This is a genomic window from Vibrio sp. (assembly GCF_984391705.1).
The window spans coordinates 1-56,650 of the sequence record NZ_CFHWOM010000004.1; the positions used below are offsets into that span (position 1 = coordinate 1).

Annotated in this window: 60 protein-coding genes (1 of these 60 cut by a window edge); 28 read left to right on the plus strand and 32 right to left on the minus strand. The window is 41.9% G+C overall.

The genetic code is table 11. The annotated features are described in order from the left end of the window. The coding region (locus AC4MRV_RS04545) for a PTS sugar transporter subunit IIA (protein WP_491186239.1) at positions 1-281 on the minus strand (281 nt) is incomplete at its 3' end. A 391-nt stretch (positions 282-672) separates the two neighbouring features. Here AC4MRV_RS04545 and cra point away from each other — a divergent pair. Further along, on the plus strand, positions 673-1,656 hold the full coding sequence (cra, locus tag AC4MRV_RS04550) for a catabolite repressor/activator (protein ID WP_491186240.1): 984 nt from the start codon (positions 673-675) through the stop codon (positions 1,654-1,656). Positions 1,657-1,705: 49 nt separating this feature from the next. Here the strand turns inward: cra and AC4MRV_RS04555 are convergent, their stop codons facing one another. Then, on the minus strand, positions 1,706-2,224 hold the full coding sequence (locus tag AC4MRV_RS04555) for a hypothetical protein (RefSeq protein WP_491186241.1): 519 nt from the start codon (positions 2,222-2,224) through the stop codon (positions 1,706-1,708). 94 nt (positions 2,225-2,318) lie between these two features. Beyond that, positions 2,319-2,693 (minus strand): YgiW/YdeI family stress tolerance OB fold protein, encoded by a 375-nt coding sequence (locus AC4MRV_RS04560; protein ID WP_491186242.1) that lies wholly within the window; start codon positions 2,691-2,693, stop codon positions 2,319-2,321. A gap of 158 nt (positions 2,694-2,851) precedes the next feature. On the opposite strand from AC4MRV_RS04560, the gene AC4MRV_RS04565 reads away from it, so the two are divergent. From AC4MRV_RS04565 to modC, 4 genes are read left to right on the plus strand one after another with little or no spacing between them, the layout of a single operon-like run. After that, complete coding sequence (locus AC4MRV_RS04565) at positions 2,852-4,315, plus strand: cobyric acid synthase (protein ID WP_491186243.1); 1,464 nt, start codon at positions 2,852-2,854, stop codon at positions 4,313-4,315. Positions 4,316-4,320: 5 nt separating this feature from the next. Then, positions 4,321-5,067 carry a molybdate ABC transporter substrate-binding protein gene (modA, locus tag AC4MRV_RS04570; RefSeq protein ID WP_491186244.1) on the plus strand — a complete coding sequence of 249 codons (747 nt, stop codon included), beginning with the start codon at positions 4,321-4,323 and terminating at the stop codon, positions 5,065-5,067. 12 nt (positions 5,068-5,079) lie between these two features. Beyond that, a complete protein-coding gene (gene modB / locus AC4MRV_RS04575) occupies positions 5,080-5,772 on the plus strand; it encodes a molybdate ABC transporter permease subunit (RefSeq protein ID WP_491186426.1) in 693 nt (230 codons plus the stop codon). Further along, complete coding sequence (gene modC, locus AC4MRV_RS04580; protein WP_491186245.1) at positions 5,769-6,866, plus strand: molybdenum ABC transporter ATP-binding protein ModC; 1,098 nt, start codon at positions 5,769-5,771, stop codon at positions 6,864-6,866. The genes modB and modC overlap by 4 nt, the downstream gene beginning before the upstream one ends. 38 nt (positions 6,867-6,904) lie before the next feature. Here the strand turns inward: modC and AC4MRV_RS04585 are convergent, their stop codons facing one another. Further along, on the minus strand, positions 6,905-7,342 hold the full coding sequence (locus AC4MRV_RS04585; protein ID WP_491186246.1) for a DUF3069 domain-containing protein: 438 nt from the start codon (positions 7,340-7,342) through the stop codon (positions 6,905-6,907). A gap of 165 nt (positions 7,343-7,507) precedes the next feature. On the opposite strand from AC4MRV_RS04585, the gene AC4MRV_RS04590 reads away from it, so the two are divergent. Together AC4MRV_RS04590 and AC4MRV_RS04595 are read left to right on the plus strand one after the other, a co-directional pair. Further along, on the plus strand, positions 7,508-8,440 hold the full coding sequence (locus tag AC4MRV_RS04590; protein ID WP_491186247.1) for a GGDEF domain-containing response regulator: 933 nt from the start codon (positions 7,508-7,510) through the stop codon (positions 8,438-8,440). Between the two features lie 76 nt (positions 8,441-8,516). Then, positions 8,517-9,503 carry a Solitary outer membrane autotransporter beta-barrel domain gene (locus AC4MRV_RS04595; RefSeq protein WP_491186248.1) on the plus strand — a complete coding sequence of 329 codons (987 nt, stop codon included), beginning with the start codon at positions 8,517-8,519 and terminating at the stop codon, positions 9,501-9,503. Between the two features lie 10 nt (positions 9,504-9,513). On the opposite strand, the gene AC4MRV_RS04600 is transcribed toward AC4MRV_RS04595, so the two are convergent. Beyond that, positions 9,514-10,749, minus strand: a complete 1,236-nt coding sequence (locus AC4MRV_RS04600; RefSeq protein ID WP_491186249.1) for a GGDEF domain-containing protein — start codon at positions 10,747-10,749, stop codon at positions 9,514-9,516. 212 nt (positions 10,750-10,961) lie between these two features. Between AC4MRV_RS04600 and AC4MRV_RS04605 the strand changes: the two genes are divergently transcribed. The 11 genes from AC4MRV_RS04605 to AC4MRV_RS04655 all read left to right on the plus strand — a co-directional run bounded on the left by AC4MRV_RS04605 (position 10,962) and on the right by AC4MRV_RS04655 (position 20,802). Further along, entirely contained in the window at positions 10,962-11,330 is a 369-nt protein-coding gene (locus AC4MRV_RS04605) for a late competence development ComFB family protein (RefSeq protein WP_491186250.1), read from the plus strand. A 12-nt stretch (positions 11,331-11,342) separates the two neighbouring features. After that, the gene (locus AC4MRV_RS04610) at positions 11,343-11,621 is read left to right on the plus strand and encodes an HlyU family transcriptional regulator (RefSeq protein ID WP_491186251.1); all 279 of its coding nucleotides are present in this window, start codon (positions 11,343-11,345) and stop codon (positions 11,619-11,621) included. A gap of 299 nt (positions 11,622-11,920) precedes the next feature. Next, the gene (pntA, locus tag AC4MRV_RS04615) at positions 11,921-13,471 is read left to right on the plus strand and encodes a Re/Si-specific NAD(P)(+) transhydrogenase subunit alpha (RefSeq protein WP_491186252.1); all 1,551 of its coding nucleotides are present in this window, start codon (positions 11,921-11,923) and stop codon (positions 13,469-13,471) included. Between the two features lie 12 nt (positions 13,472-13,483). Further along, complete coding sequence (gene pntB, locus AC4MRV_RS04620) at positions 13,484-14,878, plus strand: Re/Si-specific NAD(P)(+) transhydrogenase subunit beta (protein ID WP_491186253.1); 1,395 nt, start codon at positions 13,484-13,486, stop codon at positions 14,876-14,878. Between the two features lie 140 nt (positions 14,879-15,018). After that, a complete protein-coding gene (vxrA, locus tag AC4MRV_RS04625; RefSeq protein WP_491186427.1) occupies positions 15,019-16,482 on the plus strand; it encodes a sensor histidine kinase VxrA in 1,464 nt (487 codons plus the stop codon). Then, entirely contained in the window at positions 16,457-17,116 is a 660-nt protein-coding gene (vxrB, locus tag AC4MRV_RS04630) for a response regulator transcription factor VxrB (protein ID WP_491186254.1), read from the plus strand. The genes vxrA and vxrB overlap by 26 nt, the downstream gene beginning before the upstream one ends. After that, positions 17,116-17,988, plus strand: coding sequence for a DUF2861 family protein (locus AC4MRV_RS04635; RefSeq protein WP_491186428.1), 873 nt, complete (start codon positions 17,116-17,118; stop codon positions 17,986-17,988). The genes vxrB and AC4MRV_RS04635 overlap by 1 nt, the downstream gene beginning before the upstream one ends. A gap of 60 nt (positions 17,989-18,048) precedes the next feature. Next, positions 18,049-19,215 (plus strand): conjugal transfer protein TraF, encoded by a 1,167-nt coding sequence (locus tag AC4MRV_RS04640; protein ID WP_491186255.1) that lies wholly within the window; start codon positions 18,049-18,051, stop codon positions 19,213-19,215. A 69-nt stretch (positions 19,216-19,284) separates the two neighbouring features. After that, positions 19,285-19,437 (plus strand): YoaH family protein, encoded by a 153-nt coding sequence (locus tag AC4MRV_RS04645; protein ID WP_491186256.1) that lies wholly within the window; start codon positions 19,285-19,287, stop codon positions 19,435-19,437. A 560-nt stretch (positions 19,438-19,997) separates the two neighbouring features. Further along, positions 19,998-20,402 carry a hypothetical protein gene (locus tag AC4MRV_RS04650; protein ID WP_491186257.1) on the plus strand — a complete coding sequence of 135 codons (405 nt, stop codon included), beginning with the start codon at positions 19,998-20,000 and terminating at the stop codon, positions 20,400-20,402. Between the two features lie 340 nt (positions 20,403-20,742). Continuing rightward, positions 20,743-20,802, plus strand: a complete 60-nt coding sequence (locus tag AC4MRV_RS04655) for a hypothetical protein (RefSeq protein WP_491186429.1) — start codon at positions 20,743-20,745, stop codon at positions 20,800-20,802. A 135-nt stretch (positions 20,803-20,937) separates the two neighbouring features. Here AC4MRV_RS04655 and yciH read toward each other — a convergent pair whose 3' ends face one another. Continuing rightward, positions 20,938-21,249: a stress response translation initiation inhibitor YciH gene (gene yciH, locus AC4MRV_RS04660; protein ID WP_491186258.1), complete on the minus strand. Its 312-nt coding sequence runs from the start codon at positions 21,247-21,249 to the stop codon at positions 20,938-20,940. A 6-nt stretch (positions 21,250-21,255) separates the two neighbouring features. Next, positions 21,256-21,636 (minus strand): DUF3319 domain-containing protein, encoded by a 381-nt coding sequence (locus AC4MRV_RS04665; protein WP_491186259.1) that lies wholly within the window; start codon positions 21,634-21,636, stop codon positions 21,256-21,258. A gap of 98 nt (positions 21,637-21,734) precedes the next feature. Here AC4MRV_RS04665 and AC4MRV_RS04670 point away from each other — a divergent pair, with 98 nt between their 5' ends. After that, the gene (locus tag AC4MRV_RS04670) at positions 21,735-22,694 is read left to right on the plus strand and encodes a tyrosine-type recombinase/integrase (protein ID WP_491186260.1); all 960 of its coding nucleotides are present in this window, start codon (positions 21,735-21,737) and stop codon (positions 22,692-22,694) included. On the opposite strand, the gene AC4MRV_RS04675 is transcribed toward AC4MRV_RS04670, so the two are convergent. After that, complete coding sequence (locus tag AC4MRV_RS04675) at positions 22,691-23,683, minus strand: D-alanine--D-alanine ligase (RefSeq protein WP_491186261.1); 993 nt, start codon at positions 23,681-23,683, stop codon at positions 22,691-22,693. The genes AC4MRV_RS04670 and AC4MRV_RS04675 overlap by 4 nt on opposite strands. Positions 23,684-23,840: 157 nt before the next feature. Further along, positions 23,841-24,398 (minus strand): SPOR domain-containing protein, encoded by a 558-nt coding sequence (locus AC4MRV_RS04680; RefSeq protein WP_491186262.1) that lies wholly within the window; start codon positions 24,396-24,398, stop codon positions 23,841-23,843. Between the two features lie 217 nt (positions 24,399-24,615). Between AC4MRV_RS04680 and AC4MRV_RS04685 the strand changes: the two genes are divergently transcribed. After that, positions 24,616-27,300 carry a bifunctional acetate--CoA ligase family protein/GNAT family N-acetyltransferase gene (locus AC4MRV_RS04685; RefSeq protein WP_491186263.1) on the plus strand — a complete coding sequence of 895 codons (2,685 nt, stop codon included), beginning with the start codon at positions 24,616-24,618 and terminating at the stop codon, positions 27,298-27,300. Positions 27,301-27,331: 31 nt separating this feature from the next. Here AC4MRV_RS04685 and AC4MRV_RS04690 read toward each other — a convergent pair whose 3' ends face one another. Then, on the minus strand, positions 27,332-28,228 hold the full coding sequence (locus AC4MRV_RS04690; RefSeq protein WP_491186264.1) for a LysR family transcriptional regulator: 897 nt from the start codon (positions 28,226-28,228) through the stop codon (positions 27,332-27,334). A gap of 261 nt (positions 28,229-28,489) precedes the next feature. Here AC4MRV_RS04690 and AC4MRV_RS04695 point away from each other — a divergent pair, with 261 nt between their 5' ends. After that, complete coding sequence (locus tag AC4MRV_RS04695; RefSeq protein WP_491186265.1) at positions 28,490-30,673, plus strand: TonB-dependent hemoglobin/transferrin/lactoferrin family receptor; 2,184 nt, start codon at positions 28,490-28,492, stop codon at positions 30,671-30,673. A 421-nt stretch (positions 30,674-31,094) separates the two neighbouring features. Here the strand turns inward: AC4MRV_RS04695 and AC4MRV_RS04700 are convergent, their stop codons facing one another. From AC4MRV_RS04700 to AC4MRV_RS04715, 4 genes are all read right to left on the minus strand, one after another. Then, the gene (locus tag AC4MRV_RS04700; RefSeq protein ID WP_491186266.1) at positions 31,095-31,346 is read right to left on the minus strand and encodes a hypothetical protein; all 252 of its coding nucleotides are present in this window, start codon (positions 31,344-31,346) and stop codon (positions 31,095-31,097) included. Then, the gene (locus AC4MRV_RS04705; protein WP_491186267.1) at positions 31,330-33,054 is read right to left on the minus strand and encodes an SgrR family transcriptional regulator; all 1,725 of its coding nucleotides are present in this window, start codon (positions 33,052-33,054) and stop codon (positions 31,330-31,332) included. Before AC4MRV_RS04705 ends, AC4MRV_RS04700 begins: the two co-directional genes overlap by 17 nt. 76 nt (positions 33,055-33,130) lie before the next feature. Then, on the minus strand, positions 33,131-33,364 hold the full coding sequence (locus AC4MRV_RS04710; RefSeq protein WP_491186268.1) for a DUF3389 domain-containing protein: 234 nt from the start codon (positions 33,362-33,364) through the stop codon (positions 33,131-33,133). Continuing rightward, positions 33,354-33,815 carry a hotdog fold thioesterase gene (locus tag AC4MRV_RS04715; RefSeq protein WP_491186269.1) on the minus strand — a complete coding sequence of 154 codons (462 nt, stop codon included), beginning with the start codon at positions 33,813-33,815 and terminating at the stop codon, positions 33,354-33,356. The genes AC4MRV_RS04710 and AC4MRV_RS04715 overlap by 11 nt, the downstream gene beginning before the upstream one ends. Positions 33,816-33,898: 83 nt before the next feature. Between AC4MRV_RS04715 and AC4MRV_RS04720 the strand changes: the two genes are divergently transcribed. After that, on the plus strand, positions 33,899-34,687 hold the full coding sequence (locus AC4MRV_RS04720) for a M48 family metallopeptidase (RefSeq protein ID WP_491186270.1): 789 nt from the start codon (positions 33,899-33,901) through the stop codon (positions 34,685-34,687). Positions 34,688-34,718: 31 nt separating this feature from the next. On the opposite strand, the gene AC4MRV_RS04725 is transcribed toward AC4MRV_RS04720, so the two are convergent. After that, positions 34,719-35,798: a site-2 protease family protein gene (locus AC4MRV_RS04725; RefSeq protein ID WP_491186271.1), complete on the minus strand. Its 1,080-nt coding sequence runs from the start codon at positions 35,796-35,798 to the stop codon at positions 34,719-34,721. Between the two features lie 262 nt (positions 35,799-36,060). Between AC4MRV_RS04725 and AC4MRV_RS04730 the strand changes: the two genes are divergently transcribed. Then, complete coding sequence (locus AC4MRV_RS04730; protein WP_491186272.1) at positions 36,061-36,618, plus strand: PhnA domain-containing protein; 558 nt, start codon at positions 36,061-36,063, stop codon at positions 36,616-36,618. A gap of 62 nt (positions 36,619-36,680) precedes the next feature. On the opposite strand, the gene AC4MRV_RS04735 is transcribed toward AC4MRV_RS04730, so the two are convergent. Both AC4MRV_RS04735 and AC4MRV_RS04740 read right to left on the minus strand, forming a co-directional pair. Further along, positions 36,681-36,995, minus strand: a complete 315-nt coding sequence (locus AC4MRV_RS04735; protein WP_491186273.1) for a hypothetical protein — start codon at positions 36,993-36,995, stop codon at positions 36,681-36,683. 3 nt (positions 36,996-36,998) lie between these two features. Then, entirely contained in the window at positions 36,999-37,961 is a 963-nt protein-coding gene (locus AC4MRV_RS04740; RefSeq protein ID WP_491186274.1) for a questin oxidase family protein, read from the minus strand. A gap of 310 nt (positions 37,962-38,271) precedes the next feature. On the opposite strand from AC4MRV_RS04740, the gene AC4MRV_RS04745 reads away from it, so the two are divergent. Further along, the gene (locus tag AC4MRV_RS04745; protein WP_491186275.1) at positions 38,272-40,356 is read left to right on the plus strand and encodes a hypothetical protein; all 2,085 of its coding nucleotides are present in this window, start codon (positions 38,272-38,274) and stop codon (positions 40,354-40,356) included. Positions 40,357-40,394: 38 nt separating this feature from the next. Here AC4MRV_RS04745 and AC4MRV_RS04750 read toward each other — a convergent pair whose 3' ends face one another. Then, positions 40,395-41,159 carry a class II glutamine amidotransferase gene (locus AC4MRV_RS04750; RefSeq protein ID WP_491186276.1) on the minus strand — a complete coding sequence of 255 codons (765 nt, stop codon included), beginning with the start codon at positions 41,157-41,159 and terminating at the stop codon, positions 40,395-40,397. 153 nt (positions 41,160-41,312) lie between these two features. On the opposite strand from AC4MRV_RS04750, the gene AC4MRV_RS04755 reads away from it, so the two are divergent. Continuing rightward, the gene (locus AC4MRV_RS04755) at positions 41,313-41,738 is read left to right on the plus strand and encodes a DUF3010 family protein (RefSeq protein ID WP_491186277.1); all 426 of its coding nucleotides are present in this window, start codon (positions 41,313-41,315) and stop codon (positions 41,736-41,738) included. A gap of 38 nt (positions 41,739-41,776) precedes the next feature. Here the strand turns inward: AC4MRV_RS04755 and AC4MRV_RS04760 are convergent, their stop codons facing one another. The 4 genes from AC4MRV_RS04760 to AC4MRV_RS04775 form a co-directional block, all read right to left on the minus strand. Beyond that, complete coding sequence (locus AC4MRV_RS04760) at positions 41,777-42,475, minus strand: DUF1223 domain-containing protein (protein ID WP_491186278.1); 699 nt, start codon at positions 42,473-42,475, stop codon at positions 41,777-41,779. A 119-nt stretch (positions 42,476-42,594) separates the two neighbouring features. Then, positions 42,595-42,786, minus strand: coding sequence for a hypothetical protein (locus tag AC4MRV_RS04765; RefSeq protein ID WP_491186279.1), 192 nt, complete (start codon positions 42,784-42,786; stop codon positions 42,595-42,597). Between the two features lie 286 nt (positions 42,787-43,072). After that, positions 43,073-44,032: a TerC/Alx family metal homeostasis membrane protein gene (locus tag AC4MRV_RS04770; protein WP_491186280.1), complete on the minus strand. Its 960-nt coding sequence runs from the start codon at positions 44,030-44,032 to the stop codon at positions 43,073-43,075. A gap of 451 nt (positions 44,033-44,483) precedes the next feature. Beyond that, on the minus strand, positions 44,484-46,235 hold the full coding sequence (locus AC4MRV_RS04775) for a bifunctional metallophosphatase/5'-nucleotidase (RefSeq protein ID WP_491186281.1): 1,752 nt from the start codon (positions 46,233-46,235) through the stop codon (positions 44,484-44,486). A 230-nt stretch (positions 46,236-46,465) separates the two neighbouring features. Here AC4MRV_RS04775 and AC4MRV_RS04780 point away from each other — a divergent pair, with 230 nt between their 5' ends. Next, positions 46,466-48,094 (plus strand): ATP-dependent endonuclease, encoded by a 1,629-nt coding sequence (locus AC4MRV_RS04780; protein ID WP_491186282.1) that lies wholly within the window; start codon positions 46,466-46,468, stop codon positions 48,092-48,094. 119 nt (positions 48,095-48,213) lie between these two features. Here the strand turns inward: AC4MRV_RS04780 and AC4MRV_RS04785 are convergent, their stop codons facing one another. Both AC4MRV_RS04785 and AC4MRV_RS04790 read right to left on the minus strand, forming a co-directional pair. Then, positions 48,214-48,699: a DUF1097 domain-containing protein gene (locus AC4MRV_RS04785; RefSeq protein WP_491186283.1), complete on the minus strand. Its 486-nt coding sequence runs from the start codon at positions 48,697-48,699 to the stop codon at positions 48,214-48,216. 172 nt (positions 48,700-48,871) lie between these two features. After that, positions 48,872-49,777, minus strand: coding sequence for a LysR substrate-binding domain-containing protein (locus AC4MRV_RS04790; protein WP_491186284.1), 906 nt, complete (start codon positions 49,775-49,777; stop codon positions 48,872-48,874). A 239-nt stretch (positions 49,778-50,016) separates the two neighbouring features. Between AC4MRV_RS04790 and focA the strand changes: the two genes are divergently transcribed. Further along, on the plus strand, positions 50,017-51,462 hold the full coding sequence (gene focA, locus AC4MRV_RS04795) for a formate transporter FocA (protein ID WP_491186285.1): 1,446 nt from the start codon (positions 50,017-50,019) through the stop codon (positions 51,460-51,462). 119 nt (positions 51,463-51,581) lie between these two features. Here the strand turns inward: focA and AC4MRV_RS04800 are convergent, their stop codons facing one another. Beyond that, the gene (locus AC4MRV_RS04800) at positions 51,582-52,151 is read right to left on the minus strand and encodes a YceI family protein (protein WP_491186286.1); all 570 of its coding nucleotides are present in this window, start codon (positions 52,149-52,151) and stop codon (positions 51,582-51,584) included. A gap of 218 nt (positions 52,152-52,369) precedes the next feature. On the opposite strand from AC4MRV_RS04800, the gene AC4MRV_RS04805 reads away from it, so the two are divergent. Further along, positions 52,370-52,576, plus strand: a complete 207-nt coding sequence (locus tag AC4MRV_RS04805; protein WP_491186287.1) for a Rha family transcriptional regulator — start codon at positions 52,370-52,372, stop codon at positions 52,574-52,576. A gap of 1,228 nt (positions 52,577-53,804) precedes the next feature. Here AC4MRV_RS04805 and AC4MRV_RS04810 read toward each other — a convergent pair. The 7 genes from AC4MRV_RS04810 to AC4MRV_RS04840 all read right to left on the minus strand — a co-directional run. Beyond that, positions 53,805-54,278 (minus strand): helix-turn-helix domain-containing protein, encoded by a 474-nt coding sequence (locus tag AC4MRV_RS04810; RefSeq protein ID WP_491186288.1) that lies wholly within the window; start codon positions 54,276-54,278, stop codon positions 53,805-53,807. Between the two features lie 9 nt (positions 54,279-54,287). Beyond that, positions 54,288-54,566 (minus strand): hypothetical protein, encoded by a 279-nt coding sequence (locus AC4MRV_RS04815; protein WP_491186289.1) that lies wholly within the window; start codon positions 54,564-54,566, stop codon positions 54,288-54,290. A 23-nt stretch (positions 54,567-54,589) separates the two neighbouring features. Further along, complete coding sequence (locus tag AC4MRV_RS04820) at positions 54,590-54,913, minus strand: hypothetical protein (protein WP_491186290.1); 324 nt, start codon at positions 54,911-54,913, stop codon at positions 54,590-54,592. A gap of 306 nt (positions 54,914-55,219) precedes the next feature. Continuing rightward, entirely contained in the window at positions 55,220-55,477 is a 258-nt protein-coding gene (locus AC4MRV_RS04825; RefSeq protein WP_491186291.1) for a hypothetical protein, read from the minus strand. Positions 55,478-55,489: 12 nt separating this feature from the next. Beyond that, complete coding sequence (locus AC4MRV_RS04830; RefSeq protein WP_491186292.1) at positions 55,490-55,819, minus strand: hypothetical protein; 330 nt, start codon at positions 55,817-55,819, stop codon at positions 55,490-55,492. Positions 55,820-55,891: 72 nt separating this feature from the next. After that, positions 55,892-56,440, minus strand: a complete 549-nt coding sequence (locus AC4MRV_RS04835; RefSeq protein ID WP_491186293.1) for an HK97 family phage prohead protease — start codon at positions 56,438-56,440, stop codon at positions 55,892-55,894. A gap of 14 nt (positions 56,441-56,454) precedes the next feature. Further along, positions 56,455-56,650: the final stretch of a hypothetical protein gene (locus AC4MRV_RS04840; RefSeq protein ID WP_491186294.1), read on the minus strand. 788 nt of this gene lie beyond the right edge of the window; only the last 196 of its 984 coding nucleotides appear in the window; the start codon falls outside the window, past its right edge — the gene reads right to left on this strand; it ends in the stop codon at positions 56,455-56,457.

Below are 56,650 nucleotides of genomic sequence, written 5' to 3' on the forward strand. Positions count from 1 at the left end.
AATACTTTGTTGCCGTCGCCCCATTCAACGCCTTCTGGGAAGTGGTGTACAGCAATGCCTGTGGTTTTCACCATTGAGCGCGTGTCAGTCGTGCCGTGAGGAATTGCGATGCCGTTGCCGAGAAACGTTGAGTTCTGGTTTTCTCGGTTTAGCATTCCTTCTACATAACCTTGTTTTACCAGACCTTTGTCTGTCAGGCTTTTCGCGATGCTTTTGATCGCTTCAAACTTATCTGTAGCGGATTGAGATAGGGTAATGTCGTTTTTACTTAGCTTAAGCATGGTGCTTCTCCAGCCTTAAGGTCATTATTTCTAATTCATCTTGGTTACGCAGCGTTTGGTTTGCGTAACACGTGTATCTGTTGTTGCTGAATTCAATTTATTCACTAAGAAGTATGCTTAACAATTAACTGAATCGATTCAGCATTTGGGCAAATTTTTAAAGCATTCAGCGAAACCGTTTTTAAATCAGGGGGTAATCAATCATTGTTTTGTTGTGCCTATCACTTAGTAAAAAAGCTCTGCAATGAGTGATTTTGGTGATTCTCGTCAATTTTTAAGTTTTGCTGAATCCTTTCAGCTTTTATACTGAATCGGTTCAGCATATAATTCAACTTATCGAAGGATCATTGATGTATTAATATGATCCTGCGCACAGAACAAGGTTGAGAATATGACACTGGATGAGGTAGCCAAATTAGCTGGCGTTTCCAAAACAACAGCAAGCTACGTGATTAACGGTAAGGCCCAAAAATACCGTATTAGTGAGAAGACACAGCGTAAAGTGATGGAGGTGGTTAATGAGCATAACTATCGCCCGGACTTAGCTGCGTCAACGTTGAGAGCAGGGCACAGTCGTTCGTTTGGTCTAATTATTCCAGATCTAGAGAACACGAGTTATGCGCGTCTTGCTAAATTGCTTGAACAGAATTCTCGCTCGGCAGGTTACCAAATACTGATTGCTTGTTCAGATGATGACCCTGAGACAGAAGTGAGTGTTGTTCAGGCCTTAGTAAGTCGTAAAATTGATGCGCTATTTGTTGCGAGTGTTATTCCAGAGGCAAGTGATTTCTACTTAGAGTTACAAAATAGCGGAACGCCTGTGATAGCCCTCGATCGCCCACTCGATGATGAGCACTTTTCATGTGTGATTAGTGAAGATTTTGGTGCGTCTTTTGATTTAACTCAGTCCGTACTGGGTGACACTGTAACCAAGGTGGGTTTAATCGGTGCTTTACCAGAGCTTAACATCTCAAAAGAGCGAGAACTTGGTTTTTTATCAGCTGCAAAGCAATCGGGAGCACAAACACTGCTTGGTTATGGCAAGCATTTCAATCGTATCGATGGAAAACAAGTACTTGAGCAGTGGATCGCAAATAATGAGCTGCCTGATGCGCTCGTGACAACGTCCTATACGTTGTTGGAAGGCGTGCTAGATGTATTGCTAGAACATCCGAAATTGGTAGGGAAAATTAATATTGCCACTTTTGGCGATAACAGGTTGCTTGACTTCTTACCGGTAAAAATCAATTCACTACCACAACAATTTGAACTGATAGCTGACAGTGCGATGGCTCTTGCGCTTAATGCCGCGTCTAAACGCTACCAAGCGGGTATCGAGCTGGTACCTAGAAAAATAATTGTAAGACGAAACTAAAATAAAAGCCTAGTCACTAACTAGGCTTTTATTTAAAAAATCAGTCATGTTATAGCTGGAAACGAACAGACATCGTAATTTGCGGCCCGTACAATCCGTTATTACGAGTTTCCGCGGAAAGCGATAATTGTTCGGTAGAGTGGAAGCGCACTCCCGCATGGAAAACTGAAGCATCTTTATTACGCCCAACTCGAGCGGTTGCTTCGATCTGATCCGTAAGCCAAATACGGGTACCGATGTTCATTTCTGTTTGGGTTCGGTTGTCGCGGCTAGAATCGTCGGGAAAGTCAACGTAGTGCAATAACAGTTGCCCGTAGATATCGGCAAATTGCGATACTGGTCCATTAAAACCAATACCGCCAGCGACATCGTAGTCGCCATCAAACTGTGAGTCGATGCGAGCTACTAAGTGAGAGTTTTCGGTAAGAAATGTGCTTACCTCAACGCCAGTGCTTTCTGGCCCAATTGACGTACGTAGCTCTCCATAGGTGTAGTTAAAGTTGTTGGCTTGTGCCATTCCTGTTAGGCCAGCACATGCGATAGCGCTCGCGACAATAAACTTTTTCAAAGTAGTCTCCGACTTACATCAATTTTTTGACTCTGCATTTGGCTTGCAATATACAAGCCAAATAGTAACGTAATTGTCGGATAATGAAACAGTTTTACAAAATTTGGATGTGGTCTACCTCAATTTCTGGCGTTTTTCCGCCTTCGTATTCGCCAAACAAACGAACCTTAGTCGTTGCATCTACTGATTCAGTCATATTGATGTCATCATCTAGCTCGACTTGAATCTCTGTCTCGCCATCAGAAAATATGAATTCGTCTTTTCGAGTTTGGCGCAGTAAATAACCATCAACGACGACATCTTTTTCTGTAAAGTAGCCTGTATCTTCGAGTAAAGAACTCACAGTAACAACATCTACCGGGCCAGAATAACGAATGCCATTACTCGCGTGAGAATCTTTTGCCAGTGCGATAGTTGGTACAAGTACAACTGCTGCGACAGTGCTAAGAATAATTGATTTAACGTTCATAAAATATCCCCTTAATTTCTTTGGTTAACGGTGTCATTAAACCGCATTTGGTTTGAACGGCGTCTGAGAGGAACATTCATATTCGATTCATTATTGAGTATTGGGTTCGAAAACCGCTATTATCTTTGTCTATTCAGTCAATTATCATCAGTGGTACCATGCAATCGACGCTACAAGCACTTATGGTGCAAGGAACAACATCAGACGCAGGTAAAAGCGTTCTCGTGGCAGCTTTATGCCGCGTATTGGCAAGAAAAGGAATAAACGTCGCTCCTTTTAAGCCGCAAAATATGGCGCTAAACAGTGCGGTTACCCAAGATGGTGGCGAAATAGGGCGTGCACAGTACGTCCAAGCGGTAGCGGCTCGTGTTGATGCTCATGTTGATATGAATCCAGTCCTGTTGAAGCCCTGTACAGACACTGGTGCTCAAGTCATTGTTCAAGGCAAAGCGGTAGCTGATATGAATGCTATCGGTTACCAGAGTTATAAGGAGTTCGCGCTACCTTACGTGATGCAATCTTTTGCACGACTTCAGGAGCAATACCAATCCGTAATGATTGAAGGTGCGGGGAGCCCTGCTGAAATTAACTTACGCAAGAATGATATTGCCAACATGGGCTTCGCAGAAGAGGCGGATGTTCCAGTCATCATCGTCGCTGACATCGACAAAGGAGGCGTTTTCGCACACTTAGTGGGTACGCTCGAGCTACTGTCCAAGTCAGAACAAAAGCGAGTAATTGGATTTGTCATTAACCGATTTAGAGGCGACATTGCGTTATTACAGCCTGGTTTAGACTGGCTTGAGGAAAAGACCGGAAAACCTGTCATAGGTGTATTACCTTATCTGCATGGTTTCGATCTAGAAGCAGAGGATGCGATTAATAGTAATCAAATCACAAGTGAACGCGCTTCTTTAAATGTTTTGGTGCCTGTGTTCCCGCGAATCAGTAATCACACTGATTTTGACGCACTACGTAGCAATCCTGATATCAACCTTCGCTTCGTGGGCCAAGGAGAGCCGCTGGCAAACGGCGATCTGATCATTCTTCCGGGCTCTAAGTCTGTGCGTTCTGACCTCGATTATCTTAGACAACAAGGTTGGGATAAAGATATTGCGCGCCATTTACGATATGGCGGTAAGGTCATCGGAATTTGTGGTGGGTATCAAATGCTTGGGGAGGTCGTCAGCGATCCGTTAGGGATTGAAGGTGAAGCAGGTCAAACAGAAGGTTTGGGTTTCTTACGGCTTAAAACAGAGCTCGCTGCCAATAAAACCCTGACCAATGTTCAGGGCGTGATGACATTAGGGGACAATCAGGTCAATGTCACAGGATATGAGATCCATGCCGGTGTAACCAGCATTAATGAAGTTTCTCCAATTAAGCTGGCTTCTGGTGTTAAGGAAGGGGCAATCAGTGACTGCAATCAAGTGTTTGGTACCTATTTACATGGTATCTTTGATAGTCCGGAAGTTGTCCCAGCGGTTGCAAGCTGGTTAGGTCTTGATCATATCGCAACCGTCGACCACAAACTAAATCAAGAAAAAGCGATTGAGCGTATCGCAGATGCGGTAGAAGAGCATCTCGATCTCAATAAGCTTTGGCCAATGCTGGAATTCTAAGTTAGATGACCTTTTATCGAATAGCCATATACACTGTGTTACTGTGCGCAAGCTTTACCGTAAGTGCTAAAGAGAAACTGCGAGTGTATGCAGCCTCCTCAATGACCAACGCGCTAAACCAAATTACGGAACAGTTTGAGCGTAGTCATGACGTAAATGTTACCGTCGTATACGGCGGTAGTTCTTCTTTAGCTCGCCAGCTTGCTAATGGAGCTCCAGCTGACTTGTTTGTGTCGGCCAATAGTAAATGGATGAATTACCTAGTTAAAAAAGGGATAATTAACAGTGACAACGTCACCAACTTGATGTCAAACGAACTCGTGGTTGTTGCTCCGAAGGGTGCCAATGGTAGCCTCGATATTAACGATGTGGAAGCTTGGTTAACAAAACTTGAAGATGGACGGCTATCAATAGGCCAGACAAATGCTGTACCTGCGGGGATTTACGCTAAACAGGCACTAGTCAATTTAGGCGTGTGGGACCAAATCAGCTCTCGACTTGCACCGACAAATAACGTGCGTATAGCCCTCGCGCTGGTTGAAAGGGGGGAGACGCCATTAGGTATCGTTTATCATACTGACGCCATTAGTAGTGACACTGTCACAAAAATGGCTACATTACCAAGCACATCGCATGATTCAATTGTATACCCAGTCGCCTATTTTAATGAACGAGAAACAACTCAAGCTTTTATGTCTTATCTTACCAGCAAGGAAGCCCTTGCCACTTTTCACTCTTTTGGATTTAAGTAGGTGTTAGCTTTGCTGTCTGATTACGAAATTGAAGCGTTAACATTAAGTTTAAAAGTCGCTGCTTATTCCGTCATTTGGTTAATCCCTGTTGGCATTGTTGTAGCCTGGTTACTTTCAAAGCGGGACTTTTGGGGTAAAAGCCTATTAGATAGTATTATCCACCTTCCTCTGGTTTTACCCCCTGTTGTAATCGGTTACTTGTTGCTCATTGCCTTGGGAAGGCAAGGATGGGCTGGTCAGTGGTTATATGAACTACTTGGCGTTTCGTTCGCATTTAACTGGAAGGGCGCGGTAGTTGCGTGCTTTGTGGTGTCTCTACCGTTAATGGTTCGCTCGATAAGGCTAAGCTTCGATAGCGTTGATCATAAATTGGAACAAGCGGCGTCTACTCTAGGTGCGTCACCTATAAAAGTATTTTTTACGATTACGCTTCCCTTGATTGTTCCTGGAATCATTACCGGAACAATGCTGTCTTTTGCTAGGAGCTTAGGTGAATTCGGCGCAACGATCAGTTTCGTATCGAACATCCCAGGAGAAACCCAAACCATACCACTTGCTATGTACAGCTTCATTGAAACACCAGGCATGGAAAGCGAAGCGATGAGGCTTTGTATTATTTCAATTGCCATTGCCCTTGCATCAATGATGGTTTCTGAATGGTTGTCTCGTGTGAGTAAAACACGTTTAGGAGGCAGTGCGTCATGACTCTTAATATCCGGTATCAACAACAACTCGGAGAGCAACGTTTTGATATAGATTTGGAATTACCCCCTAAAGGTATTTCCGCTATTTTTGGTCGTTCTGGCGCTGGCAAAACATCTTTGATTAATGTTGTTTCAGGACTGAGTACACCGGACATAGGCAGTATATCCATTAATGGAGATCTGCTCTATGATTCCCAGCTTAAGGTAGATGTTCCTACGCATAAAAGGAATGTGGGCTATGTGTTTCAAGATGCGCGATTGTTCCCACATTATAAAGTAAAAGGTAATTTACTGTATGGCGTAAAACCTTACGATAGAGAGCACTTTATTCAAATTGTTGAACTACTGGCCCTAGAGCCATTACTCGGCAGATACCCGAACCAACTTTCTGGAGGGGAAAAGCAGCGCGTGGCAATTGGGCGTGCCTTGTTGTCAAAGCCAAACATACTTCTTATGGATGAGCCCTTGGCATCACTCGACCTCCCTCGAAAAAGGGAAGTGCTTCCGTTCCTAGAGCGGCTGGCCCATAGCGTTGAGATACCCATCATCTATGTATCCCATAGCTTGAATGAAGTCCTCAGACTTGCAGAAAATATGGTTGTCATTGATGACGGTAAAATTGCGGCTTCAGGAACACTGGAGCAGGTGTGGTCTTCGAAAGCGATGAAACCTTGGCAATCATTCTCAGAGCAAAGTTCGCTGTTTGAAGCGATTGTCGCTGAGCATAGCGAGGACTACGCGCTTTCGAAGGTTCATTTAGCACCAGATGTAAGCTTATGGGTCCAAAAAATAGATGGCAACGTAGGAGACAGTGTAAGGCTTCAAGTTCGCGCGAATGATGTATCCTTAGTGTTCGATAAACCGCAACGCACGTCCATTAGGAACATCATTAAGTCTAAGGTAGCGGCGATAGAAACCCATCAACAGTCAGATAAACAAAGTGTTTCAGTCACATTAAAACTGTCAGAATCTTGTTTTCTTGTTGCGACGATTACAACCTGGGCGAAGGACGATCTTCAATTGGTAGAAGGGATGGAGTTGTACGCGCAGATCAAAGGGGTGAGTGTGACTCAAAGGGATGTGGTTATCGCATAAAAGAAACGCCGCAATATAGCGGCGTTTTTTGTCATTTATTACTTAGCGAAAACGTCGGTAAAATCACGCTTTAGAATAGGGTCACGACGCGCTTTCTTGATTTGCTTAACCATATCTTTCACACAGTTGTGTAGGACTTGGTCAAGCAGTTGAGCGCGGTATTCTTCTTTTTGTTCATCAGTCATGCCTTCAGGTAGGTTTAGAGTTGGGAACTCTTCCATAACATTAATACCTGCAAACGCCTGACTTACTGAAATTAGTGCGTGGAACTGCTCGAAGTTATCGAGTACATTTTGCGCACTGTTTGGAAGTTCATTCCAAGCTTCACGAACTGCTTCTTCTGAAACTTCATGGATTGACGTTACCATGTTGTGCATTGCTTCAGGTACTTCATCAAATTCAATAACTTGGCGAAGTTCAGCAGAAACAGTTGCTAAGTCTACAGTTGGTTGTTCTGTTTGATTAACGTCAGACATTATATATTCTCTTAAAAAATGTGTGTTTAACGGCGCTATCGTAAAAAACTAGCGATAAAAGTCAACCTTAGTTGGCTGAATCTACTTACCTGAAGTATGATTTGCTTATAACCTCATCATATACGGATAGTGATAAACCGAATGTTACAAGCCTCTGGTTCATCAATGAAAATTTTGCTTGTCGATGATGTTCAGATGGAACGCATGCAGATGGCAATACGTCTCAAACAATTGGGACATACGGTAGAGATGGCCAGTTCAGGAGAGCAGGCATTAGATATATACCCGCAATTTGAGCCTGAGCTGATTCTGTTGGACGTCTCAATGCCAAATATGAACGGGTTCGAGCTCTCCACTAAAATCCGTGAACTGTACCCTGAATGGGTACCGATTATCTTCTTAAGCAGTCACGACGAACCAACGATGATAGCCAAAGCCATCGACGCTGGAGGCGACGATTATCTTATCAAGCCCGTAGACAAGGTCGTGTTGAATTCTAAGCTGATTGCAATGCAACGTATCGCCTTTATGCGACGCGAATTAAAACAAAAATCTATCGCTCTAGCGAAAGCCAATGAAGCTCTAGCTAAACTCGCACAAGAAGATGGTCTTACCAACGTTAAGAATCGACGCTACATTGATGAAAAGCTGAATGAGATGATATTAGTACATGGACGCCATGGCTTGCCCCTTAGTATCATTCTGCTCGATGTGGACCATTTTAAAGCCTACAACGACAACTACGGCCATATACAAGGTGATCGCTGCTTGAAAAGTATTGCTCAAGCCCTATCTGAACTGTTTGTGCGTGGAGGCGAGATAGTCGGAAGGTATGGCGGTGAGGAATTTGTTGTACTCCTTAGCCATACAGATCGTGAAAAACTTCTTACTGATGCCACCAGAATCCAGAATAAATTAGCAAGTCTCAACATCGTTCACGATTATAGTGACGCCTCTAACCTAGTGACAGTGTCACAAGGCTTGTTGCATTTGTCTCCTAATGGTAGAGAAAGTGCCGAATCCTTGTACCACAAGGTAGATCAAGCCCTGTATAAGGCAAAACAAGCCGGTAGAAATTGTTTTCAAATAGTCGATTAAGTAATTGATACTTGCGGTCGTCATAGATTAAAAGTAATTTATTCAATTATTTTCTGTACCATTGATTCCATTACCTATGAAGCTTAAACGCTTTGTTCGTTCACTCCCAGCTATAATTGCGCTACCTGTCAGCTTGCAAGCAAGCGGCAATGATGCTTTTCGCAACTACCTTGAGCAGGCCTTTGCTACCTCAATCGTATTGACCGACAGTGATGTGTTTACTGTCGGTGTTCATGACTTTGACCCTAACGATTGGTTTAACCTACAGAATGAAGAAATTGGCTCTGAAGAGTCAGTTCGACTTCGTCAACAGATCGCCGTAACGACAATTCCTTATACAATTGAGCTCAGCCCTTTGGATGCTGATCACCAACAGACGTTGTTTACTCGATTTTCCGCTATTCGTTCTCGTCAAGATTTTGATATACCTTCTATTGATGTAGAAGACTTTAATGATGAATACATATTGGGTGGCTTTGCTGCATATCGCTACGCTTACAGAATCACCGATGCATGGACCATTACACCGGGTATTGGGCTGCATCTTCAATACTTTAGGAATAGTCATGACTATCGAAGCGATTTGTCTAATGAGTACATAAAACCACAAGTTGATGGCATTCTGTTTAATACCGATGCATGGGCGCTAAGTTACGAGCCTCATATCGAAGCCAAATACCTAAAACTAACGGAGTGGGGAAGCTGGAACTTTTCGTCTACATTCCACTATTTTTATGGGGTTGGATGGGGCGAAGCAAACAATGGTGATGTAGGCAACCCAGAGGGATGGTACATGGCCAACGGAGCAGAAGTCTATTACAACGTCAGTCGACTGGGTGAAAGTGTTCAATCAATATACGCAAGCTTGCGCCGAATCGAAATAGGAGGGGATACCAGTGAACCACTTGGCACTCCTTATTATTATGAAGGCTCCGTTGGCTGGTTGATGACCCCACCATTTCGCTCGGACCTAATCGACAACGTGGGTATCGGTTTAAACATCAACTATGGAAGTGCTCTGCGAGGAGGCAGTATTGTCTTCTTCTTTAACCAAATTGATTAAACCTACTTCCTTAGCTGATGCAGACTTGATTACGACCACCTTTTTTCGCCTTATAGAGAGCTTCATCTGCTCTCTTAAGTACAGCCTCAAAGTTGGTTGATTCAGAGCTGTCGCAAACCCCGATGCTAATAGTGATGTTTACTAGATCACCGTTCTTGTTTTTGCCGCGTTTCTTTTGCCCAATCTTCTTGTCTTTAGGCCTACTGTCAAGATCTCGCAGAATCATATCGTATGACTCAATAGTACTTCTAAGTAGCTCTAAATGATCTTGAGCTTGATCGGCAAGTTTCCCTTTAAACAAGACCGTAAACTCTTCACCACCATAACGATAGATTCTCGCTCCGCCACCAATATGTTTCATTTTACTTGCTACTAAACGAAGTACGTCATCTCCGGTATCGTGGCCATAGGTATCGTTAAACGACTTAAAATGATCGATATCTATCATTGCGATGGTAAATTTTTTGCCTAAATGCCGAATGTCTGAATCCAGTGCCAATCGCCCAGGTATATCAGTAAGCAGATCCTTGAATGCCAGTTCATAGCTTGCTGACAGTAGGTAAATCAGCAGAAGAATACCCGACAAAGAAAACATCATGCTGGATATATATGGTACGTGGAAGAACACAAACGTCACAGACGAGAGCAACGCTGAAGAGTAAATCACTACGTCAACGATTCGATTCATACTTGCAACACAAATAGCAAACGTTAAGACCATTGCTAGCAAGTAAACAACTAAAATAAAAGGAATTTTTGAGACATTTGGCACGACAAATAGGAAGGTATTATTGATATTATCGAACCCACCTTTGGTAAAGTGATCAAGGATTAAATAGCACCATCCAACCAACAGGCTTAATGTAACAAGGTAAATAGCGAAAGATTTTGAAAATAGAGCTCTATTTTTGTGACTAAATACTAGCGCTAGTGCTACGGGCAATATGAATGCTAGAAGGGACAACTCAAGAATGGTAGTGCCTGCAGATAAAGGCGTTTGCAAACGGTATTGAATATACCAATAAGCAGCAAGCATTGCTGCCGAACACATCGCTATACGGCTTTGCTTGAATGCATGCGAAAGGGCAAAGCAACAGAAGAACAAAACATAGGGCAAGTTACTCAGAATACCGAGGTTAGACCGAGTGAAAAATATCGCCGATTCGAGGCCGGTGTAGATAAACGTCAACAATAGCAATGGAAACGCAAGGCGAAACCAATGTGTAGTGACGATAGAGAATGACATTATTGAATCAAGCCTAAGATTACTAACTAAAAAGTAAATATATTCGCTTAGAATACTTTGATTTGATGAATTTCCAAGCTTTTTACTAAACTTATAGTTGAAAACTGGTTGTATGAATGATTAATGTACAAAATATCGACATTAATAAGGCTGTTTAGATAGATTACTTTAGAACACACAGATAACAATACACTTTAAAGGAGTTAAGGTTTATGCAGATTAGTGTGGATGTTCACAATTACATGGAAACGTTAGTAGGACAGGTTCTTGCTCAACCAGAGTACAATGACAACTTTAACCATGAGCAACTTGCTGATTTGGCGTGCCTAGCTCTAAGTCAGCTGAGACCTGTTTATATTCGTCATGATATCGATTTTTTGTCGGCTTTACCTGAAGAGCGACTGGTAACATTAAAAAAATATGCAATAAACGCTGTCGCTGCAGCTATGCCAATGGTCATTGACGACCGTCGGAAAAATCGCAATGATGATATCCCTATCATTTTCAGTAAACCTAACTTTGACGATGATATTGAGTTGGAGTGGTTTGAAAGACCCATCCTCAGTCAAGACAAGAAATAAAAGGAGCTAGTAGTGGGGTTATTTTCTCGCTTGTTTGGCAGTAAAACACCAGCACAACCCGTTGAGGTAGAGCCAATTAATTACAAAGGATACCTCATTTATCAAGAAGCGCTCCAAGAGGGAGGTCAGTATCGTATCGCTGGCCGTATAACGAAAGAAATTGGGGGAGAGCTCAAAGTTCACCGTTTCATTCGGTCTGATGTACTAGCTAGTCAAGCAGATGCCGACGAGTTTATGCTGAAAAAAGCACAAATGTTCATAGATCAAATGGGCGATAACATTTTTCAGTGATTTAGCATTCCAAGTTGACAAACATCATAAATTTAAGAGTCATTAGCCGTTATGCTGATGGCTCTTTTTGTTTTGTACCAACATTTAATCTATTGTTTTAACGGTCATTTTGCTTAACTGGTTCGACCTCTATGCACTGGGTGTGCGGGTTGTAAAAAACGAATCTAAAAGCATGATGTTTCATTACCAACAGTTATATGTAATGAGAATTTGTCTATTTGTGACATTTTACTTGAAGTGTATAAATGAGTTGGACAAAAAGAAAACAATTAACGTTGCGAATAGTCAAGGAATAGCTAATGCAAATTGGTGTGCCAAGAGAAATACTTGCGGGAGAAACGCGAGTGGCTGCTTCGCCAAAGTCGGTTGAGCAGTTATTGAAGTTAGGGTTCGATGTTGTCGTCGAGTCTGGAGCGGGGGAATTAGCGAGTTTTGACAATACTGCATTTGAAAGTGCAGGTGCAAAAGTCGTATCAAAGGATGAGGTTTGGCAATCTGATCTGATTTTTAAAGTTAATGCGCCAATTTCCGACGAGGAAACTGACGAAATCGCTTTAATCAAGGATGGTGCAACCCTAGTTAGTTTTATATGGCCAGCTCAAAACCCTGAGTTAATGGAAAAGCTTTCGAGTAAAAACATTAACGTGTTAGCGATGGATGCAGTGCCACGTATTTCAAGAGCTCAGTCGTTGGATGCGCTTTCATCTATGGCAAACATCGCTGGTTATCGAGCGGTGGTCGAAGCGGCACATGAGTTTGGTCGATTCTTTACAGGCCAAATAACGGCTGCCGGTAAAGTTCCACCAGCAAAAGTTTTGGTTGCTGGTGCAGGGGTGGCAGGTCTCGCAGCAATCGGCGCTGCGGGTAGCCTAGGAGCCATCGTTCGTGCTTTTGACGTTCGCCCTGAGGTTAAAGAACAAGTTCAGTCTATGGGTGCAGAATTCTTAGAAGTTGACTTCAAAGAAGATTCTGGTGCTGGAGACGGTTACGCTAAAGAAATGTCTGACGAGTTCAATAAGAAAGCCGCTGAACTGTACGCAGAACAAGCAAAAGACGTTGACATTATTGTTACTACGGCATTAATACCTGGTCGCCCAGCACCCAAGCTTATTACCAAAGAAATGGTAGATAGCATGAAAGCGGGTAGCGTTATCGTCGATTTGGCTGCAGCTAATGGCGGTAACTGTGAATACACCGTAGCAGATCAAGTGATCACCACTCCGAACGGAGTAAAGGTTGTCGGTTACACGGATATGGTTGGCCGCTTACCAACTCAATCTTCTCAACTTTATTCAACTAACTTAGTTAACCTTCTTAAACTTCTGTGTAAAGAAAAAGACGGTAATATCGACATTGATTTTGAAGATGTTGTTTTGCGCGGTGTTACTGTAGTGAAAGATGGGGAAGTAACTTGGCCAGCTCCACCAATTCAGGTGTCAGCTCAGCCAGAGCAAAAGCCAGCAGCTCCTGTAGCTAAACCAGAACCTAAAGTGGAAGAGCCAGTATCACCAGTTAAGAAGATCGCTGGGTTAGTCGTTGGCCTAGGTGCTTTTGCGTGGATCGCATCTGTCGCACCAGCTGCGTTTCTTGCTCACTTTACAGTCTTCGTACTAGCTTGTGTCGTTGGTTATTATGTCGTGTGGAACGTTACTCACGCTCTACACACACCTTTGATGTCAGTGACGAATGCAATATCAGGCATCATTGTTGTTGGTGCATTGCTTCAGATAGGCCAAGGTAATGGTGCCGTATCAGTCTTGGCATTTATTGCGGTATTGATTGCGAGTATCAATATTTTCGGTGGTTTTACCGTCACCAAGCGCATGCTTGAAATGTTCCGTAAAGATTAAGGAGTAATAGGAATGTCTGCAGGATTAGTACAAGCAGCTTACATTGTTGCTGCTTTATTCTTTATTTTTAGCTTAGCTGGTTTGTCGAAGCAAGAATCTGCGAAAGCGGGTAACTACTACGGCATCGCGGGTATGGCGATCGCTTTGATCGCAACGATCTTTGGCCCAGATTCTCAAGGTTTGGGTTGGATCATCGTAGCAATGGTAATCGGTGGTGGTATCGGTATCCATTATGCAAAAAAAGTCGAGATGACCGAAATGCCTGAACTTGTTGCGATCCTTCACAGTTTTGTGGGTATGGCAGCAGTTTTAGTTGGCTACAACAGTTATATCGATGCTCCAGTAATCGCCTCATTAAATCCCCAAGAAGCTCACGCAGCGCACGTCATTCACTTAGTTGAAGTTTTCTTAGGTGTATTTATTGGCGCAGTAACGTTTACAGGCTCTGTTGTGGCATTTGGTAAGTTGAGAGGCATTATCTCTTCATCGCCACTTAATTTGCCGCATAAACACAAAATGAACCTGGCGGCGATCGTTGTTTCTACGCTACTTATGATTTACTTCGTAAAAGCAGATGGAAGCATGTTCGCGTTAATTGTTATGACGCTAATCGCTTTCGCGTTTGGTTATCACCTAGTTGCATCCATTGGCGGTGCAGATATGCCGGTAGTTGTTTCAATGCTTAACTCATACTCTGGTTGGGCAGCAGCGGCAGCGGGCTTTATGCTAGCGAATGACCTTCTAATTGTAACGGGCGCGTTGGTTGGTTCTTCCGGTGCTATTCTGTCCTACATTATGTGTAAGGCAATGAACCGTTCATTTGTCAGCGTGATTGCTGGTGGTTTCGGCCAAGAAGTCGTTATTTCTGAAGATGTCGAACAAGGTGAACACCGTGAAACTTCGGCCGAGGAAGTTGCAGAAATGCTGAAGAATTCTAAGTCAGTGATTATTACTCCGGGATATGGCATGGCTGTAGCTCAAGCTCAATACCCAGTCCATGAGATCACTGAAAAACTTAGAGCACAGGGCGTAGAAGTTCGTTTCGGTATTCACCCTGTAGCTGGTCGACTACCTGGCCACATGAACGTATTGTTGGCAGAAGCGAAAGTGCCTTACGATATCGTTTTAGAGATGGACGAGATCAACGACGACTTTACTGAGACAGATACAGTCCTTGTTATTGGTGCAAACGACACTGTTAACCCAGCGGCGCTAGAAGATCCAAACAGTCCTATTGCTGGTATGCCAGTATTGGAAGTATGGAACGCTCAAAATGTTATCGTATTTAAACGTTCGATGAATACAGGCTATGCCGGTGTGCAAAATCCACTGTTCTTTAAAGAAAACACCCAAATGCTATTTGGTGATGCCAAAGATAGTGTAGACGCGATATCTAAAGCTCTGTAAGATAAGTGTTAAGTTTAAGAAGCCAGCATTATGCTGGCTTCTTTCATTTTATAAGTATCATTATTGACATAGATATCACAATTGAGATTTATATTTTTGCGATAATGATTTACTCTGCATCTAACTTACTGATTTAGCGAATTTTTGCATTGATTAAGACCGCAATTAAAACATCATTACTCTGCTTTGCTCTAGGAGTATCGGCGGCGCATGCAGATTCATTACCAGAGCGTATTGATAAATTCGTCGACCTGTTTGATGAATCACAAGCCGTCGAGTCATACGATATTCGTAACTTGCAATCAGACTACCCAACACGGCTTTTGACACCAGAGTCAATGCTTCCCCAAACATCGGCTTATCCTCTTAGGGATATACAGCGACTTTATCTACTCGCTAAAAAATGTACCGGAAAATTACCATTAAGCCCTTTGATCACTGAGCCATTAGTCTTTACCCGTGCAATGTGTAAAGGTAACACTTTAAGCTCCAAGTGGTTCGCTCGCAGCGCGCTTATCCACCCAGGCGGTGGCACATACGCCAATCGCTATGTAGCCCTTCATCCAGACAAGCTTGATAAACTTCAGCAATATATGCACATCAAGGAAAGACCTGTCGCACCAACAAACTCATTACTTGGTCGCTTACAGGGAATGAACGAGGACACCATGCTTTCCTTGATCGCAGGTGCCAGTATGTTTATGGAACAAAATGAGCTGTGGTTACGTCAAAACGATAGTTACCTCGTTTTCCCAGAGAAAGTTTGGAAGCAAAATATCGATACAGCAGGTTTATCTTTCAATTTGAGAAGTTCATCTAGTAGCTGTTTCGTACAACGCGGTAACCTATGTTGGGATGTGGAAGACCATTCCGATATTTTGCGTATAAGCATGGTCGCGTTGGTTATAGCCAATATACTGCTAGTGTTAGGTTGGTCAGTTTATCGATGGAACACCAAGCGCCAGGAAATGAAGAGCCGGATGTTAATCCTGCAAATCTTAACGCATGAATTAAGAACACCAATTGCCAGTTTATCGCTAACTGTAGAAGGGTTCAGACGAGAGTTTGAGAAACTGCCTGAATCTGTTTATGACGAGTTTCGTCGCCTTTGTGAAGATTCACGTCGCTTAAGACAGCTAGCAGAGGCTAGTAAAGATTATTTGCAATCAGATAATAAGCCCTTAGCGACAGATTGGGTACCATCTGTACAAGAATGGCTTGAATTTAAAGTCGAAGAAGAGTTTAACGGCAACGTTGAGTTTGTTATCAATGAAGATATTGCCGCCAAGCTAAATGTATATTGGCTAGGCACATGCATCGATAACTTGATACGCAACGCTGTAAAGTACGGTGTAGCACCTGTCACTTTAGAGGTTATTACCTCAGACAAATTGCTCACCGTTAAAGTTATAGACCAAGGGGCTCTTACGAAAAAGGACTGGCGTCATTTACGTAAACCTTTCGTAAGTAAAAGCGGGCTTGGTTTAGGTTTAACAATCGTTGAATCTATGGTTGATCGAATGGGAGGACGAATGTTCCTAATTGGTCCACCGACAACGTTTATTTTGGAGATACCTTGTGAAACAGACACTGCTTCTCGTTGAAGACGACAAAAACTTAGCTGATGGCCTATTAGTGAGCCTAGAACAAGCGGGATATGAGTGCTTCCATTCTGAAACTATCGCAGATGTGGCTCAGTATTGGGATAAGGCTGATCTGGTCATTCTTGATCGCCAACTACCTGATGGTGACTCAGTGTCTCATTTGCCAGAGTGGAAACAAATCAAAGATGTTCCTGTAATTTTGTTGACGGCACTAGTTACTGTAAAAGATAAAGTTACAGGATTAGATGCAGGTGCAAATGACTATCTAACTAAACCGTTTGCAGAAGCAGAATTGTTTGCACGGATCCGTGCTCAGTTACGCGCGCCTGAAGGTGAAGCTCAAGATGATACGAAAGTAAAAACAGAGCATCTACTTATCGATAAAGCAACACGTGAAGTGTTTTACAAAGAAGAAACCATCACGTTAACACGTACAGAATTCGACCTATTACTCTTCCTAGCAAGCAACTTAGGTCGAGTATTTACCCGCGATGAATTACTAGACCATGTTTGGGGTTACAACCACTTCCCAACGACCCGTACTGTTGATACTCACGTATTGCAGCTTCGCCAAAAACTGCCGGGATTAGAAATCGAGACTCTACGCGGCGTTGGTTACAAGATGAAAGCGTAATCGTGAAAGTCTATCCCTTAATTGGTGCGCTGCTGCTCAGTGCACCAAGTTATTCAGTCGAAGTGCCGTGGTTTGAGAGCAACACTCCGTTAACTCAGGCTCACAAACATCTATTAAATGATGATTTGCCTGCAATGTTCTCTTCTTTGGTAGAAGTGTGGCAGTTAGAAAAAAACCAAACCATCAACCCACACCTAAATGACCTGTTTTTGCAATCTTTAGAGGTAGATTGTGGTAAAGGGCTAGATACGAAACCTCTGCCAACCTGGCTAAAAAAGGTAGCGGTTCGTCGCTCTGATATCCAAAGTCCGGGTAGGGACACTTACAGAGCAATCATTGACGTAGAATCTGATAAAGCGATCGCTGATATCACACTAAGCAAATGGATTACAAAGAGCTTATCAACAGATAGCTCATTAACGACAATTGCACAAGGTGACAGTGTCACCAAATACATCAAGCGCTATAACCTCAATAGCCGAATGAAAATGGGGTTATATAGAATCGATGTTACCGCCAAGGACCAGACATCATGGAGTTCTTGGTTGGTACTGGGCGAGCCAAAAGCAAAGGTATCAGTGCGCTGGCAATCGAAAGATCAGTGGAAAGTTGAAAAAAACGCACTGCTTAATCCACATTGCCCACTACCTAAGCTAGAGACTGAGCTGTATGACTTTGTAGATGGTAAATACAATCGTGTGTGGAACCAAACTTACGAGTCTGATTACCCAACGACGTTAGAGTCAAATGTAGTCGAACCTGGTCGCTACGTACTTGCAATATCCGTAAATCACGCACGCTGGCAGGGGCCCGTTATTGTAGAGCAATCCCAAATAATCAGTAAAACTTATGATGTTTCACTAGAGGAATAACTAAAGATATTCCACAATATGTCGATATAGGCTTAAAGGACTCAAGTTGTTTATATCGATATGAAAAATACAATAAAACTACTGCCACTATCTTTAGCAATTTTCGCGTCATCTGCGACTGCGGCCAACTACGCGATTGAAGCCCGTGGTGACGCGATGGGGGGAGTTGGTGTTGTTTCAGCAAACTTCCTTACTGCACCTTTTTACAACCCCGCGTTAACGGCTATTTATCGCCGCAACGACGACATTGGCATGATCACCCCAAGTTTTGGTTTACTGTATGACGATCAAAACACGTTGGTTGATGACTTAGATACAGCTTCGGAAATTATTGCGGCGGCTGATCCAGCAAGAGCTGCGGAATTACAGACAACACTTGATAACATGGAAGGCGATCAGCTTAAAGCTGAGATTGGCGGTGTTGTTGCGTTCGCGCTACCAAATCGTTTTGTTGCAGCTAATTTGTATGGTAAAGCGTATTACGAAACCTTTGTAAATCCCGTTATTTCAACGGCGAGTACAAACCCGGACTCGAGCTTAAGAACACTAGAGAATGCACAAAATAGTACTGTAAATGCTGTATCTGTCGGTGTTACAGAGATTGGCCTGTCTCTTGCGAAGTACCAAACATTTTTGGGTCAACACATTGCTTTCGGCGTAACGCCAAAACTTCAACGAATCTATACATATGTTTATGAAGCAAGCTTGTCTAACTACAGTTTAAGTGACGTTAGAGACAATGATACAGGGGAAACCATGCTCAACTTTGACGCAGGTTTTGTTTGGTTCTATGGTCCGTTACGTGCCGGGATATCAGCTAACAACCTTATGGCCCGTGACATTGATACCAAAACAGTAACTTCGATTATACCTTCAAACCCGGCGCTTTCATATTCGTACCAGATGAGACCACTTTACACGGTTGGCGTCGGCTTAGTTGCTGATTACGCTACTATCAGCGTTGACTATGACTTGAATGAAGAGAAACGTTATACAAATTTCGACGACAATACTCAAATGCTACGTGTTGGTGGGGAAATTGACATCATGCGCCAACTCAAGTTGCGTGCAGGTTGGAAGAAGAACTTAGCATATGACAATTTAGATGACACTATAACTGCGGGTATCGGTATATCACCACTCAACTTATTTCAAATGGACATCGGTGCTAGCTATACAAATGAAAACTCTATGGGCGCTTACATTAATTTCTTAACCAGTTACTAATTCGTCACCACTGGTTTTACCAACTAAAACATAATATAGTCGGCTCCTAAACAATTAGGAGCCTTTTTAATGTTTGATGATCTACCTCCTTTATCTCATGCAGAGCAACAAGAAGCCGTTGAAAAAATTCAAAAGCTGATGGCTGAAGGAATGAGCACAGCACAAGCGATCAAAGTTGTTGCTGAACAAATCCGAGAAGAAGCAAAAAACGCAAATCAATAACCCCCTCTAAAGATGTGCCCAAGCTAAATAGGCTAGGGCACATAGTTTTTCTATTCGACCAACCGCAATCCCTTCCTACCGCGATAGCAAGTCGCTAAAACTTAGAGAGTATTAAACTCTTAAACTCCTTCGTTACACCGTCACTATCAACCAGCGCACTATAACGCGAGCATGCACGAATAGCACTGACTGGATAGGCAGGGCCTACCGGAAAAATCAGCAAGTGAATAACTATGCAGCCTTGAGCCAAGGGCTGTAACCAAACTGAAAGTTACAGCAAGACGAGCAACAAAAGAAACAAACCACACAAAATCAACAACTTACTGTGAAGCATAATCCTGTGTTCACATGACAGCTTTGATCGCATGTAATTAAATTACAAAAATTAAACTCGCGTGTGCAAGCGCTCACTTCGGCATAGCGTATTATGCTTTCTTGTTATGACGTCACTAAGGGTAAATCTAACTATGGAAGGAAATCACTGGTGTTGCGCGACTGGCTTTAAAATATCGGCATGTTTGTTATTCTTTCACTAGAACCAAACCATGCGTTGAGGCGTTATGAATCGAAGATTACTACCAGCTGTTATAATTGCGTTTGTTACTCCGTTCTCTGTTTCTGCCAATGACATCATTGCCAGTTCAATCTCTTTGCCTACGTTATCAGTTACGAATGACAAACAACTTGAGATGAGCCTGACGGGGATTAAATGTGGGGTCGAACCTTACTTTGTTGATAGCTCGTCAGTCAGTATTTTAGTTAATGGTACTCCGTTAGAATTTTCACGGACCTGTCACGATGATGTCCTTAGCTTCAAACCAAAGAACCGTGCTGAGAACGAATTGTTTGCTGAGTTAATCGTAGAGAATCGGAACGTTAATCTTCGCTATATGACAGGAGCGCGCTCATATGTATACAACGATTGGCAACTTGGGCCAGTAAAAAGAGCGCTAACAAGCAAGTGACAATGTAACTAAATCATTAAACAACTCCGTTTGATCTGTTGTTCGACAGAGATTGGTTTTAAGGCAATTTCTGTCACCAGATTGTCGCAAGGGTTAGCTCTTTATCAACGATAGTAATAACTCACGTTAGATTTTGGGCTTTTTAGAATCTTGTACATTTTCTCAGTGAAACGAACGTAATGCTTATGGGTAAAGAATTTACTCTGATTAAGCTTACAGACGCTGCGAGGATCAAAAGATGCAACGATAATCCGAACATTAAAGCGATGTGGGAAAGCATTGCAAAAAAGTTTAAGGACGCGGTTTACATGGAATATCAATTAATTGCGTGGGATTACCTATGTGGATAGGCATCCCTAATGAAGCTATAGCTCAGTGCGCATTATGTACGTTATGTTAAATCACATTTGTTATTAATAGAGCACACCGTGTGCTCTATTCTTACTCTGGTAGCGATTCAACATAATCGATTTACCATAAAAAACCTAATAATCAGTTTGATAATCAAAGATTAACAAACTTCTATTAGTTGACTCTATCCGCCGGCAAGCTTAACTGTAAGACCTTTTTTCTCTAGGTGCGCTTTAATTTTGTCTCTGGCGTCACCTTGAATCTCGATGTTGCCGTCCTTAACTGAACCGCCACATCCACATACTTTCTTTAGTTCAGCAGCCATAAGTTTTAATGGCGCATCATCCAAGTCTAAACCAGTTACTATACAAACACCTTTGCCTTTACGGCCTTTCGTTTGACGCTGAATTCTTACTGTCCCATCACCTTTAGGGCGCTGAATCTTTTCTTCTTCTGGTTTAATACGACCTACATCGGTCGAGTATACAAGTGTCATAAACTACTACTTCTTTTGTTGCTGTTCAGCTTTTTGCTTAGCGAGTAAGTATGCCTCTATATGCTTCTGAATAGCAAGCTTACCACCTTTAATCAATCGACCATTAAAGAAACAGTACCATCCATTTACGTCACCGGTATCGTTTTTAATTGTGTAACCGTTGAAATTTTCTTGAGATGGTTTGCCTTCAGACTGCGTCTTTTTAGTCGCTAGAGAACTAAACTCTTTTGGATCAATGATAGTTGCCGTATCACAAAACCAATCGATGCTCTTCTTCACAGCTGCCATACTCCCCGACAGCACGTGTTGTTTAATCTGTACCTGCCAGATCTCTGTCGAGCTTCCAGCCGTTTTGAGGGTAAAACCTCGATATGTTGCAGCAGCCATAGTCATCATTTTGTAGTATTTAGTTAGTTTAATAATAATTGTATATCTTTCATTATCAAGTATATTTATCTGATATTTCATGGTTATAGTGCTTCATAATGAAAAAAAACATCCGTATCATCGAGTGCGAAGCTGAAAAAAAACAATTGATTAGCAAGTTTGCAAATTTGGTTAGCAAAGAACTTGTCAACGAATTGACAGCCTTTAGTTACGCTAACAATTCATTACTGGCTATGACTAAAGATTGGAACTTATTCGTAGAGTTCTGTAATTCTAAGCATGTATCTCCACTTCCAGCCTCTTCCACCGCTTTGCGTCTATTTATAGAGCGCGAGTCCAAACTACGAAAATATTCAACCATCAAACGTTACGTTGTAACTATAGGTCTATTTCATCGAGTGTTAGGTCTTAGTGACCCGTCTGCCACATCAAACGTAAAACTGGCATTGGGAAAAACCCGTCTTGATAAAAAAGGTGATGCAAAATCGACTGTACCGTTTGAAATCCATCATTTAAATCAACTGGATGAGATATTTGCGGACTCTCCTCATCCACGCGATATTCGCAATTTAGCTATCTACCACGTGATGTTTTGTAGCCTTGCTAAACGAAGTGAGCTTAAAAACCTTCAAATTTCAGATTTAGTAAGTAGCGTTGACGGCAAATATTCGATTCGTATAGGCGCTAACACATACCCTATCGATGAATTTGGAAGTATGAGCATTGAACGATGGGCTGCTTTGCGCAACGCCAATTCAAATTGGTTATTCACTGCGATAGATAAACATGGGAATGTCGCAGACCAGCGGTTGGATGATTCTTCGATATTCAGGATTGTTCGCTCAGCCAGTGAAAAGCTTGGTTTAACTTCGCAGTTTTCTGGTCAGTCGTTACGCGTAGGCGCTGCGAAAGAGCTCGCAAAACAAGGTATTAAAGTAAAAGATATTCAGCAGATTGGCCGATGGATGAGCGCCGCGATGCCTTATTACTATTTGGGTAACAAGCCGCTCGCGGACACTGAGAGAATGGTATTTAAAACCTTTAAACCGATATCTTAAAGCGAACTTCTTACGCAATCTGCTAAGAAATCACTAAAGCTATGGCCATTATGTTCAAGCATCTTAGGGAACATCGATATCGGTGTCATGCCCGGGAATGTATTTACTTCATTGAGGTAAATATTACCTTCTGGAGTGAGGAAGAAATCAATACGAGATAAATGACGTAATCTCATTTGAGTGAACACTTTCTCAGAGTTAACACGAATAAGTTCTAGCTGCTCATCGGTTAGGTTGGTGGCCTCTACATCAGTTGTAGAGTGGCTAGACGCACTATACTTTTCTTCATAAGTGTAAAATGCGTCTTCCGGCGCTTTAATTTCGCCCGGTTTGGAAACGTACAATTTTCCTTGATACTCGTATGCAGCAACTTCCAGCTCTCTTGGCTTAACCGCTTGTTCGATAAGAACTTGATCTGAATAACCAAATGCATCGTTTAACGCTTGTTGTAACTGACTCACATCACTTACTTTGTAGCACCCTACTGATGAACCTTGGCGCGCGGCTTTAACAAAGATCGTTCCCCACTTATCAAGTGCCTGTTTAGTATTTGAATAAGCTAATTCATCGTTGTTTGATAGGAAAAGATACGGGGTATTTGGAATACCCAATGCGTCATACCATAGCTTTGACGTAATCTTGTTGAAGCTGTTTGTACTCGCTTCAGATCCGCAACCTAAATATGGGATACCAGACAACTCAAGCATTGACTGAATATCGCCAGTTTCACCAGGGAAACCGTGTATACAAGGCACAACAAAATCTAGTTTAATTGACTCATTATCAGTGTTGAGCGTTCCAGCATTGGTATCAAGATACGCTAATACACCAGTATCCGTGTACCAACCTTCAGGTTTCATTTCCACACGTACAACTTTAAAGTCATTCGTTTTTTCTAGCTGGGATTGGATAAAGTTAGCGGATAAAAGCGAAACTTCATGCTCTGATGAGCCACCGCCACATAAAAGAAGAATTGTCGTATTAGTCATTAAAAGATCTTTCCGTGATACAACAGGAGTACTGGCCTACATGATAATAAAAACCACTGTAAGTTACACGAGTTTAAGTGTGATTGGGCTAATTTACCGTGTGAGTGACCAATAAATAGGCATTAAAAAGGGGCGATATGCCCCTTTTTAAAATGATTTAGTTTAGCTTGTTAAGCGTTGGGTATTCAGAGTTCTTAATAGAGTCGATACTCTTAACAAACGGTTTGAGGTCTCTAAACTCTTCAGGCAGTTCGTTAATGGCCTGCTTTGCGTCTGTGCGAGTAGCATAGTCACCGAAAAGAACCGTATACCACTTCGTACCATTAACCATTTTGTAGTTTTCCCAAATAGGTTGTTCACCTCGAGGAAGTTTACGAGCAAACTGGTCAACTTTGGTTTGTGAGCCTACAGCAACAACCTGGATCGTGAAACCGTATCTAGGATTCATCGCTTTCTGCTTAGCACTTGGAGGAGTGATTGCAACAGCTGGCTTAGTTTTTTGTTTCTCAACTACAGGTGCCATTTTAACAACATTGGCTTCGACATTCTTTTCCGTTATGCCTTGAGTAACTTCCTGTTGTGAAACAACGGGTTTTTCAACCTTCGCTGTTTTATAATCTTCACGATAGCTTTCTGAGCTTACGTCTGTGACATAGTCACTCGAGACACACGCACTAAGCAGTACTGACAAACCAACGATTGCAATTTTTTTCATGAAACTTTCAAATGCCTTTTCTAGAAATTACTGTAAATCATGCCGTTAGAGCGACTCAGAATCAACCCAACATTTTAATTATATATCAATACTCTGTGACACAAGGCACAATCTACACTTGTCCTATCGTGATCTGATTAAAACAACGCCAAATCGGTTCAGCAAATAGCAATCAGCTTAGATACGATTTGTCTATCGTCCTGATCGGAGCGCGTCTATGAGCAGCCTAACCCACCTCCTTAAACCCAAATCTGTCGCAGTCATTGGTGCTTCGAGTAAACCGATGCGTGCTGGAAACATTGTCCTGAAAAACTTGCTTCATGGTGGTTTTGAAGGAGCAATCATGCCGGTAACTCCTCGACACTCATCCGTTTGTGGCGTGCTCGCCTATCGGACAATCGCTGAACTTCCAATGGTGCCCGATGTTGCTATTGTCTGTACCAACGCTACACGAAACGTTGCAATCTTCCGAGAGTTGGCGATTAAAAACGTAAAATCCGTCATCGTGCTTTCTGCGGATATGCATTTAGCCGACGAGCAGGGTTCAAGTATACAAGAGGTTTGCTCAAACATAGCGAAAGCTGCAGAGATGCGTGTGCTCGGTCCAAATAGCCTTGGGTTGATTTTGCCCTGGGTAAACTTCAATGCTTCGTTTTCTCCAGTGACCGCTCAAAAAGGAAAAATTGCGTTTATCTCCCAATCTGCAGCAATGTGTACCACGATATTAGATTGGGCGAATGATAAAGATATTGGGTTTTCTGCTTTTGTGTCGTTGGGAAACGCGCTTGATGTAGACTTTGCAGATCTACTAGATGAACTCAGTCGGGATTCTCATACCGAAGCCATCCTTCTTTATATAGATACAATCAAAGACGCTCGTAGATTTATGTCGGCCGCACGAGCTGCGTCTCGTAATAAAAGGATACTTGTGCTCAAAGGTGGGCGTACTGCAGCTGGGCGCAAAGCAGCAAAAGCGCATACTGGTGGCGGGGATACGCTCGACATTATTTACGACTCAGCGATTCGTCGTACAGGTATGCTAAGAGTAAATAATTCGCATGAATTGTTTGCAGCAGTGGAAACTTTAACTCACTCCGTACCATTGCGTGGAGAGCGTCTGGCCATTATCACCAATGGTGGCGGACCTGCGATAATGGCAGTAGATACACTACTAGAGCGTGGAGGGAAATTAGCTCAGCTCTCTGACGAAACCATCGACACCTTGAGTTCCCTTCTGCCGCCAAGTTGGAGCTATAGTAATCCTATAGATATGGTTGGCGATGCCGATCATACAAGATACGTAAAAACACTTAATGCTGTGATGGATAGCGATTGCGCTGACGCCATACTTATCATGCACAGTCCTTCCGCTGTTGCGCATTCCGAGCAAACAGCTCAAGCTATTGTCGAGGCGGTGAAAGCTCATCCACGGCACAAACGATTCAATATTCTTACTAATTGGTCGGGAGAATTAACCGCAAAACCCGCTCGCCTTATCTTTACTCATGCTGGAATCCCGACATATCGAACCCCAGAAAGTGCTGTTGTCGCCTTCATGCACCTAGTTGAGTACAGGCGTAATCAGAAACAACTGATGGAAACACCAACAACGGCGGAACCCGTCCATATTTCTGAGCTTAATGAAGCTAAGAAATGGATTGAAGAAAAGCTACTGGATAAAAAAACAGTATCTCTAGACACCCATCAAATTGGACCATTTCTCAAACATTTCAACTTTGATGTTTTACCGACTTGGATTGCTTCTGACACAAGTGAAGCTGTTCATGTTGCTGAACAGATTGGATACCCAGTCGCAGTAAAATTACGCTCACCTGATATCCCCCATAAGTCAGATATTCAGGGAGTCATGCTCAACCTCAGAAACAGTGTAGAAGTTGCAACCGCAGCAGAAGCGATACTTGATCGCGCTAAACTGAACTACCCTTCTGCACATATTCACGGGCTGCTCGTTCAAGGTATGGCGAAACTTGCGGGAGGTGAAGAAATTCGAATTAAGGTCAAAACTGATGATACCTTCGGCCCTGTTATCCTTCTAGGCCAAGGCGGTTCTGAATGGGACGAATCGATGGACGCGGCTTCTGCTCTTCCTCCACTCAATATGGCGTTGGCTCGTTATTTGATTGTTCGAGCGATCAAAAATGGGAAGATTAGACTTCAAAAACTCCCAGAGCCAATGGACATACAAGGTCTGTCAGAGCACTTAGTAAGAATATCCCAAATGGTGGTTGATTGCCCTCAAGTACATGAACTGGATATTCATCCAGTACTAGCAAATGGAAGCAACTTTACGATATTGGATGCCGACCTTGTACTCAAGCATTACGAAGGAGATGCACAGGAGCGTTTGGCTATACGTCCTTACCCGGTTGAATATGAGGAGATCGTCCCACTTAAAACTGGCGAAGAAGTACTACTGCGCCCTATTCTCCCTGAAGATGAACCCGATCACGCCAACTTTATCAACAACGTATCTAAGGATGATCTTTACAAACGCTTCTTTACCGATGTTGGAGAGTTTAACCACGAAGCACTGGCCAATTTCACGCAGATTGATTATGACAGAGAGATGGCCTTTGTCGCAGTTAGGCAAACTGATACGGCCTTACAAATCATCGGCGTGTCGCGCGCACTCATCAACCCCGACAATACCGATGCTGAGTTTGCCATTCTAATTCGCTCAGATTTAAAAGGATTAGGACTGGGCAAGATTCTAATGCAGAAAATCATAGATTACTGTCGCCACAAAGGCACGAAACAGATGTCAGGCATGACAATGCCAAGCAACCGAGGAATGTTGATGCTGGCGCAAAAAATGGGATTCAAGTTAGACGTGCAATTTGAAGATGGCGTTGCAGATATGGTTTTAAGCTTGAATGATTAAAAGTTGGGAGCATTAAATGCTCCCTCTTTTTTTAGATCTTGGCATTCGCCTTAAATGTTTTCTTCAAGTACTGTATGCACCACGATTTGGCTTCACCGATTTTATTACGTTTCCACGCTAAAATGATCTCAATCGGCTGTCCATCAGTACCAGAGATTTGTTTTAACTTACCCTGCTCTATTAATCTCGTCGCGAGCTGTTTTGGCAAAGTACCAATCCCGAGGCCCTTTTCTAAAGCCGACACCTTAGCCGCGAAATTTGTCACTGTTAAACGTGGCTGTTTTTGGATGACGTTAATACTGATTGGCGGTTGCTCTCGCGCCGTGTCAGCAATAGCTATAACACGATATTTTTCTCGTGCTTTATCATCAAACACTCCGGACCGTTTGTGCACGTAATGATCATAAGCGGCAACCCAGATCATTTCCATTTCACCAATGACTTCCGCTTTAACGTCATGAGGAAGCGTTTCTAACTTTGGACAAACCAATAAGTCAGCACGGCCGTCAGATAATGATTCCCAACACCCTGCTAAGATTTCTTCTTGTAGTTTAATTCGGGTTGAGCTCACTTGACTTAACGAATCGACCAACGGGAAAAAATTCTCGACAGGAATAATGCCATCAAACGCTAAAGTTATATCAAGCTCCCAACCATTCGCGAGCACGGATGCATCATTAACAAGCTTTTGGGTGGCAGCGAGGATACTCCGACCCGTTTCTAAAATAAGCTTACCCGCTTCGGTGAAATTGGCTTTATGACCGGAACGATCAAAGATCATGATATCAAGATCCTGCTCGAGCTTTTGGATTTGATAACTAAGAGATGATGGGGCCCTATCGAGCTCATTGGCTGCAGCAGCAAAGCTGCCTCGTCTATCTATAGCATCCAAAATATGTAGTGCTTCTAAAGTAATTGGACTTTGCACAACTAACAATCTCCCCAAGTAAAGGATTTTATAAATAAGACATAAATCACACTTTTAACAACAAAACTGAACCTTTACAATTGTTAACTGAACGACATATCCATCTGTATTTTAAGAGTTTTTATCCGTATCTTATCTGATTTAATGTGTAAACAAAGCAATCATCGATAATGCAAACAATAGTAATTATCATTTAGATCCAATAATATCCCGTTCGTTTAAAGCAAAATCATAAAAACAAGGATTTAAGGTAATAATAAGATGTATAAGCGATCTTTATTGTCTGCGTCAATTATTGTCGCGCTCACGGCCCCCGTTCATGCTGAAGAATACTCTGTATTTGACGAAGTCGTTGTTTCTGCAACGAGAACAGAACAAAATAAAAAGGACGTATCAGGCTCGGTCGAGTCCGTTTCTAGTCAAGATATTGATGATTCATTATCTACAGATCTGAAACAAGCGCTCGATAAGACCCCTGGCGTTACCGTTACTACCGAAGGGCGTTTTGGCATATCAGGTTTTACCATCCGAGGCATGGGTGAAGATCGCGTTAAGGTCGTTGTTGATGGCGTTCAACAAGTTACCCCATTTAACCCAGGTGGCGGTGCAACTCAGGCGATTTATCCAAATGCGATTGAAGTTGATACTCTGCAGTCTATTGAAGTCAATAAGGGTGCATCGTCAACCTTGTACGGCTCCAATGCTTTAGGCGGCGTCGTGGTCATTAACACCAAAAATCCAGATGATTTCTTAGTGACAAATGACAATGAAACACGATTGGGCATCAAATCTAGCTACTCCTCTAAAGACAGTCAGTTCAAAAACACACTGACTTGGGCACTGCGTCACGATGATATTGAAGCTATCGTTATCGGTACCTACGCTCAAGGCAACGAAACCGAAAATTACGGCGATGGTGAGGATATCGACGGAGGCATGCGCGGGATTGCAAACCCAGCCGACAAAGACATGAACAATGTGTTAGGCAAAATCTATTACACTATCGATGAGTCAAACAAAGTCGGTTTTGTGTTTGAACGAAATGAACAAAATTACCAAGAAGATTCTAAGAGTGAAAACTATACTAGCATGTTCGATATGGGCGGTGGCCCTATGCCAGTTGTTACCTATGATAATGCAGAAACAAACGACGAGTCTCTAAGAACCCGTTTTGGCGTTAACTATGTTTTGACTAAAGAAACATCAATCTTTGACTCATTGCGCGCCGATTTAAACTACCAAACTACCGAAACGATCAATGAAAACTATGCTGATGTAATTGATCATATGGGTATGATCGGATACAACGGTAGCAGAACTCGTGTTCGCAACGCTTTAGATAAGACAATTCAGTTCGACGCTCAGTTCGATAAAGTCCTTGATTTATCATCCTCAACTCACGAATTAACATACGGCATCAACTATGTGAACACAGACTTCAGTCTAGATAACCGTGACATATATCATGACAACGGAACGACTAAGCCTGGTTCAACAACTATTCCCGATGCAAAAATGACGCAATGGGGTCTATTTGCACAAGACAACATCTTCCTGATGGAAGAACGTTTGGTTGCAAGCCTTGGTATACGCTACGATGCATACAAAGCCGATCCTTCTACAGACGAAGGGTTCGACACCAAACATGAAGAAAACAGCAACGATGCCTTTACAGGAAAAGTCGGTGCGGTCTACCACCTTAATGATAATCTGAGCACATTTGCTCAAATCAGTCAGGGCTTTAAAGCCCCTACAGTTAAACAGTTATACTACGAGTACTCTAGTGGCGCAGACTTTACGCCTAACTCTAACCTTGAGGCAGAGAAAAGTACCTCTTACGAAGCCGGTTTACGTGGACAAAATGATTACGCTAAATTTGAGCTCGTTGGCTTCTACAACAAATACAAAGATTTCATTGCTCACAAAGAACTACCTGAAAAACGACCAGGCTTTGATCACTTTACGCTAACTAATTTGGACCGCGTAGAAATTAAAGGTGTCGAGTTCAGCAACGAAGTTCTGCTTGATGAAATGTTTGCTGCACCTCAAGGAACGTATTCACTGTTCAATATCGCTTACGCTGAAGGTAAAGACGAACGTAGTGGTGACGATCTAGATTCTGTCGCTCCACTTACTTCAGTAGTTGGCCTTGGTTATGACAATGAAACCCACAAATTTGGTGGTCTTGCGACACTTAAGATGGTTGCGCGCAAAACGGAATGGTCTTCAGAAGACAACATTGACGCTCCAGGATACAGCGTGTTTGATGTGACAGCATACTACTCGCCTATCAAAAACTTAACGTTGCGAGCGGGACTATTTAATGCATTTGATATTAAATACTACGAGTACAATGACCTAACTGGTAAAGAGTCTGGTGACAACATTCAGATGCGTTCTGAGCCTGGTCGAAACTGGGGTCTAAGCGTAGATTACCAATTTTAATCAGATTGTTTTACCCAAAAAAGCCAACGTAATGTTGGCTTTTTTATTATCTAGAGCCTAGAAAACAAAAAAGCCCCCGAAAAGGGAGCTTTTAGAATTCACTCGATAAAAAAGAAAAGAAAAAATGTAACGAATGAAGGCTTATTTTGAGCTTGTCATCTCTTTCTTAACCATTACAGCTGACGCGACGATGAAAGTGATGATAAGAGCTAGCTCCATTGTGGACCCCTGTTAATTTGTTGGAAAAACCGAATTTAAACTGCGGATATTCTAACAGGTTTGAAAAACAATGATACACTTTAACGAGTTTTTTACGTTTTTTATCGATCGACCTCAAAATTGCTGCGCTATCACTCATTTTCAACAATAAACCCCATTCGTTTTGTTTCAAATTAGTTAAATACTTTATCCTGCACTTCGCTTATTTCATAGTGACTTTACCGCCTATTACCTTAAATGCAGGTGTACCACGGATAAGTGTGTCGCGAGCAAACTCAACGCCACACACAGGGCAAATGCATGGTTGAAGCGTATAATCATCAACAATACGCTCCTTGAAGCACTTAACAAGGGCTCCCTTCCCTCCTTTACGGTATTTGAATAGCTGGGTTTTGCACTTTGCGCAAAAGATGTTTACCGTTTTAGTCGGCTGTTTTTTATTGGGTTTCGCCATTTTCATCATAATCCTGAGTTGATGAATCGGGTTTAATCCAAACTTGGCTAAAATCAAACCAACCTAATGCATTACATTTTGCATTCTGTAATGACCCGCACTGATCTTTACTTACACCTAGCCAACAATGAAACATCGGGATAATTTGCATTTTTTCTACAAGTGATTTACCAAGCTCTTTCGCTGGGAAAGTAGAATTTTCTTCTGCTTGCCAAGTTTCTACGACTTTAGTCCAACTTTCGTAATCTTCACTGCGACTAACCAGCGAAATATCGCTGTAATTCAGTAACCAGCCGGCTAAAGCATCGTCACGATTATTTGCAATTCCCATAGGTTTGACCCATATATCAATATCGTCGATATTTGGCGCAAAAAGACTGTATTTAACGAGCTCTACTTCCAGCTTATCTTGCTTTAAAAGGCCTTCGATACATTTAACTAAAGTTGGGAACATCGGATGCTCACCATGATAAGCAATCCGAACTTTGGTGTAGGAAGGTGGAGAGGTATATGATCCCTGGCGGGTGTGATGATACCAACCCGGCTTTAAGCCATGAGCTGGTAAAACGCCTAGCTCAACAATTTTGTCCTGAGGAAGTTGTTGATAAAGGTTAAGTGCGCCTAAACGCTGACTAAAATAGTTAGCCCATTCTTCAGAGCTTGCTAAGCCACTCTTTCGATTTAACAGCAAGTATGTACAACCGGGATCCAACTCTACCTCGTCAGAGAATGTTCCTGTTTCTGGCTTAATTGGGCTACTAAGGCTAGGAAACACCATAGACGAGTGCACATCATCAATCACCCAAACTTCTACGCTATCAAGCAGAGGCCTAAACCCAAAATACCCGTCAAATGCTTGTAAAACCAATCTTTTATCATCATTTTGAGTAACTTTATATGGGCCCGTACCGACAGGAAAAAGATCGTAATCTTCATTTTGTGTATTTTCCGGCAACAGTACCTTGGCACAAGCTTCAGAAAGTAGCAGAGGCAGTTTAAAATCCGCCCGGCTAAGATGAATGTCTATCACATAACGGCTGGGGGAGCTTATTTCATGTAAGTGAGAGAACAAACGCTTGTCTTTCAACGAGTGTAAAGATTCAATCACAGCTTCTGTCGTAAGCAGATCTCCATTATGAAAACGAACACTTGGTCGCAGATAAAATCGCCAGTGCGTATTGGTAATCATTTCCCAAGTATGGGCTAAATCTGGCTGGAGTTGTTCGTTTTCGTCAAGCCGAGTTAAACCACTAAACACTTGCCTGATAATATGTTGTTCTGAGCGGCGAATGGGCTTACGGGGATTGAGAACTGACAATGGTCGGTAGTATGGAAGGCGAACGACCTGCAGTCCCTCTTGGTGCTGAACGCCCAGGTAGCTTTCGACTACTTGAGCAAGTTTCGCGGTATCTTGGTCTAGGACTTGAAGCGCCTGGCCTATTTTACCTTCTTCAAGATATCTTCGAGCGAGGTTTTCGCTGACATCTGCACGACTGCGTTTGAAATTCAGTTGTGAAAGTTTTCCTCGCCCCGGCGACGGATGCCATTCAATCCATCCCTGCTCTTCCATCTTATTCAATACAATGCGAGCGTTACGTCGTGTACAAAACAGGACTTCAGTTATTTCTTCAAGTTGAACACCACAATCTTGACCATTGTAATGCTCAAATAGCGTTTCGAATTGAACGCGAAGTCGAGGGCTACTCATAAAGGGGAAACTCAAATTTTCTATTCTTTAGCTAAGTTTCCTTATTTAACCGAAAGAATCAAGCCTTTGTCGCATTCTATTGAATATCGATACCAATCTCATTCGCTAGAGATTTAAGCTGAGTGTCATTGTCCAGTTTTATTGACCACTTAGTCTCACTGCCGTTAGCGGCGATTACGTTCGCACCACGACCAATCAATTGAATGGCATCGATTTGAGCTTGAAGTGTGACCATATGCTCGCCATGGAGCTTGACTACAACTTCATGGGGTGTGGCGATGATTTTTCCGCTTTTAAATTCAACCAACATCTTGCATTCCTTTAAGTGCTTGGCGCGAATTTCTCTTACGCTTCACTGCAATAGTAAGTCGGCTCGTACATACCAAGCGTTCGCGCTCGTCAACCATGTCGATTTGCCAAACTTGGGTGGAAATTCCTAAATGAGTCGGGGTCGCCCGTCCGGTCACTTGACCTTCACGCATAGAACGAACATGATTGGCGTTGATATCTAGCCCCACACAATACGATTCTTCATCGACACAGAAATTGGCCGCGACTGAACCTAGAGTCTCAGCAAGAACCACAGACGCACCACCATGTAGCATTCCTAAGGGCTGGTGAGTAAAGTGGCAAACAGGCATGGTTGCCTCGATATAATCATCACCAAAATCACTATAAATAATGTTTAAGTGATCTATCAAAGTATTTTTTGACGTCGCATTTAGACGTTCTAGGTTGATATTACGTTTCCAGATGCTCATGTTGTTTTCCAATAGTTTGGTTACATTGGATTGTAACCTAATGTTATTATTAGCTGAATACTGAGGTTGAAACGGAGAATTCAATGCGCAACTTCATCAAAATATCTGCGGTCGGACTATCACTTTCACTTGCCGCTTGTAGCTCCTCACCGACTGGTAGAAACCAATTATTGCTGTTTTCTGATTCTGATATGAGTTCGTTAGGATCACAATCATTCGAACAAATGAAGCAACAACAGAAAGTAAGTACCGATGCTAAGGTCAATGCTTACGTTCAATGTGTCACCAAAAGCGTCACGCAATATGTTCCAAAACAGCCAGGGTTCAACGAATGGGAAGTCGTGGTTTTCGATAGTGATCAAGTTAACGCCTTCGCTCTCCCGGGTGGAAAAATCGGCGTGTATACTGGTCTACTTAAAGTTGCCAAAAACCAAGACCAACTCGCCACAGTTATAGGCCACGAAATCGCTCACGTACTTGCAGACCACAGTAATGAACGTTTATCGCAATCTCAAATTGCTAATGCTGGCTTACAAATCACCAACGTGGCATTGGGTTCATCTGAGTATGCTCAGTATAGGAACGTTACGATGGCTGCTTTGGGGCTGGGAGTTCAATATGGGGTTTTACTGCCCTACGGGCGTACTCAAGAATCTGAAGCAGATATTGTTGGCTTGGAGCTAATGGCAAAGGCAGGGTTCAACCCGAAAGAAAGTGTTAGCCTATGGAAAAATATGGCAGCAGCTTCGGGCGGAAGTCAGCCACCAGAGTTACTTTCGACTCACCCTTCCCACAGTACTCGTATCCAAGATTTACAGTCTATAATTCGTAAACTTCCTAACTACGGGACAACCAAACCCAAATGCTCTTAAACAGAAAAGGGAGCAAACGCTCCCTTTTTGTTTATGTCCCTAGAATTAGTAACGGCAACTGCAACAACTGATCGCCTGTCGAAGCAAAGAGCCAGATGATACCAATTAGGCCCCCCACTAACGCCACATACCATGCAGCCGAAACTATTTGACCATAGCGGTCGAGTGGCAGTAAATGACTATGATGACGTGAGCGCCATTCGAGCACGATCTCTAGCATGCCCATAATTAGCAAAAAACCGAATAACGTCAGGCCAAGCGAGTAGCTTAATACCACACCACCAGCAGCGGCGATTGTACACAGGACGATACCGGCAACACTATTCATTGAAAAGCTAATACTTTTAAGAACATGTCCACCATCTAGTGGCAATATCGGCAATAAATTAAATAAGTTGAGAAAAGCATTAAATACCGCCAAGCCAGCGAAGAACATTTCGCCAGTGATTAAATAAATGATCGAAAGTATAATCGACAAGATCAAGCCAAACATGGGCCCCATGATTGAGATCACAACATCCTGCCAGCGTGTGTTAATCTTCTCATCGCTAAGCGCTAATCCACCAAGGAATGGAACCAAATAAATGCCTTTCGTTTTCATTCCGAAATACTTCATCGCTCGGACATGACCGTATTCATGGAACACTAAACAAGCAATTAACGCTAACGCAAACTGAAATGAAAATAACCATGAATACGCAGCCAAACTCGCCGAAGCAAGAACAACCTTGATTAACTTAGCACTTTTAAGAGCTTTCATTCCTAATGAGATCAAGCCAATAATGCTGAACTTGCGCTCTGGTTTTGGGGGAGTGAATGGCACTTGGTGTTCAATATCTTTGGTATCTCGATTGCCTTCGACAATCATTTCCTCATTAAGTAGTGCCTTGTAATTGAGGATAAAAGGCTGCCATTGCAGTTCTACTTCTAACTTGCAATTGAGCGGTTCTTCACCTTTGAGCAAAGTAAACTCATGAACACTACTCTTTCGCTCAGAATCAGCGTTTATCTGTGAAACAACCTGATTGTCCCAAAATAGCTGCTGCCACCCAGCCATTGAACCTTCAAGCCTTAATGGCCTACCCAGAAAATCGATAGAAAGTAATTCCAAGCCTTAACCTATTAAATTGGTATAACAACGAAATGAATTATGCCTTTATCACCTAACAAGGTAAAGAAGGTAGCTGTATTGTGACAATGTCACTACACATAGGTTATTGAATTTAACCTGGATGTTTCTAGAACAGTAACAATCGTTAGACTTTTGTCAGTTTCCATCAGTAAAACCTTTGCTTTACCGGATGCCCCTTTCTTTTCTGCGGATAAAGTGCATAATAGCCGCCGTTATTAACACCTAACTATGTGAGTCTACTATGTCTTCTGAAGCTACTATGCTAGAACGCTGTGAATCTAAATGTGAATTATGTGCTGCACAAGCACCACTAACTGCTTACGCTGTGCCACCTCATAGCCACGTAACAGTAGATTACGGCATCATGGTGTGTGACAAGTGCCTAGGTGAAATTGATGAACCAAAAGATATCAACCACTGGCGTTGTCTAAACGACAGTATGTGGAGCCAAGTTCCTGCAGTTCAGGTAACGGCATGGCGTCAACTTACTCGTCTAAATACCGAAAGCTGGGCGCAAGATGCGCTAGACATGATGTACATGGAAGAAGAGCAAATGAACTGGGCGATGACAGGTATGTCTGCAGATGACAAACCTCTTGATTGCAACGGCGTTGAACTTAAAAAAGGTGACGACGTAACGGTCATTAAAGACCTGCCAGTAAAAGGTACTAACCAAGTAATCAAGCAAGGCACGGTAATTCGTGGCATTAGTATTGGTGATGATCCTAAGCTTGTTTCTGGTAAAGCGAACGGTGGCCAATCTATGTACGTTATCGCTGAATACTGCCGTAAAAAGTAATCTATACGTCAACAGTATCAATGAAAAGCGCTCTAAATGAGCGCTTTTTCTTTTTAGTTTAATTAGTCTAACGTTTGACTAAAGCTCACCTTAAAATCCTTCACTGAACGCATTAATAAACTATGGGGCTGTTTATTCATAAGGACTTCACGTATGTATTCAAACGAATCGTCCATATGCTGTTTATCTTTGAAAGCCACCGCGAGATGATAGTCAGGTAGACCTTTAAAGTTACCTGGTTGTATCACTTGGCAAAAACTGGAATCTATAATCAAGTTTTCTCTATTTAACTGGTTAACAAACTCTTTGGTTAAATTAATGACATCTTGTTCCTCATTGTGCTTAGCAACAGAGAAGTAAACATTGTAAGTATTCATCTTTCAGCTCTCCCCTAACATCGCGTTTAAAATAAGCAAATGGCTCTCATGTCCGTAAAATTGGAATTCATCTAAGCAGGCCCAAGCAAGCTTAATTACATGGCTATCTTGGCTGTTTAACACAACGTTATAATTGAGTTCAAAAGGTTGTTTTATGCCGAATATTTGTGATTCGTTTCGGGTTAGGTTTTCAACCGAAAGTACAGCAGAAACGATAGCCGCCCAGTAATGATTTAGAGCTTGAGTTGGTTGTTTAATGAAAGGTATTAAGTAACGCATTGCATGGCAACTTGTTACTGCGTGCAACACAGTAAAATCACGACTGAGTATGTACAGGTCCGCAACTAGTTTACTTAACTCAGTCAAATCATTTGATTCTGGAACCCAATTAACCTGTTGGAAATTTTGATTAATAACGACGGAATTCATGCGATCTGAGATTAAGGACCCATCGACGTTAATACCTTCATACACCTTTAGCGCGGCATTTAAAATCGTACTGTAATCTCCAATGCGACTTTTTGGTTCTTCGATAGGCAAATAGTTACTCGCTAAATCCGCAAGCCCAAATGCCACTTCTACCTCATTGTCCGCTTGCAGCCCATAGCTTAACCGAATAATGGCGTGGAAAGCTGAAGCTCCGCAACCTCTCATCAATCGATCTAAATGATCATTCAGTGTCTCCTCAACACCTTTAGATTCTACCTGTAGCAAAAAATAGGCAAGGTAATCATCAAACGCTGATTTGTCGCCTAGTTGCTCATCCCATATGAATGCAGGATTCAAGTTAACCGCGTTTCTAGTAATCAGACTTGGTGCATAATTCGCGTAATATGCCTCAAGATGAACTTGGTTAGCTCCCAATTTATTCAGTGCTATAAGCGCCATGGGAAGGTGATTCGTGTTACCAGATTGCGCGGTTTCAATCCCATAGTTCTGAGACCTTGTGATTAATTCAGCCAACATCATTCTCTCCTTTTTGCGAGAAGCTATAAATTGATAGATAGGCTAAAACCTCACCTTAAGTTGAGGTCACGGAGAAGTTGATGGTTATTTGATTCTGATCGCACAAATCATTCATTTGTAACATTTAGTCTATTTACTCTACCTTCCATGTTTTTTTTACACTGCATTTGTACAAATTATTGTATCAGTCACGTTAATGAGAATTATTCTACGTTAAACCTTGATGCACATCACTATCGTGCCACTGGTAATTTATGTATGTTATTCAGTAGTTAACATGAAATTTATAAAATCATAACAAGGGACATCTATGTTTAAAAAGTCAGCGTTGGTCTGCATATCTGCAGCTCAGTTAGCAGCCTGTGGTGGCGGAAGCTCAGGCTCAGATACACCACAGTCTCCTCCTCCCGTAACGACAACAATCCAAGTGGTTGATGGTTATCTAGAAAATGTGAGTGTTTGTGTCGATCGTAATTTGGATAACAAGTGCCACAGCGACGAATTTATCGAGGGGCGAACCAATGAATTGGGAAGAATAGACATACCGACTGCTGACCTCAAATACCCGCTAATTGCCAATATTTTTGCAGGCGAATCTAACGATTCTGACCAATTAGCGCCAGTAAGCAATTCCTATCAAATGATCGCTCCTGCGGGTGTTAATACAATTAACCCATTCACAACAGTCGCTCAACTATCAGGAAAGACGATCCAGGAACTCGCGACGGATTTAGGGCTCGCCTCTAGTGTTTTAACCAGTAATTTCGTGGAGAAACGCTCAAATCAAATTGACGCTGCGGTTGCACACATGATTGCTCGATCGATCACAAGAGATTTCACTTCATCACTCGGCGATATGTCAGTGGATGGTATTCATGCGACTATGATGGCTTTCAAAGACAAAGCGACCGACTTGTCTAACCAACACACTATTGAAGAACTCAACAAAATGATCTTGCGTCAGTTGGGAGATGGAAGCGTTGTAGATGATGAGCGTATGGTAACGTCTCTCTCCGACTACTTGAAAGATAATGGAGAATTCCAAGTATCCTTTGTCGCGATGGACGGTTCAACAAAAATGGCAACTTTTGATGGCACCCATGCTCTAGGCAGTTTAACCAACTCAGTGGAAAGAGAGTACACCACTGAAAGTAATCAGCTTATCTTATCTGCTACAGATACCACCCCAGAGGTAACGTATAAATTTATATATATTTCGCACCACCTTTCGATTAGTTACGAGAATTCTTCAAAAACAATGCAAGCGTGGACTCATAAGGATTTGAGCCCCGACACAGACATAGAGATCCGCGAAGATCAACTGCGATCTCAAACCTTCACTTTACTAACGTCTTCGTCAGATGAGAATTTGGAGACGGTTTCACTGAATTTCGCGAAGGAAGGGAATCAAGTTGACGTTACATTCTATGACGCAACACCTGATATTACGGCAACATGGTCAATCGAAACTATTCCAAATGCTCCGGACGTCATTCATATCCAGCCACCTGAAGGCTCCACTGTCCCACGAATTGCTTTGGCCATTTTGGAAGATGCAGCACAGGATTGGGTCGCGTTCAATCTGTCTAATGGTCGACCTTCGGTGTTATTTAAGGATCAAGGTTTAGCACACAGAGTCTTTGACTACTGGCGTGCTCGCAATGACCGATTTATTAGTGGTCACGACACATTCCATAAAGCCATTCAAGGTAGTGAATTTCATTATTATCCACTGACCAACTCCATGGACTCCATGGACACAATCAGTGCTTACCAGTTCTTAGAAGACGACAAACTATGTGAGTTTGATTCTCAAAACACATTATTGTGCGAGTATAACTATAATGTGCTTTTCCATGATTTACGCTTGTCACACAAAGGAACGTACGACCTTAACTTTAGACGTAGCAACCAATTCTTCATTGGATTCGGCCAAAACAGAAACCCGGGTATTTGGCTTCGCAACCCCCAAAATCGTATGACTACACCAGAAAAAAGTTGGTTTACCAACAAAACGTGGTACTGGGTTAGAGATATAAACTCTGATGCCAATGGTCCGGCGAAACCAACTAAGGTGACACTTAAGTTCCTTGAACAAAATACTGTCGAAATAGATGCACCTGGAGCTGAGCCGTTCACTACCCAGTGGAAATTCCAACCATATGTTGATGATTACCGTACATTTTCATCAATTTACATCCCGCTACCAGAAGAACAGCGTGATATTGACTCCTTGCGAGGAGAAGACTTCATTCAATTTGGAGCGATCGTGTCATCCGATGATGCAATGGTCATTGAAACATTATCGACTAATACGCTAACGCGTGAAAACCTATTGCTTCGCACCGATGCCCTAGCAGACTATTTGGTTGAGTATTGGACACCTCAAGAATAACTCATCAACTGCCAGTTCATGAATGAGCTGGCAGTTTTTCACCGCTCGATGTCGATAACCCTTAACTGATTCTGATTCAATACTGTAATGCTTTGCGGAGCAACACTTTTCCAGCCTCGGTTACTCTCTAACGGCTCAGACGCGAAAACCACGCAATGCCCCTCTTCCTTTACAAATATAGTGGGAGGTTCGTTATCTGTGCTAAATCTAACAACCCAGAATGACTGTCCGTCTGATATACAAATGGACGCTTTGAACGGTTCTTTAATGTCCTTAGAGCGTAGACAGCTTTCTATTGTCGAAATCGTTTTTGTAATTGCATTGACAGGATCGTCTTTCAGCCCATTTGTCATCGCAAGCAAGAAAATCAGCTCACTATCAGTGGTTCCTTGCCGTTGTAAATAGAGCGACTCTGGTAACAAACGTTCCAAATCAAACTTTACCCTTTCAAACTCACCAATTTGTCCATTATGCAGAAACATCCAGTTATCTAAGATGAAGGGGTGACAATTTGAGCGGGATACTTGTGTACCAGTTGAAGATCTTACGTGAGCCATAAATCGATGTGAACGAATATGATGAGTAAGTGAGCGTAAGTTTTCGTCGCCCCATGCGGGAAGTACTTCATGGAACTGGCCTGGCGTGTCTCGCTCTGTATACCAGCCTAAGCCAAAACCATCAGCGTTGACCCTCGTGACAGCCTTTCTTGCTTCTAAACTTTGATGAATCAAAGAATGTTCCGGCTGGTAAACCAACTCATCAAGATAAATTGATTCACCTTGATACGCTAACCATCGACACATTATCACCTCCTTTACCTGATGCTTGGTTATTAATAGACCACTCATTAGCATTTGTTGCAAGAATTGGTTATTAAAACGGCGAACTTAGAAAATAGATGAACGAAGGGCTAAGTTGGCTGATATACTTTCGATTCAACCATTTGAGGTATTTGTATGAAAATTTGTGGTGTAGAACTAAAAGGCAATGATGCTGTTATTTGTCTCCTTGAAGCATCAGGTGGCGTGGTTCATCTACCGGACTGTCGCGTAGCAAAAGTATCGATTGGCGACGCAAACTCAACTGAGGAAGTGAAGAAGTTTCAGTTTTCTTTCGCGAAGCTAATGGAAGACTATAAAGTTGACAAAGTAGTGATTCGTCAGCGTCAAACGAAAGGTAAATTTGCAGGTGGTAGTGTCGGCTTTAAACTTGAAGCCGCGATCCAATTGATCAGCGATCTAAATGTCGAGCTAGTTTCACCAAACACCATTAAGGAAAGCTTGAAGAAAAACCCACTTGGTATTCAATTTAAAGAAACAGGTTTAAAGCAATATCAAGAACAAGCTTTTACCACCGCCTACGCATTCGCAATGAAACGATAAGGTTTTTTGGAGCCCTAAATTGGGCTCCTTTTGGCCAATCATTCAATCTTGCCAGCAACGGTTTGTATGCGTTCGAATTCTCCAGGCTTACTCAGCCACGCAGCAACAGCATCAATAGTCTCAATTGGCACATGAAGCTCAAATTCCCATTTGCCATCAGATGCTCTCCTCTGCATTCTTTCGACAGCAATAAAGTCATGCTCCAACTCTCTGCCCCTGTTTTCACCAAACTTCACCTGCGTTAGCCGATTGTTGGCAAGAAAAACAATCGTCGCGTCAAATGTGCCTTTCTTGGCAAAGCTCAATGTAAAGCGTTGACCTTTACGTACAAGAGTCAGTTGTTCTGATTGGCGGGCTTCGACTAATGGTAGATCGCGATTTATCCAATTGAAAAAACCACGCCATTCTTTTCCATCAACAACAAATCCAGGAGTATAGACGCTGCCAATCAACTCATACGCATAGTACAACCTTTGCAACTGCGAATACTCTGGCTTTGCAAACTTATCTTCCCATCCGAGGTGATCCCAGTAATCTACGTGATAAGCAATTGGGATAACGGATTGCCATAGCTTTGGTGACTTTTCTAATGCTGAAAGATAGTGATCTGCAGGAGGGCAGCTAGAGCAGCCTTCCGATGTAAACAACTCGACAACCTGAGCAGGTTGCCCCTCATGCGTCCAAATCTGCCCAGCTGACAATGTAGAGGCAACCGAAAACGCCAATAAAGTGTTCATAACGAAATTCCCAAATAACTTTCTAGTAACATAGACCGATTGAGGTATTGGAAGATTTCATGGACATAAAAAAAGCGCCGACATTTCTGTCAGCGCTTTTTCAATTTATGCTTATTAGATTAACGGTAAATACCGATGTCTTTTTGCATGTGACCAGACAAATCATTCGCGTAGTAAGCGCGAGGCGTGTTGTCTGTGAAAAGAATATCTAATAAGTGTGCAATCAATCCTTTGAAAGAAACCGCGTAGGTTTTTTTGTCCATAGAGATAGGTGCGTCGATAGTACCGATTTGCATTGCTTGTGCTGCCATGATTGCCTCTCTATAAATCGTATAATTCGTTTCGTTGAGGCAATAATAAGCAATAATTCACACCTCAAAAAATGAAAAACTTTCCACATTCGGATTAGTTTATCTAATAAAACAACCTTGCAACAATTGACATTTCACTTTATTCAAAAATAGCAATAAAAATCGACTTAACATTCAGTATATTTAGATAATTATTTTTACGAGTAAGAAAAGCCCGCTGTGAGATCACAATTATTTTACACAACAAAAGTGAGCACAGCGGGATTTGTCTCGAGGTGTAATTAGTTTATTTACTGGTACTTAGAACAGAAGAATGCGCTTCTCTCCGTTTCTTAACAATCGATGCAACTACAGCTATCGTCATCGTCACTAGTAGTACAAGTAGTGAAACCGGCGTCGGGATTTCCCATGCGGATCCGACCAGCATCATCTTGATACCTATAAATACCATGATGAATGACAGAGCTGGTTTAAGGTAAATAAACTTATCCATCATCCCCTGCAATACAAAGTACAAAGAACGTAAACCTAACAACGCGAATACGTTAGCCGCAAGTACTAAGAACGGTTCTCTTGTAACAGCGAAAATCGCAGGGATAGAGTCCAATGCAAACATGACATCCATAAATGCAATAACACCAATTACGATAGCCATAGGCGTTAGAAGGCGCTTACCACCCTCAACCACCGATAACGCGTTTCCTCTAAAATCATCCGTAACGGACGCAAATTTTCGGATGAGTTTTTCAGGTAGCGGGTTTATCTCTTCATCGCCTTTATCTCGTGCAAGTTGAATACCTGTCCAGATAAGGAATAATGCAAACACGTATAGTAACCAGTGGTACTGAGCCAATAGTTGAGCGCCTACAGCAATCATAATCGCACGCAGTACAAGCGCACCTATTACGCCCCACAGCAGAGCCCTTGGACGTAAATGCTCAGGAACCATGTATTGATGGAAGATAATTGCAAAGACGAAGAGGTTATCTACGCTAAGTGATTTTTCGAGTAAGTAACCGGTTAAAAATGATACGGTTGCTTTTTCTGCACTGTAGCTACTGCTTGGTGCGTAAAAATCCCAAAATAGATAAATACTTCCAGCAAAAAGAAATGCCAGTAAGAACCAGAATACACTCCAGATCGCTGCTTTTTTAATTGTCACTTTGCCACCACGGGTCTGCCAGATGTCTAGTGCGACCATGGTGAGTGTCAATATAGCGAAGCCGATGTATGTAGATGGGGTCATGTTACCTCCAAAGGCGGAGGGATCGAGGAATTGATTGACGATCCCACCGCAAACAAACCAACCCACGCCTGACAATATTTGACGTGGAATATTTGATTACGTTGGTCTCGTCGAAATGGCGTTCAATCATACAGATATCATTGCCACTTATACTTACCGGATAGGATGAACCCTAACGAGATGACGATAAGTAAACCAGAGGCGACTACTCCCCAAACAGCGCGGATTGTATTCCCGGTTTGAGTTTTCGTCTAGTAAAAAAACAAAAAAAGGAGCAAATAAATTCACTCCTTTTTACGTACGTTTAGATCGAGCACTAAACACCCGACATTGGTATAAAATAGACCAATGCGGACCACACTCCAACCCAGCTAACGACTACCGCTACATCAATCCAGTCTTTCCACATAACTCCCCCGAGCAGTTGATATAACAACATTCCGGGAATGATCTAGCAACCTCTATGCCAAGCACCTTTACTTGATTCAGAGCCTTTACGATTGATTGATTCTGGGTAGTCTTTGAGTAATGTAATAAAGCAATCGGCCATCGACTCTGTCGTTACAACTCCCTCGCCTTTCATATTCTGGATCGCTTCATACCCTTCTTTGCCCTTCATTGTGTAAGCCGATGAAGTTCCAAGGTAATATCTCTCATCTTCTATCGCTTTCCAGCCAATATCTGGACTGAATATCATCAAGTCTTTAACACGTGAACCTTTTACAGCACTCGCATCATAGCTAAAGCTCAAATTATACGTATAGGGATAAGAGCCATCTCCAGTGCCATCAACGCCATTGTTAAGTGCATTGTTGATTGCCCCCTCTAACGCAGCGGCAATGTGTTTCCCTTTAAGCTCGTAAACGCCTATTGGGACGGCAAAAGGAAGCAATTTTCCCGCTATATCGGCGACTGAGATGTCGCCTGGGTTAAGTGATGTTCGGACGCCGCCAGCATTGTGGATAGCAAATTCGACATCATACCCTTTTTGATTCATCACATAGGCAAAAGACTCAGCCACAAGTGGCGCTAATTCACTAGGCCCGCTCTCATCAGGAATACGTACATGGCGCATAGTTTTCTGTGCACGAGCAATATAGTCACACTGTAACTTTCTAACTTGGTTCGTATAGCGTTCAATCAAAAGCTGTTGTACTGCTTTGTCTTTCTTACACACATGCACATTCGGATGATTATCAATGAACTTTCGTGCTATCCCATAACAATCATCATCGCGAGATTCATTCATGCTGGCATCAATAAATAAACGTCGGCCAAGCAATAATTCATTTTTCCCAGAAAATTCGACAACTTTACCGCTCGCATCAAATTCAATGTCACAGTGCCCCATACTCAATGCATGGTAACCAGCTTGAACCACTCGTGTGCCATTTATCTCAATACCGTATGGATCGTCTTGTTTTAGACCTAAACTAGAGAAATCACCCTGTAAGCGATGACTATGACCGCCCACGATCAGACTAATGCCTGACACTTTCTCAGCCATCTCTAAATCAGCTTCATAGCCCATATGACTCAACAATATAATCTTGTTGATCCCTTCTTTCTCTATTTCTGAGATTGTCTTTCGCGCCGTATCCAGTGCATTGACAAAGGGTGTATCGGGGTCTGGGTTTGATATGTCTGCCATCTTATCTAAAGCTAAAGAGAAAATCGCGACAGGCTCTTCTTGTGCCTGCTTTACTATCCAGTTTGCAGCTTGGTTTTCTGAGTTATAGGTAATCAGTTTTTCATTGTCATCTAGTCGCAAAGCTTTGGATTTGTCTTCGTTAGATAAGTCCCAGTTTCCAGCAAGTAGTGGAAAATCAATTTGTTGGGCAAATTGGGCAACCGGAAGATTACCCATATCCAGTTCATGATTCCCTAGAGCCATGGCGTCAATGGCTAACGTATTCAGCATGGTCGCATTGGCTTCTCCCTTAAACAGAGAGAAATAAAGCGTACCTTGGAAACAGTCGCCAGCATGCAAGAATAGAAACGCTTGCTTATTATCTTTAGCTTGCTTTTCTAATTGTTGTTTTCTCGAAGCAATGCGAGCAAATCCACCAGCACTAACATAGGGCTGTAGTGTCTGTCCCTCTACATTAAGAGTAAGCTGTAGTGAGGTTGGTTCAAAATAGGAGTGCGTATCGTTAATGTGCGCCAGCTTAATCTTAGCTGGCTTATTCTTTTTATCTGTCATATTTATCTTCTCTCTTTTCCACTACATCGTAACGCATCCAATATGACAAATTCATTAACTTTCACATTTTTATTGCAAGCCGTTTTTTCTTGCACATACAAATATGAACTAAATCATTGACCTAGCCTTATGAGTTTTGAGTCATAAAGCTAAGATTGTGAGCTAAGCTCCTGCTTATTCGACAGTTTTCTATTATGCTTAATTAGAGGACGCTCATACGGAGTTACTATATGCAGCTAGAGCGAATTGAAATTTCTGGCTTTCGCGGTATAAAGCGTTTATCAATCGCTTTTGATGAACTCACGACATTAATCGGTGAAAACACCTGGGGTAAATCATCGTTATTAGATGCGCTTTCTGTTGCTTTGCCAGCTGAGGGCATTCCTTATCAGTTTGAGATGACTGATTTCCACGTTGATTACTCGATTGCACACCCACAAACACAACATCTGCAAATTGTGTTGAGCTTAGTATCGAATGACAAAAATGAGGTTCATTCAGGTCGTTACCGTAAGATCAAGCCTATTTGGATTAAAGATGATCAAGGCACCAACAAGATTATTTATCGACTGAGCGCCAGTCGTGACGGCTATGATATTAACACCCGTTACGCATTCCTTGATGAGCAAGGTAACCCTATGCCTTTGCATCACTCCGAAAAACTCGCCCAGGAGTTAATGACGTTACACCCCGTAATACGTCTCAAGGACTCTCGCCGCTTTGAAAGGCCCATTGGTACAAACGGCGACAACAATACTCGTATTGAAAAGCGAATAAATAATACATGCCGACGTTTAATGGCCGTTCCTGGACACGTCAACAAGGGCGAAATGAAGAGCAGCCTAAATTCAATGGGGGTATTGGTTGATCATTATTTCTCATTTAAGTCCAATTCACGCAAAAACATACGTAAGCAAAGAGATGGAATTTTCTTTAACTCTTCGCCCAGCAATAAACGCTTATCTCAAGTCGTCGAGGAAAATGATAAACAAACTCGACTGTTGTTTATGGGGTTGCTTAATGCTTACCTACAAGCAAAAGGTCCCAATCAATTAAGACGATGCGCTCGCCCGCTCTTGATCATCGAAGATCCTGAAGGCCGCCTACACCCTACTCACCTAGCCCGAGCTTGGAGCTTATTACAACTCCTGCCTATGCAGAAGATTCTCACCACAAATAGTGGCGAGTTACTTGGCCAAGTGCCACTCCATTCTATAAGACGCTTGGTTCGACAGTCGGATCGAACCATTACCACGTATTTACCGTCACAGGGCTTAAGTCGCGACGAGCTCCGCCGCATTGGCTTCCATATTCGTTTCCACCGTTCCGGCGCATTGTTCGCACGGTGCTGGCTGCTAGTCGAAGGTGAAACCGAAGTTTGGCTGTTTAACGAACTCGCTAATCAATGTGGTTACAATCTTGCAGCTGAGGGAGTCCAGATTATTGAATTTGCGCAATCAGGGCTAAAATCGCTACTTAAAGTCGCTAAAGCATTTGGCATTGACTGGCATGTGGTGACCGATGGCGACGCTGCTGGTAAAAAATATTCAGCCGCAGTAAGAGCCCAGCTAGGCAATGATCAAGAAAGACATCGCTTAACAGAATTACCTGATAGGGATATCGAACATTTTCTTTATAACAACGGCTTTGAATTGTTTTTTAAAGATATGGTTCGTATACCACACGACCACCCAATCCCCGCTAAGAAAGTAGTAACGAAAGTGCTTAAAAAGTTTGCAAAACCCGACTTAGCGCTTGCGATCGTTTCTCACTGCGAAGATCGAGGAATGGAATGTATACCTTTGCTATTACGTTGGACGTTAAAACGCGTCGTCACCATGGCGAATGGCAATACGTAAGTTGTGGTATTAAGGCATAAAAAAGCGGCATTGATGATGACCATCAATGCCGCGTATCTATTTCGATACAAATCAATCGGGGGTTGCCCAAATCCATCAGGAAGAATCTGGGCACACAATTAAGTTCTCGCTTGTAGCTCAGCACTTGATTGCGCTTGGTTTGCCTTTTGATGTAGCCATAAACCGCTTGCCTTCATTAGGTATCCGAAAATGCCACCCAAAATGAGCGAAGGGACAACCAATTTCCAATCTCCTGCAGCAGCAAACGTTGCACAGCAACCAATAAATGTGCCTGGAATGTAAGTAAGCAAGCTTTGTTTTGCCTGAATACACATTAAAAACGCAACAATCGCTGTAATCACATAGCCTAAAATTTCCAATGATGCGTACTGTGAAGCATGAATAATAACCATTGCCCAAAATACGCCTGTCATATTGGTTACCAAACTTTGGGCTAAACCCTTAAACCCGCTGGTTGGTGAAGCAAAGTAACTGGTACACCCTAAAAATCCGGCCCATGAGAGGAGTCCAAGTGAAATGGCAAGCCATCCCCATAAACCAGAAAGAATACCCGTTGTTAATGCAATCGCGACTAGTGTGCTCATAACGCCTCGTTACGTGTGCTTTGACACATCAAAAGTACAAGACCGCATATTAAGAAGAATTGATAACAACCAGTAATACACAGATCACACTTTATGGGTAACAAAATGAATAAATAGTAATATTTACGTGATGCAATCGATGTTTCAACAGATTTAGGTAATAAGGCGCGCATTACAATACTGATGGTTTGCCCTTCATCATTCGCAACCCTTCTCGTTTAATGCATTCCACTAACGGGTTTTCAACCATGTCAGCACGCCATATGAATGACAATGTCCGCTCCATATTGAGCTCTGGTACATTCAAAGCGACTAATTGCCCACTCTCGATGTAGCGCTCAACATCAAGGTAAGGGAGGCACGTAAGGTATTGCCCGTGTTCCACCATACTTCTTAGTACGGGCACATGTTCATATTCCCGCCAAACATCTAAATCCTCAATTAAATGGTGAATGGAGCTATCAAAAATTTTGCGAGTGCCGCTGCCATGCTCACGTAGTACCCATTTGGCTTGTTCAAGCTGTGCCAAACTGACCTTTTCTTGTAGTGCGAATGGGTGATGGGCGGCCGCAACGACGGTTAAGTGATCACGACACCAAACTTCTTGGTGTAAACGGTTGTCATCACAGCGCCCTTCAATGATTCCAAGGTCGTATTTGTAGTCCAACACACCCTGCATGACGCTATCAGTACTTTTTACTTTCAGCGATATTCGCATTTCCGGAAATGAGTTATCAATAATACTGATAAGGTCCGGTACTAAGTGTTCTGCGGGTGTTTGACTTGCGCCAAGTTTTAGATGACCACTTAACAAATGCTGTTCATAAAAGCCCATTTCGATTTGCTGGGCATCTTGGAGTAATCGTTTTGCTTTTGGACGCAGCCACATGCCCCAATGAGTTAATGCCATTTGCTTGCCTTGACGCTCAAACAGTGGTCTGCCAAGCATCTTCTCAAGCTGAGATAAGGACATACTTGTCGCTGATTGAGTTAACGAGAGTTTGTCAGCAGCTAAACTCACGCTCCCGGTATCGGCAACCGCATCAAATACTGCAAGTTGTTTTAAAGAGTAGCGCATAGGACTCCTATCCCTGTTTTTATAATATTGTTACCTAGCTTTCTATGCGTATGAATTCTCTGACAAATACGCATTCCGTTTCATTCTACTCCCTCAAAAATCCTTATCAATATTTTTGATAAGGATTTTAAAAATTATCAATTTTACCTGTAGTAGCTCGGCCATTAATCTGAATTGGCAACAGCGATGATGCGTTGCAAACATCAGGAGGTATGTATGTATTTCATTGGGGAGCGGCAATGACACAAGCGCAAACTAATAACCAATATTTCTCACCCATCGAGATGATGGCTGAAGCTGAGAAGTTTGCTATGAGTAAGGCGAAGAAAAGCAGCGGAATGACACTAAGCCTTGCCGTTATGGCTGGCGCGTTTATCGGGCTCGCCTTTCTTTTCTATATTACGGTTACAACCGGAAGCTCTGACACGGGCTGGGGACTCAGTCGCCTAGCTGGAGGCTTAGCTTTCAGTATGGGATTGATTCTAATAGTCATTTGCGGAGGCGAGTTATTTACCAGTTCCGTTTTGTCGAGCATTTCATGGGCCAATAAGCAAATCAGTTTCATGAAGATGCTAAGTGTTTGGGGCAAGGTGTACGTCGGTAACTTTATCGGAGCCATGCTACTACTCACCATAGTATCTGCAGCGGGCTTGTATCAAATGGCTCACGGTCAATGGGGGCTGAATGCTCTCAATATCGCTCAGCACAAATTGCATCACACGACAATTCAAGCTTTCGCTTTGGGGGTGTTATGTAACCTACTTGTTTGTCTCGCCATATGGCTAACATTCAGCAGTGCCAACGCACTAACGAAAGCTGCAATGACAATAATGCCTGTAGCGATGTTCGTCTCAAGCGGTTTCGAACACTGTGTCGCTAACATGTTTATGGTACCGCTTGGAATCGTAATTCAGAGTTTCGCGCCTGACGCTTTTTGGACGCAAGTCGGTGCAACTCCAGCGCAGTACGCAGATTTGAATATCTACCAGTTTGTCACCGCGAACTTAATTCCAGTGACTTTAGGAAACATCGTGGGGGGCGCTGTACTCGTTGGGCTCGCGAATTGGTGTATTTACCGTCGACCACAACTAAAAGCAGCATCTGTTTCTTCTATTACAACAACCACTAATATTACGTCAGTTAAGGAAACCACTATGAACACAACTATCCTTGTTAAAGATATCATGAACCCTGCCCCAGTTACGCTAGGCGCAGAAATGACAACACCAGCGGCTATCGACACTCTATTAGATCACCATATGGTTAGCGCACCCGTTGTCGACATCGAAGGACGTTTAGTTGGATTCTTCTCAGCACATGATGTGATGGTCGATCTTTGGTGCCAAGACTACATTCCGACTCAAGGCCAGAAGGTAGTAGATTTAATGTCTCGCGATGTTGTTGCAATTGATTCTTCAGACAAACTTGTCGATGTTGCGGAATACCTATGTATTGATAAAGAGCAACTTTATCCGACAACCAGCATGGGGATTGCGACACAATTTACAACATTATCATTGGAAGAGCGCGCTAAAAGTATGAAGGTAAGCAAACCACATGTCTTACCTGTTATCGAGAATGGTAAGTTTGTTGGCGTAGTTACCCGTGAAAACGTGCTCTCTTCTCTTAGAACTGTTTATGGTGACCGCGTCACTTTAGTTGAGCGTGAATTAGAAACAGCATAAAAATATTACTAAGCAACGTCAAAAACGCTAGGATTTTGGTCGGGAAATAAGTCGCTTGACCAAAAAAGCCCTCAACTTATGTTGAGGGCTTTCTTCATTAAGTGGGTGTGATTAAAGTATTATTTCTGAATACCTTCCACATGCAATTCCATATCAACATAGCTTGATGTCCCCATCACTGCGATATTGAAGTCGGCTAGCTCTAAACGAGTTGTACCGTAGAAACCCGCGCGCTTACCACCCCATGGGTCTTGGCCTGCACCAATAAATTCTGCATCAATCGTAATTGGTTTAGTGACACCGTGTAGATTCAAATCACCTTTGACTTCTAAGTTACCATCGCCCTTGTCAACTACACTTGTGCTTTTAAATGTCGCTGTTGAGAATTTGGATGCATCTATGAAGTCCGAGCTACGAATGTGCTTATCACGCTCAGCGTGGTTAGAGTCTAAACTGCGAGTATCTACATTTACTGTCACTTTAGACGCTGTAACGTTCGCTGGGTCGTAAGAAAATTCACCATCAAAAGTATTAAAACGACCTTTAATAAAACTGTAGCCTAAGTGACTTACTTTGAAGTTAACTGACGCGTGAGCGCCTTTCGTATCAATAACGTAGTCCGCTGCGCTCGCACCAAAAGGCAGTGCCATAACCATAGCTAGTCCTGTAGCAAATAACGTTTTTTTCATTTTGAAGCTCCTATCATTTTGCGTAGCGTGTTGAGTTTTACTCTAAATATAAAGTTAGGCAGACTAACTCTAATCACTGACTTAGTAATGTAGTTAATCTAGTCGAATTAGTCACTTAGACACTACAAAAGTTCTGAACAAGTCATTAGATAAATTTGAATGAATGGAAAGCTGGCTACAGAGTTTCAATCAAAGAGGTATTTAGGCGGAAAAGAAACATGTTTGAAGCATTAGAGATTGCTAAACTAACTGGCAAGCGTCACAACGATGTAATGCGTGACTGCCGAGTGATGTTTGAAGCTCTTGAGATGGATGAAGAAGTACAGCGCAGATTTGCGCGCTACTATAAAGCGACGAATGGTAAGAAAAACCCAATGATTGAACTACCAGAAGATTTGGTTAATACCTTAATCACTGGCTATTGAATACTATTACGATTAGTGTTAGTACTATATCCCTACTTAACTAGACTACTAGATTATTAAAGATATGATTGAATACATCTTAAACATGAATACCAATCTTCTTATTATTATATGCTTCTTCTTATTGGTACTACATAACATAAGCTTAACCTCTGAGATAAGAAAGTCACAACGTAACACTTTCAGTAAAAGCATCAGAGAGCATGAAGAGCTGATAAAATGCTTTGAATATACTCAGAAGCTAATCACTGAGAGAGAGAGAAATTAAGAGAAAGAAATAAATGAATGTTTGGCATTGGGCTATACCTACTATCAGCGGAGTACTTCTGTATGCTTTTAAAGCTTCAATCATCGCTTTCTTTACTAATCCAATTACACTAATCTTTATTTTAATGATCTTATGGTTATTGGGGGGGTTATTTGGCGTAAATGCTTGATATTCAAGAGCACACGCCCCAATGAAATTTATAAAAAATGGGATTATTGAAACTTTCCCATATAGATTATAACTAGGATATCTCCGAGAAGATCCTGTTTACATAGTAAAGAGCATCCCCATAAATGGATCTGTAAGCCATTCTAAGAGGCTTTATAATAACATCATTATCATTTATCAAGTTTAGTATTAAAGTGCATTATAGAGTGTTACAGGAGATTTAGCATATGATACACCTGAAAGTTACAGGATGATTTGTAGGAGTTAAAATAATTACTGTCTAGGGATGCCATGTCTTTTAGCTAAACCCGCTTTAACCAGAGTCCCTATTAAATGAGTAGGTACTACTTTTCCCCTCTTTAATTTATGCCCTTTGAATGTAACTGTTTTAGTTGCTATATGCTCATAGTCATGACTTGTAGAATAGTTTGTATTCATCTTGTTTACCTCTGTTAATTAAAAGAAGTCCAGCATAGATTACCCACTGAAGGAGGGATAAAAGAGACGCTGAAGAAGGGATTTGATTATATGGGGTATCGTTAAGGAATAGCAGTAACTAGAGAGTATTAATTCTTTTAATCTTTTTTCAGAGTTAAAGAAAAGCATTAAGGAATAGCAGTAACTAGATAATAATCTTAAAATAAGAATAGGGTTAAATAGTATAGGTAGTATAAATAGTTTGTTAAAATAGTTTCTTAATAGTCTGTTACGCTATTATTTCAAGAGTTTTTAATCTTGTTTTAAGAGTATCCATTCTCAAAATAAGAATAAATAATCTCAAAACAAGAATCATTAAAAAGCCCTATCTTCTTCTGATATCTCCCCAACATCAGGAGCTTTTACGATAACTACCCCTTCAGAGCTATTCCTAGGCTCTGTCCACATAGGCAAAGGCTCTCTCCTACTCTCCTTTCTCCTTTCCTCTTCTGCTTCCTTCATTGCCTTTCTATCTGCTTCTGTAACCTTTGAGGGAAACTTACTAACGTTAATCCCGTATATTTCCCCTTTATCATTCCGAGACTTGAAGAGGTAACCCAAGCTCTCTAGCTTCTTCTTGATAGTAGAAAGGTTGTTAGGCTTAACCCCCGTATGAGTCGCTATTTGCTCTAGAGTCACAAAGCAATAAAGGTAATCCTTATCCTTATGCTTCCCTAGATAGTCACTGTAAGTCAGTAATACAAGCTTATCCCTATGAGTGAGAGTATCAGAGAAATCAGTTTGTATTATTAACCGTGTTATCTCGAACTGGCTTAACTTCTCCGCCATATTTTCCCCTTAAAAGGGTCTACCATAGTCAGTAGATTCTATACCTTCTTTGATACATACCCACACTCTAGCCTTAATCTGAGCTTCAGGGATTACCGTGTACTCTTCAGTAGAATAATAATCTAATACCTTAGTAGCTTTTAACTTGCTGGATATAGTTGTTAGCTTATTCTCAAAGTATTCTCTGAGATTGGCTATCTTTACTTGATGCCCGTCTAGTGTAGATTCTGGCTTAGGTTCAAGCGTTATACTCTCACCTTTCTTAGTCTCTATTGTTACTTTTTCCATTTAATGCCCCTTCTAATAATTAATTACTCTTCTTCTACTTCTTCAAATAGATAACCAAAACTGTCATATGATGCGGGCTCACTAATTTTTAGCGTATCTAGTGAATAGTTAGGCAAGAGAGCGCAAACTGTATATTCAAGCAATACTGACTCTGCTGTCTCAGTTGAGATATTTAGCCTCTCAGCCATGTCATTTAAACCGTCCGCTATTACTCCAGCTAAATGCCCAAATAACATGGGGCTAGCTCCGTCTTTCTTCGCCTTTTCTGCCAAGTCCCATATTTTTGACATAGCTAATGCGAGTTTCAATAATTTAACATCGCCTATCTCTCTTTCAATTAGTTTCATATTTCTTATTTCCTCTTGGTAAAAAAAAAAGACAGCACCCCATAAGGGCACTGTCTATACTTGCAATCTTTAGAGCTGGTATCTAGTGTCAAATCAGCTCACCTAATTTTCTATTTACCATACGCCCCTATTCAGAGAAAAGCAAACGTTTTCTTAAACCCATTTTATTATATGCAAATATGGGCTTAAGGTAACGCTCTAAGTGTGTCATTTCCCAAGGGTAATAGCTATATAGCTGTATATAGTGACACACCCCTTAGAGGCTCTTACAGGAGCTTTTAGAGCTATATATGATATGTATTTAGGTTATTTGGTAATCTTTTTAAATTTACGTCTTAACGTAGCTTGAGGGATGTCAAAAATAGCTTCTAACTCTCTCCAGATTTTTCCTTGACTACGTTGAGAAACAATAGCACTTATTAATGTATTCTCTTGTATTTCAATATTACAGGATTCTTCTGTATTAACTGGCTTATTAAGCTGACCTATCAGATAGGCGGCTTCATTAATAGAACTTCCAGTTTCCCAACTAATATCTCTTTTACGTTTGTTAATATCATTCATATCTAACTCAGTTTAGATTAACTTAAAGTAAACTCGCTTATTATGCTGTTTCTCTAGCTCTACCATATTGAAACTTACTAGCATAGGCATAAGATTAAGCCTTACATAATTTCCTGTATAGCCTAGATTATTGCCGAGTTGATTGTAACCTATCTTACAATAACCCATACTATCAGAGTTATTTTCTAACTCTTCATAGAGCCTCATTGCTGAAAGATAACACTTCTTAAAAATCATTATTCTCACCTCTTCTGATTCTGTTTTAGCATGTTTAAAACTATGCTTATTAATATTAAAGGGCTTATTTTGTTCTTTGCGTTTAAAGAAGTAGCATTTAGCCATATATTACCCCTTATTAAAAAAGAAGCCCCTAATAGTAATGACAGAAACTAAAAGGGGCTTAATGGCGATTTCTTAGCTAAGATTAATCATTTCAAGTACAGTAAGATAAGCTTTAATCTCTTCAACTGTATCAAGTTTAATTTCATCTTCAGTAGCTTTTTGCTCTGAGACAAATGTATAAGGGTTAGAAGGGGTTTTATAAGTTAATAAGCTTACTTCTACTAAATCAACGCTTTCTAAATAGCGAATATCACCCTCTGTATAAGAGTCTTTAGCAATGTAGCCAATACTTAAACCTACTTCTTCACCTCCAAGTAAATCACTTCGTATCTCTTCAGCTTTCTCTAAATCTTTAGTTAACTCTGCTGTCATATAAAGTCCTACAGAATCAGAAGTTAGTTGTAAGATTTTACCTACTGGAAGTGATTTTGATTCATGGTTAGAGAAGAGATAAATGTGGTTACTCTCTTTATCTGATTGCCATTTAGAAACAGCTTCATCAAAAGCCCCCTTCTTAACTACATCTTTATGAGAATCTACAGTATCGTAGATAGAAACATAACCTGATACCTGATAACCATCATAACCGATTTCTTCAATATCGAATTGCTTGATCTGCATAACTAGATCCCCTATTAAGCTAGGGAAATTTGATATACTGGATGAGCAGCAATCTTAGTACCCTTGATACGTGCAAGGACTTTCAAAGTACGTTGGTTCGTAGAGAAATCATCAGCATTATCACCATATTGGATAGCAGCATTACCAGAGCGATAGATAAGAGCTGAATTAGTAATAAGCATTACACCACTATTAGCAACCTCTGAAAGA

What these genes read in the sequence shown, in the direction of transcription:
- cra (WP_491186240.1), top strand. Translation starts at nt 673, where the DNA reads ATGACACTGGATGAGGTAGCCAAATTAGCTGGCGTTTCCAAAACAACA.
- AC4MRV_RS04560 (WP_491186242.1), bottom strand. Translation starts at nt 2,693, where the DNA reads ATGAACGTTAAATCAATTATTCTTAGCACTGTCGCAGCAGTTGTACTT.
- AC4MRV_RS04565 (WP_491186243.1), top strand. Translation starts at nt 2,852, where the DNA reads ATGCAATCGACGCTACAAGCACTTATGGTGCAAGGAACAACATCAGAC.
- modA (WP_491186244.1), top strand. Translation starts at nt 4,321, where the DNA reads ATGACCTTTTATCGAATAGCCATATACACTGTGTTACTGTGCGCAAGC.
- modC (WP_491186245.1), top strand. Translation starts at nt 5,769, where the DNA reads ATGACTCTTAATATCCGGTATCAACAACAACTCGGAGAGCAACGTTTT.
- AC4MRV_RS04585 (WP_491186246.1), bottom strand. Translation starts at nt 7,342, where the DNA reads ATGTCTGACGTTAATCAAACAGAACAACCAACTGTAGACTTAGCAACT.
- AC4MRV_RS04590 (WP_491186247.1), top strand. Translation starts at nt 7,508, where the DNA reads ATGAAAATTTTGCTTGTCGATGATGTTCAGATGGAACGCATGCAGATG.
- AC4MRV_RS04595 (WP_491186248.1), top strand. Translation starts at nt 8,517, where the DNA reads ATGAAGCTTAAACGCTTTGTTCGTTCACTCCCAGCTATAATTGCGCTA.
- AC4MRV_RS04600 (WP_491186249.1), bottom strand. Translation starts at nt 10,749, where the DNA reads ATGTCATTCTCTATCGTCACTACACATTGGTTTCGCCTTGCGTTTCCA.
- AC4MRV_RS04605 (WP_491186250.1), top strand. Translation starts at nt 10,962, where the DNA reads ATGCAGATTAGTGTGGATGTTCACAATTACATGGAAACGTTAGTAGGA.
- pntA (WP_491186252.1), top strand. Translation starts at nt 11,921, where the DNA reads ATGCAAATTGGTGTGCCAAGAGAAATACTTGCGGGAGAAACGCGAGTG.
- pntB (WP_491186253.1), top strand. Translation starts at nt 13,484, where the DNA reads ATGTCTGCAGGATTAGTACAAGCAGCTTACATTGTTGCTGCTTTATTC.
- AC4MRV_RS04640 (WP_491186255.1), top strand. Translation starts at nt 18,049, where the DNA reads ATGAAAAATACAATAAAACTACTGCCACTATCTTTAGCAATTTTCGCG.
- AC4MRV_RS04645 (WP_491186256.1), top strand. Translation starts at nt 19,285, where the DNA reads ATGTTTGATGATCTACCTCCTTTATCTCATGCAGAGCAACAAGAAGCC.
- AC4MRV_RS04650 (WP_491186257.1), top strand. Translation starts at nt 19,998, where the DNA reads ATGAATCGAAGATTACTACCAGCTGTTATAATTGCGTTTGTTACTCCG.
- yciH (WP_491186258.1), bottom strand. Translation starts at nt 21,249, where the DNA reads ATGACACTTGTATACTCGACCGATGTAGGTCGTATTAAACCAGAAGAA.
- AC4MRV_RS04665 (WP_491186259.1), bottom strand. Translation starts at nt 21,636, where the DNA reads ATGGCTGCTGCAACATATCGAGGTTTTACCCTCAAAACGGCTGGAAGC.
- AC4MRV_RS04670 (WP_491186260.1), top strand. Translation starts at nt 21,735, where the DNA reads ATGAAAAAAAACATCCGTATCATCGAGTGCGAAGCTGAAAAAAAACAA.
- AC4MRV_RS04675 (WP_491186261.1), bottom strand. Translation starts at nt 23,683, where the DNA reads ATGACTAATACGACAATTCTTCTTTTATGTGGCGGTGGCTCATCAGAG.
- AC4MRV_RS04680 (WP_491186262.1), bottom strand. Translation starts at nt 24,398, where the DNA reads ATGAAAAAAATTGCAATCGTTGGTTTGTCAGTACTGCTTAGTGCGTGT.
- AC4MRV_RS04685 (WP_491186263.1), top strand. Translation starts at nt 24,616, where the DNA reads ATGAGCAGCCTAACCCACCTCCTTAAACCCAAATCTGTCGCAGTCATT.
- AC4MRV_RS04695 (WP_491186265.1), top strand. Translation starts at nt 28,490, where the DNA reads ATGTATAAGCGATCTTTATTGTCTGCGTCAATTATTGTCGCGCTCACG.
- AC4MRV_RS04700 (WP_491186266.1), bottom strand. Translation starts at nt 31,346, where the DNA reads ATGGCGAAACCCAATAAAAAACAGCCGACTAAAACGGTAAACATCTTT.
- AC4MRV_RS04705 (WP_491186267.1), bottom strand. Translation starts at nt 33,054, where the DNA reads ATGAGTAGCCCTCGACTTCGCGTTCAATTCGAAACGCTATTTGAGCAT.
- AC4MRV_RS04710 (WP_491186268.1), bottom strand. Translation starts at nt 33,364, where the DNA reads ATGTTGGTTGAATTTAAAAGCGGAAAAATCATCGCCACACCCCATGAA.
- AC4MRV_RS04715 (WP_491186269.1), bottom strand. Translation starts at nt 33,815, where the DNA reads ATGAGCATCTGGAAACGTAATATCAACCTAGAACGTCTAAATGCGACG.
- AC4MRV_RS04720 (WP_491186270.1), top strand. Translation starts at nt 33,899, where the DNA reads ATGCGCAACTTCATCAAAATATCTGCGGTCGGACTATCACTTTCACTT.
- AC4MRV_RS04730 (WP_491186272.1), top strand. Translation starts at nt 36,061, where the DNA reads ATGTCTTCTGAAGCTACTATGCTAGAACGCTGTGAATCTAAATGTGAA.
- AC4MRV_RS04735 (WP_491186273.1), bottom strand. Translation starts at nt 36,995, where the DNA reads ATGAATACTTACAATGTTTACTTCTCTGTTGCTAAGCACAATGAGGAA.
- AC4MRV_RS04740 (WP_491186274.1), bottom strand. Translation starts at nt 37,961, where the DNA reads ATGTTGGCTGAATTAATCACAAGGTCTCAGAACTATGGGATTGAAACC.
- AC4MRV_RS04745 (WP_491186275.1), top strand. Translation starts at nt 38,272, where the DNA reads ATGTTTAAAAAGTCAGCGTTGGTCTGCATATCTGCAGCTCAGTTAGCA.
- AC4MRV_RS04750 (WP_491186276.1), bottom strand. Translation starts at nt 41,159, where the DNA reads ATGTGTCGATGGTTAGCGTATCAAGGTGAATCAATTTATCTTGATGAG.
- AC4MRV_RS04755 (WP_491186277.1), top strand. Translation starts at nt 41,313, where the DNA reads ATGAAAATTTGTGGTGTAGAACTAAAAGGCAATGATGCTGTTATTTGT.
- AC4MRV_RS04760 (WP_491186278.1), bottom strand. Translation starts at nt 42,475, where the DNA reads ATGAACACTTTATTGGCGTTTTCGGTTGCCTCTACATTGTCAGCTGGG.
- AC4MRV_RS04765 (WP_491186279.1), bottom strand. Translation starts at nt 42,786, where the DNA reads ATGGCAGCACAAGCAATGCAAATCGGTACTATCGACGCACCTATCTCT.
- AC4MRV_RS04770 (WP_491186280.1), bottom strand. Translation starts at nt 44,032, where the DNA reads ATGACCCCATCTACATACATCGGCTTCGCTATATTGACACTCACCATG.
- AC4MRV_RS04775 (WP_491186281.1), bottom strand. Translation starts at nt 46,235, where the DNA reads ATGACAGATAAAAAGAATAAGCCAGCTAAGATTAAGCTGGCGCACATT.
- AC4MRV_RS04780 (WP_491186282.1), top strand. Translation starts at nt 46,466, where the DNA reads ATGCAGCTAGAGCGAATTGAAATTTCTGGCTTTCGCGGTATAAAGCGT.
- AC4MRV_RS04785 (WP_491186283.1), bottom strand. Translation starts at nt 48,699, where the DNA reads ATGAGCACACTAGTCGCGATTGCATTAACAACGGGTATTCTTTCTGGT.
- AC4MRV_RS04790 (WP_491186284.1), bottom strand. Translation starts at nt 49,777, where the DNA reads ATGCGCTACTCTTTAAAACAACTTGCAGTATTTGATGCGGTTGCCGAT.
- focA (WP_491186285.1), top strand. Translation starts at nt 50,017, where the DNA reads ATGACACAAGCGCAAACTAATAACCAATATTTCTCACCCATCGAGATG.
- AC4MRV_RS04800 (WP_491186286.1), bottom strand. Translation starts at nt 52,151, where the DNA reads ATGAAAAAAACGTTATTTGCTACAGGACTAGCTATGGTTATGGCACTG.
- AC4MRV_RS04805 (WP_491186287.1), top strand. Translation starts at nt 52,370, where the DNA reads ATGTTTGAAGCATTAGAGATTGCTAAACTAACTGGCAAGCGTCACAAC.
- AC4MRV_RS04810 (WP_491186288.1), bottom strand. Translation starts at nt 54,278, where the DNA reads ATGGCGGAGAAGTTAAGCCAGTTCGAGATAACACGGTTAATAATACAA.
- AC4MRV_RS04815 (WP_491186289.1), bottom strand. Translation starts at nt 54,566, where the DNA reads ATGGAAAAAGTAACAATAGAGACTAAGAAAGGTGAGAGTATAACGCTT.
- AC4MRV_RS04820 (WP_491186290.1), bottom strand. Translation starts at nt 54,913, where the DNA reads ATGAAACTAATTGAAAGAGAGATAGGCGATGTTAAATTATTGAAACTC.
- AC4MRV_RS04825 (WP_491186291.1), bottom strand. Translation starts at nt 55,477, where the DNA reads ATGAATGATATTAACAAACGTAAAAGAGATATTAGTTGGGAAACTGGA.
- AC4MRV_RS04830 (WP_491186292.1), bottom strand. Translation starts at nt 55,819, where the DNA reads ATGGCTAAATGCTACTTCTTTAAACGCAAAGAACAAAATAAGCCCTTT.
- AC4MRV_RS04835 (WP_491186293.1), bottom strand. Translation starts at nt 56,440, where the DNA reads ATGCAGATCAAGCAATTCGATATTGAAGAAATCGGTTATGATGGTTAT.